Below are 57,671 nucleotides of genomic sequence, written 5' to 3' on the forward strand. Positions count from 1 at the left end.
CTCGTACTGGGCGGGACGCGTCGGAGGGCAAGACGCGGAAAGTTGGCCCGGGCCGTGTTTCACGGCAAGAAGGGGGAACTGCGCCAGCGCTACCGCGAGGGCATGGAGGACCAGCTGGGCGCCCTCGGGCTGGTCGTCAACGCCCTGGTGCTGTGGAATACCCGCTATCTGCAACAGGCGCTGGAACAACACCAGGCCGTGGCCGAACCGCCGGAGCCGGGCGAGGTGGCCCGGCTCTCGCCCTTGCTGCACGAGCACATCAACATGCTCGGTCGCTACGATTTTACCTTGCCCGAGGGCATTGCGGCCGGCCAACTGCGGCCGCTACGCGACCCGACGAGCCTGGAAGAACAGCTCGCCCAACTGCCCTAACGGGAATTTCTGTTCTTACTCTTGTGCTACCCCTAACTCAAAGCAGCACGTCGTTGACGGGCTGAATGCGCTCGGGCAGGTCGGTTTCGCCCAGCATTTCGCGCAGGTCGATTTCGATGGTGCGGCAGATGTCCGTCATGGGCACGTCGTTGACGTAGTTCTCGAAGGGGTCTTCGGAGTTGTCGCCCACGATTTCGATGGTGAGAAAGATCCACGAAATCAGCACTGAAAACGGCACCGTGAGCCACACGGCGCTGCCCTGGCTGAGCTTGCTGAACTCGCTGATGAGCCCGAGCGGCAGCAGCAGCACAAAAATCCACACGAAGACGGTGCTGAAATAGGCGTACTGCCGCGGGAAGGGCGTGTTTTTGATTCGCTCGCACATGCCCTGCAGGCTGTAGCACTCCTTCACGGTCTGCATCAGGTCGATGTGGCGAAAATCGTCGAGCAGGCCCTCGCGCTGGAGCCGCTGCAGCTCCAGGGCCTGTTGGTGCAGCAGCTGGGCCGCCGCGTTGGCCTTGCCGCACACGCGGGCATACTCGGCGGGCGCGAGAAATTTCTCCACTTCCGGCTCGGGGCCGCCGCCGGTGGTCAGGTGCAGGTCGGGCACGTAGCTCACGTTCTGGCGGTCGTAGATGGTGGTGCGGCGCAGCTGCAGGCGCAGGGCATTGAGCCAGGCCAGCTGCCGGTAGAGCAGCGTGCGGTGTTCGGCGGCCACCTCCGGAGCGGGCAAATTCGGGGCCGCCGGGCTGGCTGGTGCGGCCACGTAGGCGCAGATCTGGCTGCCCCAGAGCCGGCTGGCATTCACAATGCCGCCCCAGATTTTGCGCGCCTCCCAGAAGCGGTCATACGACTGGCTGTTTTTGAAGCCCAGGTAAAAAGCCACGGCAATGCCAATGGTGCTCAGCGGTGCAAACGGCAGCCGGATATCAATCCCGCGCTGGATTAAAAACCCGTAGCCCAGCGTAAGCAGCCCCGACCACAGGGTGAAGCCCAGCAGGTTGCGCCAGGCAAAGCGCATAATAAGGCTGAAACGAATGATACGGCGGACGTACATAGAGCAGAGAAATTAGGAGCTGTTGGCAATTTTTAACAAAACGTCATTCCTCGGCTGCGCTCGGAATGACCGTGTTTTGCCCTAAAAGTTCAGAAGCTGTGGCAGCCTTTACTCGCCCAGCGCAGCCAGCGCCTCATGCACCTGACTGACGACCATTGCGCCTTCGCCCACGGCCGAGGCCACGCGCTTCACGGAGCCGGCCCGCACGTCGCCCACCGCAAATACGCCGGGAATGCTGGTTTCCAGCGTGAGCGGGGGGCGCTGGTTGGCGTTGGCCGCGGGGTGGGGCAGGCCCGTGCGCACGAAGCCTTTTTCATCGAGCTGCAGGCAGCCGTTTAGCCACTGCGTGTTGGGCTCGGCCCCCAGCATCAGAAACACGTGGCGAATGGGCACCGTGTCGGCCTGCCGGGTCTGGCGGTGCTGCCACGTCACCTGCTCCAGATACCGCTCGCCGGCCAGCGCCACAATTTCGGTGTGCGGGTGCAGCGTAATCTGGGGCGAGGCCAGAATGCGCTGCACCAGATAGTCGGACATGGTGGCGGCCAGGCCCTCGCCGCGCACCAGCACGTGCACGTGGCGGGCAAAGCGCGACAAAAACACGGCCGCCTGCCCGGCCGAGTTGCCGCCGCCCACCACAATGATGTCCTCGTGGCGGCAGATTTCGCCTTCCATAGCCGTAGCGGCATAGTAGAGTCCCACGCCCTCAAAGCGCTCCTCGTGCGCCACGCCCAGCCGCCGGTAGCGGGCGCCGGAGGCCACCACCACCGCACGGGCGGCCACCGGCGGCTGCCCTTCTTCCAGCGTCAGCAAAAAAGGCCACTGCCCGCAGTTCAGGCCCCGCACCTGGTGGGGCAGGGCAATGGTGGCCCCAAACTTATGGGCCTGCACCTGCGCCCGCGCCGCCAGCGCCTGCCCCGATACGCCCAGCGGAAAGCCCAGGTAGTTTTCGATGCGCGAGCTGGTGCCGGCCTGCCCGCCGGGCGCTTCCAGCTCCAGCAGCAGCGTGCGCAGCCCTTCCGAAGCCGCATACACCGCCGCCGACAGTCCCGCCGGCCCGGCCCCCACAATGGCCACATCGTAGGGCGCATCATACTGCAGCTGCTCTACCAGGCCCAGGGCTTCGGCCAGCTGCAGCGTGGGCGGATTGCAGAGCGGGGCGGGCTGGTTGGGCAAAAATACGGCCGGCAACGCGGCCAGGCCGCCGGGCAGCGTGGCCAGCAATTGGCGGGCGGCCTCATCGGCGGCATCGAGCACCTGCACGGGGTAGCCGTTGCGGTCCAGAAACCGCTGAATGCGCAGCGCATCGGCCGAATCGTGGGGCGCTACGAGCGTGACGGCCCCCTGCTGGTGCGTAATCAGGCCCAAGCGGCGCAGCATAAAGGCCTGCATGATCAGGTCACCCACTTCGGGCTCGGCCACCAGCAGGCGGCGGAACTGCGGCCGGCTGACGCGCAGAATCTGCCCGCCAGCCTCGCCCACGCGGCCCCCAACCAGAATCTCGCGGTCGTTGAACAGGTCCAGCTCGCCGGTAAACTGATTTTCGCCGTGCACCGTGATAACCTGGGGGCCGGCGGCGGTGTTTTCGTAAATATCAATATAGCCGCGCAGCACCACGAAAAAATCGACGCTGCGCTGCCCGCGCTCAAACAGCACGGTGCCCGCCGGCAGCTCCTCCAGCTGCCCAAAGGGCCGGATGCGGGCCACCTGCTCTTCGCTGAGCACGGGAAAAATCTGGGCGGTGCGGGCGTACGGGTCGCGAGGGTCGAGCGGCGGGGGCGGGGCAGAGGAGGTGTTGAGGTTCATGCGGGGCAGGTTGCGTGCCAGCACAACGGCGGCCGGCTTATCCGCTAACGGTTTTGAGGCCGCGGCTGTTTGCCCCGCGCCGGCTGCCGGTCATTTCACATCCATTCCCGCAGATAAGCATACACTTCCGCATTGGAAAGCAGCCCGCCGTGGCTTTGGCGGGTGAAGATGCGGGTGCGGATGCCGGAATCCGGGGGCAGGGCAGGGTCGCCGAAGAGGCGGCCGATGCCGCTGCCGCCGCCCACCAGGCCGTCGCCGAAGTAGTGGTCGAGGGCCGAGCCGGCGGTTTTGAGCAGCGAGCCGACCAGCACGTGGTACTGCACGCCAGGCAGCGGGGGCACCAGCGTGCGCGGGGGCAGCAGGTCGTCGGCGCGCGGGTGCTGCCAGTCTTGGGCTACCAAAAAAGCATGGCGCAGGTCCTTGATGCCATTGCTGCGCTGGTTCATCACGTCGCTCAGGAAGCGCGTGGGGGCCACGTTCACCTTGCGCAGCACCACGGAGGTGAAGTGGCTGTTCTGCTCCAGAAACGAGCCTTCATTGGGCACGCCTAGCAGAAAAACCGACTTCAGCCGGCTTAGCCAGGGCGCTTGGTCTGGGGTTTCGGGTTGTTGGGTTTCAGATTTTGGCTCTTCAGCTTCTGGCTCTTCGGTCGGGGCCGCTACGGCATTTTCACCTGGGGCAGGCAGCGGTTGCGCACTTGCTGCCTGCTCATTGTTAATTGTCCATTGCGAAGCATAGTAGCCCGCGCTGCGAATCACCAACCCGCCCATGGAGTGGCCCACCAGCACCAGTTCCTTGGTGGCTTCGGGGTAGGCCAGCACCAACTCAGTGAGTAGTTTATTGAGCAGCTCGCCGTTCTCCGAAATGTGCAGGCCGCTGTTGTAGCGCACGTACAGGCACTGCACACCGGCTTCCTGCTGTAGCAGCGGCCCGTAGCGCGGCGTATCGGGCGAGCCGGATTGCCAGATCATCTCATCGCCCATCAGCCCGTGCAGAAACACCACCGTTTTGGCCGGTGCGGCAGGCAGATGCAGGTCGGGCACGGCCACATCGGTGCCGTAGCGCCGGAAGCTGAACCAGATGGCGCGCTCGTCGTGGCGGGCGGCCAGCTGGTCGCCAAAGGCCCCGTTGAGAATGGGCAGCGTGAAGTGGCCGTAGGCCTGGCCCGTGCGGTAGAGGTAGTCGAAGCCCGCGAGCGGAAACGAGGCCGCCCTTCGCGCGGCCGTCGAAAATCGACGCCAGCGCGAAGGGCGCTCATTATTGGTAGGTTCTTCGGCAGGCGAATCAGAATCGGTCACGGAATCAGGAGCTGGGGCGCAACCGGACCGCGCGGCGTGTGCAGGCGCAGCAGATACACGCCGGCCGGTTGCGTACGCAAATCTACGGTGCGGGCGCCGGCCGCGTTGGCCGGGCCGCTTCTTGCAGCACCACGCGGCCCAGGGCATCGGTCACGACTACGCTGTTGGCCTGCTACCCGGCAGGCGAGCCAGCAGCTTGAGCGCGCCGCCCACCAGCAGCCCGGTAGCCAGCCCGCCGAGGTGGGCAGCGTTGTCGGTAGTGGCTTTCAGGCCGGCCTGCAGCTCGCCGGGCACCAGCAGCAAAATCAGCCAGATCAGGCTGTAGCGCTGGGTTTTGGTCATGGGCACGGCCCCCGTGAGAGCCAGCATCAGCACCAGCCCATACAGCCCGAAGATGGCCCCCGAGGCCCCCACCGAATTCACGCCCCGCGTGTGCCACCACAGGCTGAACAGGCTGCCGCCCACGCCGCTGAGCAGGTAGGCCAGCAGCAGGCGGCCCGGCCCTACCAGCGTTTCGCAGAGCCGGCCCAGAAACAGCAGCGCCAGCGAGTTGAGCAGCAGATGCGCCACCCCACCGTGCAGAAAGCAGCTGGTGAGCAGCCGCCAGGGCTGCCCGGGCAGTGTGAGGGGCGAAAAGTTGGAACCCCAGCGAATCAGCGTGGCGCTGTCGGGGTGAAACGCATCCAGGCCGCCGGCTACCATGGCGGCAAACACGGCCAGATTGAGCAGCAGCAGCAGCGGCGTAATGAAATAGGCGCGGGAAACTCCGAACAGGTTGTGCCCGATTTCGGCCAGAATTCCCCGCTCTGGCTCCGGCGGGGCGGCAGTGGGGTGGGGCGGGGGCGCGGGCTGCCCGGTGGGCACCAGGCCCCGGCGCTGCAACTCCCGCACGGCGGCCGCGCCCACCGCAGGCGGGTAGCGCGGGGCGTTTTGGGCCAGATAAAGCAGCTCGGCATCAGTTTTCTGAGCGAACAGCTCGGCAGGATCGGAAGCGGGACGGTCTGCCAATGTGTCGTTTTGCGAGAGCCGGGGAGGGCGGGGCCTAACCACAGGCACCGCTGGCCAAACCGCCCCCAAAACCAGGCCCAACCAGCCGGCGGAGGCCGCGTATAGCCCAATAGCCAGCCCGTGCTGGCAGTCTGTCACCTTATTCTTTTTTCCATGTCGACCACTCCCGAAACTACCCAGCCCGACCAGCCTATCGCCAGCACCCCCGACGCCCGCGCCGAGCAGGAAGGCCGCCAGACTGAACCCAACGCCGCCCCAACGCCCGCTGTCGAAGGCCCCGGCAGCATCCCGGCCAGCACCCAGAGCAACATGGGCGACGGCGCTGGCATCCGCGGCGACTACGGCAACGCCAGCCAGACCAACGGCCTCGAAGGCGGCCCCGATTCCGCTGCCGACGGCAGCCCGAAGGAGCAGTAGGGTTCAAGCATAGCATCTGTCATCCTGAGCAGAGCGAAGGACCTTATCACGCTATAACGAGTCGTTGCCACGCTTCTTGTTCTTTCGTGATAAGGTCCTTCGCTCTGCTCAGGATGACAGCCGGTTTGGCAACGATTGCCCATAAACCCCAACAAGAGCCAACCCGCGCCGGAAGCGTATCTTTCCGGCGTATGTTGGCTCTCCTATTTCGTATGCGCCAAGCTTGGCTGGGCCTGACTCTGCTACTCGCCTGCGCAAGCAACCCCGCTCAAGCACAGCTGCGCAGCCCCTTGCCGCGCCTGCTCCGCGCCGATACCGCCCGCTTCGGCCGCGTGCTGCGTGCGCCCGCCCGCTACCGCCTCCAGATACTGTACACCCGCATTGACCGGGACGCCCAAAACCGGCCGCATTTCCGCACGTTCCGCTACCGGGTGCGGCCCCGCCAGTATTTTTACCCGGCCAGCACCGTGAAGCTGCCCGCCGCCGTGCTGGCCCTGCAAAAGATGCGTGCCCTGCGCCCCCAGGTGCCCGGCCTGAGCCTGGATTCGCCCCTGCGCATTGATTCCGCCTTCGCGGGCCAGACGCCGGTGCTCCGCGACACGAGCAGCGCCACCGGCCGCGCCAGTATCGGGCAATATATCCGCAAGGTGCTGCTGGTGAGTGATAACGACGGCTTCAATCGGCTGTATGAGTTTATGGGGCAAGGGGCGCTGAACGCGGAGCTGCGCGGGCGCGGGCTGCGGCACACGCGCCTCATCCATCGCCTCTCCGTGGGCGACCAGGAGCCCGGCTCGCGCCACACCAATCCGCTGGCATTCTTCGCCGATACCACCCTGCAGCGGCCGCTCTACGTGCAGCCCGCCGCCTACAACGGCCAGGCGCTGCCCCGGCTGCGCCTGCGCGGCGAGCAAATCGGCAAAGCATATATGCAGGGCGAAAAACTGGTGGCGAAACCGATGGATTTCAGCCGCAAAAACTACTTTTCCCTCGCCGATCAGCAGCAGGTATTGCGGGCCGTGCTGTTCCCCGAAGCCATGCCGCCCCGGCAGCGCTTCGCCCTGGCTGCCGACGACTATCAGTTCCTCTACCGCTACCTCTCCATGCACCCCCGCGAAAGTCGCGCCCCGCGCTACGACGCGGCCCATTACCCCGATACGTACGCCAAGTTTCTGCTGGGTGGCGGCGGCACCACGCCGTTGCCGCCGGGCGTGCGGGTGTTCAATAAAATCGGGCAGGCCTATGGTTTCCTGATCGACAACGCCTACGTGGCCGACTTCGACCACGGCGTGGAATTTCTGCTCAGCGCCGTGCTTTATGTGAATGCCGACGAAGTGCTGAATGATGATAAATACGAGTACGACACCGTCGGCTTTCCTTTTCTGCGTGATTTGGGCCAAGCCGTGTACCAGTATGAGCTGACCCGCCCGCGCCGCCACCGGCCCGATCTGAGCCGCTTCAAAATCGACTATGCCCGGCCCGATGCCCAATGATGCGCAGGCCGCCCGGCCGGTGGTACTGTCGGCGGGGCAGTACCGGCGGCGGGTGCGCCGCGAGGCCGAACAGGCGCTGGTGAGCCTGCCCGCTGCCATTCCGACGCTGCGGCTGGATATTCGCTACGCCACGGCCCGCAACTTTATGGGCGAGGCACTCTACGCCACGGCTGCCGCCTATCTGCGCCGGCCGGCTGCCGAGGCGCTGGCGGCCGCTCAGCACGAATTGGCCACTCACGGGCTGGGTTTGCTGGTTTTTGATGCCTACCGGCCCTACCGCACCACGGTGCGCATGTGGGACAAGATCCAAAACGAAACCTACGCCGCCCCGCCCTGGCGCGGCTCCCGCCACAACCGCGGCTGCTCCGTGGATGTGGGCCTGGTGGCACTGGCTACCGGCCGCCCCGTGCCCATGCCCACCGATTTCGACGACTTCACGCCCGCCGCCCACGCTGACTACGAGCCCGTGCCGCCCGACGCGCGCCACTACCGCACGCTGTTGCGCACCGTGCTGGCCCACCACGGCTTCCAGAACTACCCCGGCGAGTGGTGGCACTTCGACTTTCACCGCTGGGCCGAGTTTGATCTGCTGGATGTGGCGTTTGAGGAGTTGGAGTAGTTAGGGTTTCTTTGAACGATGTAGAGACGCATACTTGCGTCTCGTCGTTGAACGGCCCTGTCGAACGACCCCATCGAACTGCGCGGCCGACGAGACGCAAGTATGCGTCTCTACACCCTGTCGCTACAGCTATATCTTTCTGCGCAAAAACCGCTTTCAACGAAACGCACCGTGCTACCCGGCGCGGGGCTGCGTAATTTGCGGGCGTTTTTCTTCGTTTCCGTGCTGATGCTTCGATTGTTCCCGGTTTTTCGCCTCGCTGTTTTTATCCTTCTTGCGCTTTTTCTGACGGTCTTCGGCCGGGCGCTGCACGCCCAGAATATGCCGCCCAAGCGCGAGATGCGCGGCGTCTGGATTGCTACGGTGGAGAATATCGACTGGCCCAGCAGCCGCACGCTCACGCCCGAGCAGCAGCGCCGCGAATACCGCCGCATGCTCGATATTCAGCAGCGCAATGGCATCAATGCCGTGTTCGTGCAGGTCCGGCCCGCTTCGGATGCTTTCTACCAGAGCGAGCTGGAGCCCTGGAGCAAGTGGCTGACCGGCCAGCAGGGCAAGTCTCCCGGCTACGACCCGCTCCCGTTTCTGATCGAAGAAGCCCACCTGCGGGGCATGGAGTTTCACGCCTGGTTCAACCCCTACCGCGCCAGCATGGATTCCGTGACGCGGCGGCTGGCCCCCACGCACCCGTTCCGCCAGCATCCGGAGTGGTTTCTGCGCTACGCCGGGCTGCTGCTCTACAACCCCGGCCTGCCCGAAGTGCGCCAGCACATCACCAACGTGATTCTGGACGTGGTGCGCCGCTACGACATCGACGGCATTCACTTCGACGACTACTTTTACCCGTACCCCGAGCCCGGCCAGAAAATCCACGACGAGGCCGCCTTTCAGCAGTACAACCCCGACGGCCTGGCCCTGGCCGACTGGCGGCGGCAGAACGTGAACAAACTCATCGAAACCCTGCACGACACCATTCAGGGCACCAAGCGCTGGGTGAAGTTCGGCGTGTCGCCGTTTGGGGTCTGGATGAACAAATCGGCCCACCCCGATGGCTCCGACACCCGCGCCGGCCAGCCCAGCTACGCCAACCTCTACGCCGACTCGCGCCTGTGGCTGCAGCAGGGCTGGATCGACTACATCGTGCCCCAGCTCTACTGGAGCTCTACCTTCAGGCTGGTGCCCTACCCCGTGCTGCTGGAGTGGTGGACGCGCAACCACTTCGACCGCCACCTCTACATCGGGCAGGGCTTCTATCGGATGCTGGAAAACACCCGCTCCGACACGTCCTGGCGCAATCCGCGCGAAATGCCCAAGCAGATTCGCCTGAACCGCTCGTACCCGACGGAGGTGAGTGGCAGCGTGTTTTTCAGCTCCAAATCCTTGCTGCGCAACCCGCTGCACATGCAGGACTCGCTGCGCCAGAACCTGTTCCGCTACCCGGCCCTGGTGCCCGCCATGCCGTGGCTGGATGCCGTGCCGCCCCGCCCGGTGCAGAACCTGGTGCTCACCCGCACCGCGCCCGCCATCACCCTCACCTGGCAGCCCGGCCCGCCCGCCCCCGACGGCGACGTAGCCCGCTACTACGTGGTCTACCGCTTCACCAAGGCCCAAACGCCCACCCCCGACGACCCGCGCAACATTCTGGCCCTGGTGCCCGCCCGCGCCGGCGTGGCGCCCACGCTGGTCGATACGGCCGCCGTACCCGGCACCGACTACGCCTACTACCTCACCGCCGTAGACCGGCTACACAACGAAAGCCGCCCCGTGCGGGTAATGACCCAGGGCAAAGCCGCTGAAATCATCGTGGCCCAGGCCGAAGCGCCGGCCGCTGCCCCAACTGCCCCGGCGCCGGTGGCCCGCCCCGTGCCGCCCGCCCCGCGCCCTACAGTGAAGCCTGCGGAAACGGCCACCGTCACGAAGATTAAGACCAAAACCAAGGCGAAGAAGAAGCGGGGCTTCTTTGGGCGGCTGTTTGGGGGTCGGTAAGAGAAATAAGCGGAGCACCATGCCCCAACAAAAAGCCTCTCCCGCAGCTGCGGGAGAGGCTTTTTGTTGTTTAAAAGTGACAGCGCTAAATCGAGCGGTAGTCGAAGCGCAGGCGGGCGGTGGAGCCGGCCGTGCTGGCTCTGGTGCTCAGTACCCTTAGTATCAGAAACTCGCTGGTATTGCGCAGCTTCACCAAGATCAGGTCATTCACGGTCAGGCCGGCAACGGAGGTGGTGAGCTGCCCGGCGGCCTGGGCCTGATAGTAGCGCCGCGCCACCGAGTTGACGGTGGCCGAGGTGAAAAACTGGGTGGAGGTTTCGGTGCTGGGCAGGCGGAAAAACTGCGTGGCGTTGGCCGTGGCCAGCACCAATGCGCTGCCATTCAGGGTCAGGTAAATGTCCTTGTTAGCTGCCGGGCTGGCATTGAGTTCATTCAGGCCGGTTTTCAGGTTGAACGACAGCGAATCGGGGCTGGCATTGGGGCCGAAGGCCAGGCGGCCGACGCGCTGCTGCGGCAGGGGCGCGGGGGCTACCACCGTCACGGCGCTGCTTACGGATGCCGACTGCTGTAGCGAGTACACCACAAACCCATAGGTTACCTGCTGCCCCACCGAGCCCCGGGGCACCGTCACATCAACGCTGCGGGTGGCGGCGGCCCCGCTGCTCAGGCGCACCGAGCCGATGCGAACAGTAGGGCCATTCCCGATTTTGTAGTAATAGGAAAGGCTGTCCAGTGTTTTGAACAACGGCGGCGCGGAGCCCACCACGTAGCCTACGGGCAGGGTGTTGATGCCGGTTTCGTTCAGAATGAGGGAGTACGTGATAAAATCGTCCTCCGACTGCTGGGTGGCGGGCAGCCCGTTGCGGTAGGTAGCAGGCGTGGCCCCGAACTTGATTTCCGGGGCCCGGGCCACGTTGAAGGGTACGGCGCGGGTGCGGGAGCCGCCGTTTTTGAAGTTGACCACCACATCCAGCCGCACCGGCTGCTTATTGGGCAGGCCGGCCGGCACCGTGTAGGTTACCAGCTGCGACGAGGTGCGGTTGATGGCATCGTAGGTGAAATTGGGGGCAACGGTGCCCGCCACGGTGGAGTCGGTCTTGCTGACCACCTGCACCAGCCGGATTTCCTGCACCTGCTCGGGGTCGGCCACGGCCACCTGAATGCGGACTGCTTCGCCCGGCGCGTACTTCGTAACCACGGGTATGGCCCCCGTGAGCGTCACGGGGCCGTTGGCATCCTGTATGTCGGAGTAAGGCTCCTCGTAATCTTTTTTGCAGCCTGCGGTGAGGAGCACCCCGCCCAGCAGCAGCGCGGAGGACAGGCGGATCAGATAACTTTTATTCATGACTTGAAGGCTTCAGGAGAGAAAAATAGGACCACACCGGCTACGGCATGTCCCACCACAGGGGCCGGGTCACGTAGTCGGGGTCGTTGGCCCCGAGGCGGGCCACTTCGGCCGGGTTGTACTGCACTTCGGTCAGGCCGGGCAGCAGGCGACGCGGAAACTGGCCTTTCAGCGGCTGGCTGGCCTGCGGTACGTTGGTGGGGTAGCTCGGGTACACTAGGTTCACGTAGATCTGGTTGGAGAAGTCGTAGCGCCGCAGATCCGACCACGATTCCGGGTTCAGGAACATGGCAATGTACTTCTGCTCCATGATGTTGCGAATGGTCAGCGTGGCCGGCGACTGCGCTACCGCGGCACTGGCCAGGTAGTTATCAATCTGGGTGGGCGTGATGATAGAGAACGTGACGGCCGGCGAGGCATTGGAGCCGCCCTGCCCGATTTTGGCCATGTGCGCCCGGATACCTTCGCGGTAGGCGGCAAAAGCGCGGGCGGTGTTGCCGGCCTTAAAAGCCGCCTCCGCCTCAATGAATTTCAGCTCGTGGTAGGTAATTACCTCAAAGTAGCCCAGGTCGCGGGCGTACCAGGAGCTGTAGAAGTCCGTGACGCCGCCGGTGGCCGTGGTGGCCACGCCGCCGCCCCGGCCCGGATCAATACCGGCCGTGCCTACGGTGGCCGCCGAGGTCATGATGGGGCCGCGCGGGTCCGTGACGCCGGGGAAGGTGCCGTTGCCGTTCACGTACTTCACAAAGTTGGAAGCAAACGTAGCGGTGCCGAAGTTGGCGCGGGTGGTGCCGAAGATGTTGGTGGTGCCCGTCAGCGGGGCCACGGCCACCTGGAAGTTCAGCTGCGCATCGTCGGCGGAGGAGGTGAAGGCGCTGTCGCAGGCGGCCAGCACGGCGGCGGCCGAGTAGGTGCTTTTCTTGCTGAGATGCTGCAGCTGGCGGGCGCGCAGGGCGTAGGCCAGCTTCACCCACTTCTGCGTGTTGCCCTGGTAGAGAATGTCGCCGCTCACGCTGGGCGCCGTGGAGTACAGGGGCCGCACGTTTTCGGCGGCGGGGCGCTTCATCTGCACCGCGCCCTCGCGCAGCAGCTGGAAAACAGTGGCGTAAATCTGCTCCTGCGAATCGTACTTGGGCGTGTAGTTCTGTGAGCCTTTGAAGGCTTCCGTGTACGGAATATCGCCCAGCATATCGGTGGCATGGCTCAGAATCAGGGCCATCATGATTTTGCCGGTGCCCACATAGTAGGGCGAGCCTTCGTCCTGCCCCGCCTTTATCATGCCCGGGATATTGGAGCCCGAGTAGAAGTAGGTGTAGTTGAACGTGTTGGTGCTCTGCGCGTTGGTGAAGTAGTACTGGTCGTTGCCGCCGCTATTGGCCGTGCGGCTCACCAAGTACTGCGTGATGTAGGGCGTACGCAGCGCCGTAAACATCTGGGCCTGAATGCCCATGGCAATAACATTGGGTAGCAGCAGGTTGGGCGTAGTCGTGGTGGGGTTGTTGGGGTCGGTATTTTTGTCGAGGAAGCTCTCGCAGGAGGTCAGCGCCTCACTGCCAAGCAGCAGCCCGAGAAACAGCAGGTGTTTTTTCATGGAATTTTGTCTGGTTGGATGCTCCGGGCGCGCCCGGCCGGCAACAGGCCGGCCGACGCGAGGCCGGGCATAAACGGCTTAAAAACGATTAGAAGCTGACCCGCAGGCCCATATCCACGCCCCGGGTGGCGGGCACGCCGCCGTAGTCGAAGCCGGAAGAGCCGCCGCCGCGCACCCCGGCTCCGGCCGCGGCCGTTTCGGGGTCTACGCCGCTGTAGGGCGTAAACAGCACCAGGTTGCGGCCCGTCACGCTCAGCTCCACGCCCTTGATGATCTTGTCACCCAGCAGTTTGGCGGGCAAGGTGTAGCTGAAGGTCGCGTAGCGCAGGCGGGCCCAGGAGCCGTCTTCGATGAAGGCCGTGCCCACGGTGCCCAGAATGTTGCGATAGTACGTTTCGCTCAGCTCTACGGTGCGGGTGTTGGGGGTGTAGGTCACGGTGCCGTCGGAGCCGGTGGTGGCCACCACGCCGGGGAAGGTTACCTGCTTGCCGCGCTCCAGCGTCCGCTCGCTCAGGCCCGAGCGGGTCGCGCTCCAGTCGTTGCCGTTCACCACCAGGCCGCCCTTGCGGAAATCGGCCAGGAAGGCCAGCGACAGGCCTTTGTAGGCGAAGGTGTTGGTGACTTGCAGCGTGTAGTCCGGGGCGCGGTTGCCGGCGTAGACGAAGTTGGCATTCACGGTAGGGTAGCCCGAAGCGCCAATGACGCGCTGCCCATAATAAGGGCTACTGGCGTCCGTCACGTAGTTCCAGTCGGAGGCGCCAATGGAGGTCAGGGCCTTGTCGGGGAAGGCGCCGCCTTCGGCAAAATCAATCACGAAAGCATCAGACTGATACACCACTGACAGCACCGAGGGCAGGGCCAGGGTCCGGTTCTCGTTGCGGTAGAAGTTGGCCAGCACGTCCCACGAGAAGCCATTGTTTAGCTTCACCGGCGTCCCGCTCAGGGCTACTTCGATGCCCCGGTTGCGCACCTTGCCCCCGTTGATGTATTGCAGAATAAAGCCGGCGGCCTGGCTCACGCGGGGCGCAATAAGCTGGTCGCTGGTGATGGACTGATACACGTTCATATCCAGGCCCAGGCGGTTTTGGAAAAACTGCAGATCGAGGCCGGCCTCGAAGGAGCCGGTGCGCTCCGGCTTCAGAATCGGGTTGGAGCCGAAGAAGCCGTTGCGGTAGCCGCCCCCAATGTAGGTGGCCGTCACCAGCGGCGAATCTACGCGGTAGGGGCTTGTGTCTTTGCCCACGTTGGCGTAGGAGCCCCGCAGCTTGCCGTAGTTCAGAATATTGCTCTGGCCCAGGCCCAGCGTGCGGGTAAACTCGTAGCCCAGGGCCACCGAGCCGTAGCCGAAGCCCTTGCCGAAATTCTTTTTCTTGTCGGGGCGGGGCAGCGTCGACGACATGTCGTAGCGGCCCTGCAGCTCCAGAAATACCTGGTTGAAAGCATCCACGTTCAGGCGCCCGAAGTTGCCCACCAGCCGGCGCGTGCTGAAGCGCTGCAGCACGTTGCGGTTCACCGTGTTGTTGATGCCCACGAAGTTCGGCGTGGCAAAAATCAGCCCCAGGAAGTCGTTGGCCTCATTTTTATTCTGCTCCACGGTGTTGCCGACGACCAGCGTAGAATTCAGGTTCTCCGAAAACCGGTGCCGGGCCGTCACGAGCAGGTTGGAGTTGAGCACCCGGTTGAAGTTCACCGTTTCGGCAATACCGCCGTTCTGGTTGTCGCGCAGCGACGTGCCCACGGCCCGCACCGAGCGGGTGCGCTCCTGATAGAAATCGGTGCCCAGCGTGTAGCGCACGCCCAGCCATTCCAGCGGGTCGTAGGTAGCGGTGGCGTTGCCGATGAAGCGGTTGGTGCGGTCGGTCTGCGGGTTTTGCTCCACAGTCCAGTACGGGTTGTCGGCATCGTCGTCGGCCCCGGCCCCGCTGAAGGCTCCGAGCAAGCGGCGGCGGCTGCCGTTGGGGTTGTAGGCCACGCGCATATCATCGTTGCGCGGCCAGTTCAGAATGCTGACCAGATACCCGCCGCTCGAGCCGAACAGCCCCGGCCCCTGCACCGGCCGCTCGCCCCCCGAGTTGAGGTAGTTGGCCGAGGCTTCCACCCCGATTTTGGGCGTCAGCCGCACGGTGCTGTTTAGGCGCAGGGAGGTTTTGTCGTATTTGCTGCCCGGCACCACGCCCGTCTGATCGAGGCGGGAAGCCGACACCAGAAACGTGGCCTTATCGGTGCCGCCTGACGCGGTGAGGAAATGCTGCGCCGCTTTGCCCGTCCGGAAAAAATCTTCGAGGTTGTTGTAGATGGGCTGCCCATCGGCAAACTGCGGCCCCCACGAGCGGCGCGTAGTAGGATCGAACTGTCCGGTGGAGCCCTGCTGATAGCGGCCCTGCAGCTTGGGCAGGCGGTTCACCTCATCTATCGAATACTGAGCCCGGTACACGATGCTGGTGCGCCCGCTCTGGCCGCGCTTGGTGGTGATGATGACGGCCCCGTTGGCGGCCCGCAGGCCGTAGAGCGTGGCCGCGGCCGGACCTTTCAGCACCGTCATGCTGGCAATGTCCTCGGGGTTGATATCGGCCGCGCGGTTGGTGGTGCCCACCGAGCGGCCCAGAATGCCATTGAAGGCCGAGCCGCCGCCGGGATTGGTGCTTTCCACGAAGGACGAATTGTCCATAATAACGCCGTCGATGACGAACAAGGGCTGGTTGTCGCCGTCGAGGGAAGTGCCGCCCCGGATAACGATGGCCGCGCCCTCACCGGGGCCGCCGCCGGCGCTGTTCACGCTCACGCCGGCCACTTTGCCCTGCAGGGCATTCACAATGTTATTCTGCCGCGACTCAATGATGTCCTTGGCTTTCACTTCCTGCACTGCATAGTTGATCTGGCGCCGCTCCTGCTTGATGCCGTAGGCCGTGACTATCACATCGTTCAGCTCGGTGGCATTTTCCTTCAGTCCGACCTCAAGCGTCGTTTCGTCGCCGAGCACGCGCTCCTGCGAGGTGTAGCCGATGAAGCTGAAGATGAGCGTGCTGCCCGGCGCGGCCTGCACCGTGAAGCGGCCGTCGGGGCCGGTGCTGGCGCCGGTGGTGGTGCCTTTCACCAGCACCGTCACGCCCGGGAGCGGGGTGCGGTCGGCGCTGGCCGTGACGGTGCCGGTGATGGTGCGCAGGCTCTGGGCCCGGCCCGGCGAAGCCAGCAGGACACCCAGTACCAGCAGCAATAAGTAGAGTCTGTTCATAGAGAGTGGGAATGGAGGTGAAAAAAGGGGAGGTCGGGAAAAGGCAAAACCAGCGCCCCGCGGGCATACCAGGAACGCTGATGGCTTGAAAAACGCGGGCAATGCTTCATCGGGCTAGCAAACGGGTTGGTTCTCATGCGGTGAGCCAAGCGCAGGTGGCAACAGGGTTTGGTAGCCGGGCAGAAGTTATACTTTTTACGGACAAACTACTGCCCAATACCCGGATAAAGCTAGCGCACGGCTTGCGGCGAAAAAACTATATAGTGGGGCGCAAGCAAACTTTGCCTTTGAAAGCTGCCCGCAAACCGGCAACTTTCCTCCTGCACCCTTTCCCGCCCGCTCCTATGGAAACTCCCGCTACTTCGCCCGCGCTGTCCGTCACCATTCATCCCGATTCGGAGCAGGCCTCCGCCGCGGTGGCCCGTGGCATTGCGGCCCTCATCCGGCAGCGGGCCGCCGAGGGGCGCATGGCCGTGCTGGGGCTGGCCACGGGCTCATCGCCCACGCGGGTGTATGAGGAGCTGGTGCGCCTGCACCGCGAGGAGGGGCTGAGCTTCCAGAACGTGGTCAGCTTCAACCTCGATGAGTACTTTCCCATGGCTCCCGACTCGCTGCAGAGCTACGTGCGCTTCATGCGTGAGTACCTGTTCGACCACGTCGATATCCGGCCCGAAAACGTGCACATTCCCGACGGCACCCTCGCGCCGGAGCAGGTGGCCGAGTTTTGCCGGCAGTACGAGGGCCAGATTCAGGCAGCCGGCGGCATCGATCTGCAGCTGCTGGGCATCGGGCGCACCGGCCACATCGGCTTTAATGAGCCCGGCTCCGGGCCCCGGTCGCGCACCCGCCTGATTACGCTCGACCACATCACCCGCACCGATGCGGCCTCCGACTTCTACGGCGAGGAAAACGTGCCCCGCCGCGCTCTTACGATGGGCGTGGGCACCATTCTGGAGGCCCGCCACATTGTGCTGCTGGCCTGGGGCGAAGGCAAGGCCGCCGTGATAAAGCGCATGGTGGAGGGCGAGCCCAGCGACTCGGTGCCGGCTACCTATCTGCAGCAGCACCCGCACGTGGAAGTCGTGCTCGACGAGGCCGCCGGGGCCGAGCTGACGGCGCAGAAAACGCCCTGGCTGGCCGGCGTGCCCTGCCGCTGGACCGATGAGGCGCTGGTGCGCAAGGCCGTAACCTGGCTGGCCCGCCGCCTCGAAAAGCCCATCCTCAAGCTCACCGACACCGACTACAACGAAAACGGCCTGTCGGAGCTGCTGGCCGAATCGGGGCTGGCCTACACCATCAACATCAAGGTATTCAACCAGCTGCAGCACACCATCACGGGGTGGCCCGGCGGCAAGCCCGCGGCCGACGATACCTACCGGCCCGAGCGGGCCGCGCCGTTCCCCAAGCGCGTGCTCATCTTCTCGCCCCACCCCGACGACGACGTTATTTCGATGGGCGGCACGCTGCTGCGCCTCGTCGATCAGGGCCACGACGTGCACGTGGCCTACCAGACCTCGGGCAACATTGCCGTGTTCGATGATGAGACGATTCGCTTCGCCGAGTTCGTGGCCGACTACGACGCGGCGTTTCGCCTGGAGGAGCAGGCGGCGGAAACGCTCTACCAGCGCGTGGCCGATTTCCTCAAAAACAAAGCCCCCGGCCAGGTCGATTCGGAGGAGGTGCAGCAGATAAAAGGCCTGATTCGGCGCGGCGAGGCCAAGGCCGCCTGCCGCTACGCCGGCATCCCCGACGACCACGCCCACTTCATGGATCTGCCGTTTTATGAAACTGGCCGGGTGCGCAAAAAGCCGATTGGTGAGGAAGACATTCGCCTCACCATGGAGCTGCTCAACCAGATAAAGCCCCACCAGATCTACGCCGCCGGCGACCTTTCGGACCCGCACGGCACGCACCGCGTGTGCTTGGCGGCTATTTTCGAGGCCGTGCGCCGCCTGAAAGAAGCCAACACGGAATGGCTGCAGGACTGCTGGGTATGGCTCTACCGCGGGGCCTGGCAGGAGTGGGACGTGGATCAGATTGAAATGGCCGTGCCGCTCTCACCCGAGGAGTTGACCCGTAAGCGCCGCGCCATCTTCAAGCACCAGAGCCAGAAAGACCGCCCCCTTTTCCCCGGCGCCGATCAGCGCGAGTTCTGGCAGCGCAGCGAAGCCCGCAACCGCACCACCGCCAAGATTTACGATCAGCTGGGCTTGCCGGAATATGAGGGGATTGAGGCGTTTGTGAGGTGGATATTTTGAGGGTGCTGATGAGAGCAGAACGAAGCTCCCCTCCTCAGATGAGGAGGGGATGTTGCGCCGCAGGCGCAACGGGGGTGGTTGACCCGCGTGCTGAGGTTGTTTAGTTGTTTATCAGAACGTCATTCCGAGCTTGCCGAGGAATCTCGCGTGCTGACCTCAGATTGGTAATCTAACGAAGCGGTAGCACCACTTTGACTTCGCTCAGCATCACATTCTGATAAACAACTAAACAACCTCAGCACGCGGGTCAACCACCCCAGCGGCGGCTGCGCCGCCGCGTCCCCTCCTCATCTGAGGAGGGGAGCTTCGTTCTATCCACAACCTCACCGCCCCGCCCATGAACCCCTACGTTGCCCGCCTCTGCCAACTAGCCAGCCAGCCCAGCCGCCGCATCATCGGCCTGATGTCGGGCACTTCGCTCGATGGGCTGGATGTAGCCTTGTGCCGCCTCACGGGCCACGGGGCCGGCACGCGGCTGGCGCTGGAGCAGTTCCGCACCGTGCCTTACACTGACGCCACCCGCGCCCGCATCCGCACCGTGTTTGCCCGCGAGCAAGTGAGCCTCGAATACCTCACGCTGCTGAATCCCTGGCTGGGCAACCTGCACGCGGCGGCCATCCGGGAGTGCCTGCGCGAGTGGAACATAAATCCCGCCGACATCGACCTGGTAGCCAGCCACGGCCAGACCGTGTACCACGCCCCGCGCCACCAGCACCAGCGCCCCGATTTCGACCTGAACGCCACCCTGCAGCTCGGCGACGGCGACCATGTGGCCGTAGGCACCGGCATCATCACCCTCAGCGACTTTCGCCAGAAACACCTAGCCGGCGGCGGCGAAGGGGCTCCCCTGGCTGCCTACGGCGACTTTCTGCTGCTCAGCAGCCCCGATGAAGAGCGGCTCTTGCTCAACCTGGGCGGCATTGCCAACTTCACTTACCTGCCCCGCGCCGGCCAGGCCGCCCACACCGCCTTTAGCACCGATACCGGCCCCGGCAACACCCTGCTCGATGCCACCGTGCGCGCGCACCGCCCTGGGCTGCAGTACGACGAAGACGGCCGCCTGGCCCTGGCCGGCCGAGTACACGAGGGCCTGCTGGCGGCGCTGCTGGATCATCCGTTCTTTGCCGCGCCACTGCCCAAAACCACCGGCCCCGAGCTGTTCGGCGTTGCGTACCTGGCCGCGGCGCAGCAGCACAGCGCCACCACCGCGCTGGGCCTCGAAGACACGCTGGCCACGCTGGCCGAGCTGAGCGCCGTGGGCGTGGCGCGGGCCGTGCGGGCGGCTTTTGGCGGCCAGCCGTCCCCGGAGGCGGTGTATGTGAGTGGGGGCGGGGCGCACAATCCGGCGTTGCGGGCGGCTTTGCAGCGGCATTTGCCCGCCGCCCGCTTCGCCACCACCGAGGCGCTGGGCGTGCTGCCCGATGCCAAGGAAGCCATTCTGTTTGCGGTGCTGGCCAACGAGGCGGTAGCGAGCCAGCCGGTCGCCATCGGGCAGGGCCGGCAGCGCGTGCCGGCCGTCACGATGGGCAAGATTTCGTTTCCGGGGTGAGCGTTTTTGTAAGGGCTTAGCGGGCTATATCTGCTCAAGGAGTGGAACTACGCGTAATCCGGATGGCACACAAGCCGCGTAGCGGCGGCAGGTTTGTAGCATGAATGACAGCCGAATCAACAAGCCGCGTAGCGGTGACAGAAATGCCGGAACGACTCTGTCACCGCTACGCGGCTTTGGATTGCTTCACCCGCATTCTCTACAAAGCTGCCGCCGCTACGCGGCTTGTTGATTCGGCTGTCATTCGTGCTACTTCCATACGTTATGTACCGGGCGGTAAAAGATGTATTTATAAATACAATATATTATCAAAATTTTTATATAATTTAGTTTCGCTATCGGCTTAGGTTCTTGCTGGTTGTGCCCGTGCGCTGGCAGATACTGCTGGAAGTACTCCATTGTATCCGCCATCGGGCCACAGCCTGCTTTAGCCGGTAGGTGCATCACATTCTCCCACCTTTTTCTTCTTCGCTTATGATCCATTCATACTCTTGGCATGGCTTGCGAAGCCGTGCTTTGGGGCTGCTGGCCGTCGTGCTGTTGCTCGTGCTCAGCGGGCCGGTCATTGCCCAAAATATGCGCTACACGCTGCAAGGGCGCGTGCTGGATGCTAATGGCGCGGCTCTGCCCGGCGCTACCGTGCGGGTACTCAACACAGTAGTGGGAGCCACGTCCGGGGCCGATGGCCGCTTTTCGCTGGAAGCAGGGCTCGCGCCCGGCGCTTACCAGCTGGAGATATCCTCCATCGGCTACCGCGCCGTGCGCCGGCCCCTCACGCTGGGCACGGAAGCGGCTATAGCTGTGGGCGATGTGGCCCTGAGCGAAGACCAGCTAAAGCTGAACGAAGTGGTCGTAACGGGTACCTCCGTAGCCACCAGCAAGCGCCAGCTCGGCAATACCATTGCCACCGTGAGCGGCGACGAGCTGCGCACCACCGTGCCCACGCAGGTAGATCAGGCGCTGCAGGGCAAGTTTGCGGGCGTGCAGATCACCCAGAACTCCGGCAATCCGGCCGGGGGCATTTCGGTGCGTCTGCGCGGCCCCAGCACGGTGGCCGGCAGCTCCGAGCCGCTATATATTATTGATGGCGTGCTGGTAAACAGCGAGTCGCTGCAGCTGCTGGACCTGGGCGGCTACGCTCAGAGCCGGCTGGTCGATATCAGCCCCAACGACATCGACCGGATTGAGGTAATTAAGGGCGCGGCGGCGGCGGCCATCTACGGCTCGCGGGCCTCCAATGGCGTAGTGCAGATTTTTACGAAGCGCGGCCGCGAGGGTGTGCCGCAGGTCACGGTATCGTCGCAGTTTCTGGTGTCGCGGCTGCGCAAGAAGCTGGCGTATAACGAGGAGCCGTTTCGATTCACTACCATTGGCGGCACGGCCGCGGCCAATGCCGACCTGAGCAAGACCCCAGTAACGCGCTACGATTTGCAGGAGGATATTTTCCGCACGGCTGTGGGCACCGACGATTACGTGTCGGTGAGCGGGGGCACGGGCGGCACCAGGTATTTTGCCTCCGGCAACTACTTCCGCAACCAGGGCATCGTGCAGAATACCGACTTCAACCGCGGCGGCGGCCGGGTGCGCGTGCAGCAGACGCTGGGCTCGAAGGCCAGCGTGAGCGTGGGAGCCAACTACACGCTCAGCCGCAGCCACGAGCTACCCAACGGCGGCATCAACGAGGCCTACGGCGTGCTCACGGGCTTTATTTTCGCCAACAACTACATCAACCCCGAGCCCGACCCTGTAACCGGGCGCTACCCCAGCACGGCGGCCAACATCACCCGCACCAATCCGCTGGAGGCCATCAACCGCTTCGATTTTCAGCAGCGCACCTCCCGCTTTATCGGCGATGCCCAGCTCAACCTGACGCCCTTCGCCGGCTTCAGCGTGGACTATGTGCTGGGCTACGACGCCAGCACGCAGGTGGCGTCGGGCTTCATTCCCAGCGGCAGCACCGCACCCACTTTCACCACCGGCCTGGCCCGCCGCGCTGATGCTACCACGTTTTTGGTGAACAACGATCTGACCCTGAGCTACAAGCGCGATATAAGCGAGAAGCTGGCCAGTACGACCACCGTGGGCGGCACCCTCCAGTTTCTGCAGAGCTTCAGCACCGGTGTGCAATCCATTGGCCTCTCGCCAGGCATCGTAACCACGGCCACGGGCACGCTGGGGCCGTCGGGCGAAGACCGCAGTGAGCGAACCATCCGCGGCGCGTTTGTGCAGCAGACGTTCGGGCTGCTGAACCGCTTTTTCCTGACCGGTGCCCTGCGCGTAGATGCGGCCTCAATCTATGGCAGCAGCGTGCGCACGCAGCGGTACAAAAAGGCCAGCCTGTCGTATGTGCTGTCGGAGGAGGAGTTCTGGAAAAATGGCTCCCTGAACCGGTTGGCCCCCCAGTTTAAGCTGCGCGCCTCTTATGGCGAGGCCGGTAACCTGACCGCCATTCTGCCTTATCAGCGCCTCAACAACTACGACCCCGTGGTGCTGGGCAGCCTGCCGGGGCTGGCCCCCGCTACGCTGCAGGGCAACAACCGGCTGGGCCCCGAGCGCCAGCGCGAAATAGAAGCGGGCATCGATGCGGGCTTCCTGAACGACCGGCTGGGCCTGGAATTTTCGGTGTATGACAAGAAGGTGACGGACCTGCTGCTGCGCCGCGACCTGGCCCTCAGCTCGGGCTACCTCTCCCGCTTCGACAACATCGGCAACATGCGCAACCGGGGCGTGGAGCTGCTAGTGCGCGGCACGCCGGTGCAAACCGCCGCCGTGCGCTGGAACGTCATTGCCACCTTCTCGCACAATACCAACCGCATCACCAATATTCCGAACGGGCTGGTCACGTTTCCCAACGGCTTTGGGCTGGTGGCGGCGGTGGAAGGCCGGCCGCTGGGCACGTATTATGGTACCTACTCAGCCCGCAACCCCGATGGCTCGCTGCTGCTCACACCCGGCGGCCTGCCCCAGCGCGAGCGGGGCATTCAGGGCACGTTCGGGGCCGACAACACGCCCCAGCGCGGCGCCGATGGCCAACCCTCGGGCACGCTGCTCAATGGCGTGCTCGGCGACCCCAACCCGCGCTACGTGGCCTCGCTCATCAACGAAGTGGCCCTGCTCGACAACCGCCTCCAGCTGCGCCTGCAGTTCGATACCCAGCAGGATTTTTCGGTTTTCAACTTCACCCAGCGCGTGGGCTCGCGCGAAACATTCGGCGGCCTGCAGATTTACGAAGCCGAGCTGCGCGGCGAAAAGCCCAAAGGCACCAGCGTGGCCGAGTACGTCACGTTCGATAAATGGGTGCAGGATGGCTCTTTCGTGAAGCTGCGCGAAGCCTCGTTGAGCTACCTGCTGCGGCCCAAGTTCCTGGGGCTACGCGATGTGCGCTTCTCGCTGGCGGGTCGCAATCTGCTGGTCTTCACCGACTACCAGGGCTACGACCCCGAGGTAAATGCCGCCGGTCAGAGCAACGCCGTGCGCGGCTTCGACTTCGTGGAAGTGCCCATTCCGCGCTCGGGCTCGGTGGGCTTCACGGCCAACTTCTAGCGGGCCGCTTCTTCAACTTTCAGCCGTAGAACGATATGAGCATCCCTGTTTTTTTTCGTTTCCTTTTGCGCCCCTGGGCCGCCGTGCTGCTGGCCGGCACCCTCAGCCTCGCCGCCTGCGACCTCGACCTGGCCAACCCCAACGCCGCCACCGACCTGCAGACGCTGACCACCCGCGAGGGTGTGCTCGGCCTTAGCCTGGGCCTGCGCCAGCTTTATTCCACCTCCGCCCTGGAGCCGATTATCATCACCACCGGCACCACCGCCCGCGAGCTGAAGGGTGTGACGACGTTTTTCAATGTGATTGAGCTGGAGCAGGGCGGGGCGCAGCTCTCGCCCAGCAATGCCAACACCACGGCCCTGTTTGCCCGCAATTACCGCGTGGCCAACGTCGCCGATCAGCTCATTGCTGCCGCGCCCACCGTGCTGGCCACCGATGCGGCCACCCGCAGTGGCGTGTTGGCCCATGCCTACCTGTTCAAGGCCGCCGCGCTGGGGGCCGTGGCATCCGGCTTCGAGCAGGGGCCCCTTTCGGCTAACCCCAACGGCAACGGCACCACGCCCTTCGTGAGCCGGGCGCAGCTGCTGGCCGAAGCCGTGCGCCTGCTCGATCTGGCCGCCGCAGAGCTGGCCGCCAATGCGCCCTCCACTGAGTTCAATACGCAGGTGCTGGGCGCGGCTTTCAATTTGCCCAACACTGTGCAGGCTTACCGGGCCCGCTTCAACCTGCGTGCCGGTAACTACGCCGCCGCCCTGGCCGCCGCCAACCTGGTCACGCTGAGCGTGCGCTCGGCTTTCACCTACTCGGCCCAAAACCCGAATCCGGTGTTTACGGCCGCCACGCAGGTAGGCAACTTCAAGCCCCGCGACCTGTTTGGGCTGCCAGCAGGCTTGGTCGAAACCGGCGACGGCCGGCTGAATTTCTACCTCACCGGCCCCGTAGTAATAGACCGCAACAACGGCGGCCCCGACAACCTGCGCACGCTGGCCGGCTTTTTTACATCCCAAACCAGCGACATTCCGGCCTACCTGCCCGATGAGATGCGCCTGATTCGGGCGGAAGCCAACCTGCGCGCCGCCGCCCCCGACCTGCCCGCCGCCCTAACCGACATCAACGCCGTGCGCACCCAGGCCAGCGGCGACCCATTCGGCGTGCACGCCAATCTGCCCGCGTATTCGGGCCCGCTGACGGTAGAGGCCTTGCTGCTGGAAGTGTACAAGCAGCGCAGCGCCGAGCTGTATCTGAGCGGCCAGCGCCTGGAAGACAGCCGCCGCTTCAATCGGCCTGCGCCGCCCGCCAGCCTCACGGAGCGCACCCGCAACGCCTATCCGTATCCGCAGCAGGAGCGCGTGAACAACCCCAGCACGCCGGCTGACCCGGCTATTTAGACTTGCTGAATAGTGAGGGCAGTACGTGGCTGTTGTGCTGATATATGCAATAGTAACTGTCATGCTGAGCGAAGTCGAAGCATCTCTCCCGCTTCGTCCGGCTCCCCTCTCTTTTGGAGAGGGGTCGGGGGTGAGGTTTCAACGAAGCGGCAGAGATGCTTCGACTTCGCTCAGCATGACAATACCGTTATTTTGGGATACCAGCCAAATAACGACCTTAGCGGCGCACCCAACCTGCCCTGCCCACGCCATGCAAACCACCACCCAGGCCGCCTTCGACACCACCGGCGCCGCGCCGCTGGCCGAAGCTTCCCAGCCCGGCCGCCTCATCAGCCTCGATGTGTTCCGCGGCCTCACCGTGGCCGCCATGATTCTGGTGAACAACCCCGGCGACTGGGGCCACATCTACGCGCCGCTGGAGCACGCCGAGTGGCACGGCTGCACGCCCACCGACCTGATTTTTCCCTTCTTCCTGTTCATTGTGGGCGTGAGCATCGTGTACGCGCTGGCCTCGGCGAAGCGCGACCGGGCGCGGCATCCGCAACTGCTGCTGCGCATTGTGCGTCGCTCGGCCATCCTGTTTGGGTTGGGCTTATTCGGAGCCTTTTTTCTGCAGTGGGATTTGAGCACGGTGCGCATTCCGGGCGTGCTGGCGCGCATTTCGTGGGTGTTTCTGGTCTGCGGAATCATCTTTCTGAAAACCGGCTGGCGCACCCAGGCCGCGCTGCTGGCCGGCACGCTGGTGCTCTACAGCGTGCTGATGCAGCTGGTGCCGGTGCCCGGCTTTGGCCCCGCCAACCTGGAGGCCGCCACCAACCTCGGGGCCTGGCTCGACCGGCTCGTGTTCAGCGAAAACCACCTCTGGAAGCAAAGCAAAACCTGGGACCCCGAGGGCCTGCTGGGCACGCTGCCCGCCATCGGCACTGGTTTGCTGGGCCTGCTAACGGGCCAGTGGCTGCGCCGCCCCGGCCCCGATGCGGCCACCAAAACCGTGTGGCTGCTGCTGGCCGGCGGCGCGGCCATCGTGCTCGGCCTCATCTGGAATCCATGGTTTCCGATCAATAAAAGCCTGTGGACCAGCTCCTACGTGCTCTACACCGGCGGCCTGGCCATAGTCGGGCTGGCGGCCCTCTACTGGCTCTGCGACGTGCAGGGCTACCGCCGCTGGACCAAGCCCTTTCTGGTGTACGGCGTGAATGCCATCACCGTGTTTTTCCTCTCCGGCCTGGTGGCCCGCGGCCTCAATACCTGGAAAATCCCCTTCCGCGGCAAAGAAGCCGTGAGCATGAAGCAGGTGCTCTACGAAACCCTGTTCGCCCCCTGGTTCTCCGACCCGCGCAATGCCTCGCTGGCCGGCGCGCTGGCCTGCGTACTCATCTGGTTGGGCGTGCTCTGGGTTATGTACCGGAAAGGCGTGATTATTAAAGTTTAGATTTCACGCAGTGTCTCGCGGTGGGTGGCGCAGTGGTTCGCAGTGAACGACCACCCCGAACCACTGCGCCACCCACCGCGAGACACTGGGTGCAATAAACGCTAGAAAATATAGTCGGCGAAGTCTTGGCGGAGCTTGGTTTTGAGCAGCTTGCCGGTGGCGGTGTGAGGCAACTCATCCACGAACTCCACGGCTTCCGGCGTCCACCAGCGGGCTACTTTGCCTTCAAAATACGCCAGCAATTCCTCCTTGCTAACCTCGAAACCGGCTTTGCGAACTACCACCAGCAAGGGCCGCTCGCTCCACTTCGGGTGCGCCACGCCAATCACGGCGGCCTCGGCCACGCTGGGGTGCCCCACGGCTAGGTTCTCCAGCTCGATGCTGGAAATCCACTCGCCGCCCGACTTGATAACGTCCTTCGAGCGGTCGGTGATTTTCATGAAGCCCGCCGGGTCGATGGTAGCTACGTCGCCGGTGCGGAACCAGCCGTCGGCGGTCAGCTCGCCGGGGTGGGGGCTGCGGAAATAGTCGCGCACGATGAAGGGGCCGCGCACCAGCAAATCGCCGAAGGCCACGCCGTCGTGGGGCAATTCGCGACCCTCGTCGTCTACTATCTTCATATCGACGCCGAAAATAGTGCGGCCCTGCTTGGTCTGGATGGCAAACTGCTCATCAGCCGAGAGGCGCAGTTGCTGGCTTTTGAGCGTGTTCACGGTGCCCAGCGGGCTGGTTTCCGTCATGCCCCAGGCGTGGCGGATCTGCACGCCCAGCTCCTCATCGAAGGCCTTGAGCAGGGCCGGCGGGCACGAGGCGCCGCCCACAATCATCTTGTGCAGGGTGCTGAAACGGGTCTTTTTCTCGCGCATAAACGTGAGCAGCCCGAACCAGATAGTGGGCACGCCAGCCGAAAACGTCACTTTCTCGTTCTCAAACAGCTCAAACAGGCTGGCCGCATCCAGCCCTGGCCCCGGCAGCACCAGCTTGCAGCCAATCATGGGGGCCAGGTACGGAATGCCCCAGGCATTGACGTGGAACATGGGCACCACGGGCAAAATCACGTCGCGGGCGGAGCAGTCGAAGCAGTCGGGCAGGGCGGCGGCGTAGCTGTGCAGCAGCGTGGAGCGGTGCGAGTAGAGCACGCCCTTGGGCTGATCGGTGGTGCCGGATGTGTAGCAGAGTGAGGAGGCCGTGTTTTCGTCGAAATACGGCCACTCGAACTCGGCACTGTGGGCGGCCAGCAGGTCTTCGTAGCAGCGAATATCGGGCAGGGCGCTGGTTTCGGGCATGTGGGCGCGGTCAGTCAGCAAGATCCAGGCTTCCACTTTGGGGCAATGCGGGGCCAGCTTTTCGGCCAGCGGCAGGAAGGTGATGTCGAAGAAGATGAAGCGGTCTTCGGCGTGGTTGATGATGTAGATGAGCTGCTCGGCAAACAGGCGCGGGTTGATGGTGTGGCACACCGCGCCAATGCCCGAAATGCCGTAGTACAGCTCAAAATGCCGGTGCGTATTCCACGCCAGCGTCCCGATCCGGTCGCCGTTCTGGATGGTCAGCGCCGTGAGGGCATTAGCCAGCTGCTTGGCCCGCTGGTGCGCCTGCTGATACGTGTAGCGGTGCACGCCGCCCTCCGCCAGCCGCGACACGATTTCGGTTTCGCCATGCCACTTGGCGGCGTGTTCCAGCAGCCCGGCAATGCGCAGGGGCTCATTCATCATTAATCCTAGCATGGCGTGGTGGGGTTTGGTGGTTTAAGCTAGGAAAATTTCACGCAGTGTCTCGGGGTGGAATATCGCAGGGTATCGCAGTGTCGTTCTTACAGGCCGTTTACCAGGCGGTGCATGTGCTCTTTTAGGTGAGCTACATTAAAATTGATGAGCTGCCCCAGTTTCAAGCCGGAAAGCTTTAGGTAGGTCAGTAACTGCTTGAAATGTACTTCCTGTAGGGTTTCAACTGATTTTATCTCGACAATTACTTTGCCGGCAACCAGCAAATCAAGTCGGAAGCCGGCTTCCATCTGAATGCCCGCATACACCATAGGCAAGGGCACTTGAGTTTGCACGAGCAACCCAGCTTGGCGAAGTTCATAAGCCAACGCCACCTCATAAACCGATTCGAGTAATCCCGGCCCCAAAGCGCTATGCACCTTAAAAGCAGCCTTTCTTACCTCAAACGAAATATCATTTTCATGCATAAAGAATAGAAATCAGAACGACACTGCGATACCCTGCGATATTCCACCCCGAGACACTGCGTGAAAAATCATTCCTCCACACTCGTCTCCACCGCCTGCTTCTGCACCTTTCGCACACTTTCCAGCGCCACCTGCAGCACCCCGGTCCGCACGTTCAGCTCCGAAATCTTATTGTTGCGGCGCGAGGGATTCACGCGGTTGGTCAGCACAATGCAGATCAGGTCTTCCTTGGGGTCGACCCAGAAGTAGGTGCCGGTGAAGCCGGTGTGGCCGTAGCTCTGCGGGGAGGCACTTTTGGCGGAGTTGACGGCCGGGTTCAAGGCCGGGCGGTCGAAGCCCAGAGCGCGGCGGTTGTCGGGGCAGAACTGGCAGCGCGTGTATTCCTGCAGGGTTTCGGCTTTGAGTAATTGCTGGCCGCCGTAGCTGCCATTCCAGGCATAGAGCTGCACCAGCTTGGCCAGGTCGTTGGCATTGCCAAACAGGCCCGCGTGGCCGGAAAGGCCGCCCAGCAGGGCCGCGCCCTCATCATCGACGGTGCCGTGGAGCAGGCTGCGCCGGAACAGCGAATCGTACTCGGTGGGGGCAATGCGGCTGAGCGGGAAGCGGCGCGTGGGGTTGAAGCTCAGCGTGGTAGCGCCCAGCGGCCGGTAAAATTCGTCGGTCACGAAGCGGTCCAGCGACTTGCCGGAGGCACGTTTCACGAATTGCGGATACATGATGAACGACAGGTCGGAGTACACGTAGCCGGGCTTTTCGTTCAGCGGCGACTCGGCAATGGCCTTCGTGATGCGCTGCGGGAAGTCTTTGCGCGCCCAGAGCCGGGTGGCGGCCCGGAAGGGGAAGCGGGCCGAAGAGTCGGGGCGGAAAAAGCGGCGGCTCAGCTCCGTGGGCCGGTTCAGGGGCACGTCTTTGGCGGCCGGGCTCTTGCTGATAACCCAGTTGAAAAAGCCTTTGGGCTTGGTGTAGTCGCGCCAGAATGGAATCCAGGCTTTCAGGCGGGCCTGGTGGGCCAGCACGTCGCGCAGCTTCAGATCCTGCTTGTTGGTGCCTTTGAACTCGGGAAACAGTTGGCCCAGCGTCATATCCGGGTTGAATTTGCCCTCGTCCTGCAGCTTCATCAGGGCGGGCAGGGCGGCGGAGGTTTTCGTTACGGAGGCCAGATCGTAGAGGTCGGTGTTGCGCACGGCGCGGCTGGCGCGGCCGGCCTGGGCGGGCGCATCGTGGAAGGTGTGCGTGCCGTAGCTTTTGCGCAGCACCACCGTGCCGCGCCGCGCGATGAGTACCTCGCCGCCGGGGAAAGCGCGGGCCGCCAGCGCGCCGTTCATAATAGAATCGACGCGGGCTTCGAGGTTGGGGCTCATTTCCACGTCTTCGGGGAAGCCGTAGCGCAGGCGCAGGCCGCCTTTGGTGGTCAGGCCGTAGCCGCGGGCGTACTTATCGGTGACCGTAACGGGCAGCTGGCCGCTGGCTCCGAGGCCGCCGAAAATCACCTCGGCGGCATTTTCCTGGGCGTTTCGGCTTTCCTGATAAGCCAGAACCACCGCGTCGGCGCGGTCCAGGTCGCGGATTTTGGCCACGGCATAGGCATTGCCGAACACGCTGACGACGACGCGCTGCTTGGGGCCGGTCAGCTCGCGCAGCAGCAGGTTGGTTTCGGGAGTGATGCCGAAGCTGGTGGCGGGCAGGCGGCCCAGGTTGTTGACGCCCACCAGCACCGTGTTGTAGCGTTTCAGCGTCTCGCGCATTTGCGTCAGCTCATCCAGCGTGGCGGTGGCGGCCAGCCAGTAGTTGTCGGCGGGGGCGTAGTCGGCCACGGTGCGCTGGAAATCGGTGGTGTCGCGGGTGCCGATGGTGAGCGTGGCCAGGCGCAGCGTGTCGAGGCGCTGGAGCGGCAGCAGACTGCGCTGGTTGCGCAGCAGCGTCACGCTCAGCTCCGAGAGGCGGTGGCTCAGGGCCTGGGCGTGGGAGGTATTGAGGTCGGCGGTGAGGTTTTTGAGATTAATAGGCTGGTACTTATGCAGGCCGGCCCACTGCTTCAGCGCCAGTACTTTGCGGCAGCGGCGGTCAATTTCTTCCTGCGAAATCTGACCCTGGTTGATGGCGTCGCGGATCATTTTCAGCGCCAGCGGAATGTTTTTGCTGAACTCCAGTACGTCGTTGCCGGCCAGCAGTGCCCGCAGGTCGGCATCGCCGGGCGGGTACTTGCTGATGACGCCCTTCATGTTCATGGCATCGGTGAAAATGACGCCCTGAAAGCCCATTTTCTGCTTCAGCAAGCCCGTAATGATAGGTTTGGACAGCGTGGAGGGCAGGCCGGTGGTGTCCAGCGCCGGAATGTTGAGGTGGGCCACCATCATGCCGCCCAGGCCGCGCCGCATCAGGTCGCGGAACGGGAACAGCTCCAGCGTGTCAAGGCGGCGGCGGTCGATGCGCAGCAGGGGCAGGGCCAGGTGCGAGTCGGTGTCGGTGTCGCCGTGGCCGGGGAAGTGCTTGGCCACGGCCAGAATGCCGTTATCCTGCATTCCCTTCATGTAGAGGTAGCTTTTCTCGGTCACGTTTTCGCGGTTTTCGCCCCAGCTGCGGAAGCCGATGACGGGGTTGGCGGCGTTGTTGTTCACATCCACCACCGGCGCGAAATTGACGTGCATGCCCAGCCGCTTGAACTGCGCGGCCACTTCCTCGCCCATATCATACACCAATTGGTTGTCGCGCAGGCCGCCCAGGCTCATCTGAAACGGGAAGCGCTGCACGCTGTCGAGGCGCATGCCCACGCCCCATTCGGCATCCATGGCTACCAGCAGCGGCACTCTGGCCTGGCTCTGATAGCGGTTCAGCAGCTTGCTCTGGCGCACCGGCCCGCCCTGAAAAAAGATGAGCCCGCCGATGCCATACTGCTGAATCAGGGCCGAAACCGAGTCCTCATCCACGCGGGTGCGGTTGGAATACGCGGCCACCATAAACAGCTGGGCCACGCGCTGGTCGGGCGTGAGCGTGCGCATCACCGAATCGACCCAGCGCGAACCGGCCATTTGCGCGGCGAAGGGCACCGGCAGATTGCCGCGCAGGCGGGCTGCTTTTGCTGCCGGAGCCACGGGCGGGGCCGGGGCAGCGGCGGCGGCCGGAGTGGCCGGGGCCGGGCGGGCGTTGGCCCGCAGCCGGGCGCGTTGGCGGGCCTGAGCTTCCTGATAATCCGCTATTTCCTGCCGCCGCCGAGCCGCATGCTTCGCGGCGGCGCTGCTTTTTTTGCCGCGCTGGGCGCTGGTCTGGGCGGTTTTCTTCCGGGCGGAAGATTTTTTGCGGCGCTGGGCGGCCAGGTCGGCGGGGCTCAGCAGCACCAGCAGCAGCCACAGAAAGGGAAGGAGGCGTGAATAGCGCAAGATGGGTAGCGGATGGGGTGAGGCGGCTAATTTAGCGGAATGTGGGCTTTGGTTGGGGTTGCAGGCGCAGCCTGGCCCCGAAAACGCGAAAGGCAACGACCGGAGCCGTTGCCTTTCGGGTACCTGCGTGGGGTGCCTGGCTTCAAGTAGTCTACCGTCCGCCCGCCGCCCCGCCCGCGCTGGCTTTCGGGGCCGTTTGCTGGGCGGCCAGTTGTACGGCGCGGTACAGATTGGCCACGCCGCCGGTGCTGGAAAGCGTGGTGAAGTCCACGGTTTTCTTGTCGTCGGGCTTAGGTACGCTGGTATGCTGCGGCATGGCCGACTCCCGGATGATGCGCTTCAGATCGGCGGCCGTGAGCTGGGGGAAGTACGACTTGAGCACTGCCGCCATGCCCGCCACGGCCGGCGCGGCCATGCTGGTGCCGCTTTCGTTGCCGTATTTGCTGCCGGGCATCGTGGAATAAATGCCCACACCGGGCGCAAAAACGTCGACTTTCTGGCCAAAGTTGGAGAAGTTGGCCGTCAGCTGCGCGTCGTTGGTGCTGCCCGAGGCGCCGATGGTCAGGAAGTTGGCGTAGGCAGTGCCTTTCAGCGGCACCGGGGCGGGGTAGTGGGTGTGCACATCAATGTTCTTCGACTCGTTGCCGGCCGCGTGCACCAGCAGCACGCCCTTGACCTCGGCATAGCGGATGGCCGCCTCTACGGCCGCACGCTGGGGCGAGTAGTACTTGCCGAAGCTCATGTTGATAATGCTGGCTCCGTTGTCCACGGCGTAGCGGATGGCGTTGGCCACGTCCTTGTCGTACTCGTCACCGTTGGGCACGGCCCGCACGCCCATGATGCGCACCAGCGGCCCGGCCACGCCCTGCACGCCCAGCGCGTTGTCGCGGTCGGCGGCAATGATGCCGGCTACGTGCGTGCCATGCAGCGCGTCGGGGCCGGTGATGTCGGGGTTGCCGTAGCTGTGGTCCTGCACGTTGTCCACGTCGTCGCCGATGAGGGCGCGAGGGTTGAACTTAGGGTTCAGCGAGTAATCGAGGTGCTTTTTGGTTTCCACGGTGGCGGTTTTCACCTGCTCCACCACGGCATCCATATCCGGCAGGCCCGAAGATTTCAGGTTCTCATACAGCTGCGAGGTGAGGGCCAGCAGCTGCGGGTTGGTATCGGCGCCGGGCGGGCGGCGCAGGATGGCGGTATCCACTTTGGCCACGCCCAACGCCTGTTTCAGCTGCTCATTGATGCCCGCCAGCTGCCCGGCCAGCGGGGCCAACTGCATGTACTGCTCGTTTTCGTCCTTCAACTTGGCGGCATATTCCTTTTTTACTTTCTGGTAGAGGTCGAATTCAGCGCGCTTGGCCGCGGGCAGCGCCTCGCGCTTTTTGCCCTCATACAGCGGCTTGAGCTTCACCAGCAAGCGGGTTTCCTCATACAGCTCCACGTCGATGTTTTCGCCCTTGCCGTTGCCCAGAAAGTTCCAGCCGCGCACGTCGTCCACGTAGCCGTTCTTGTCGTCGTCGAGGCCGTTGCCGGGAATCTCGCCGGGGTTTTTCCACAGCACGCGCTTCAGGTCTTCGTGGGTCGTATCCACGCCGGCATCAATCACGGCCACGATGACGGGCGTGGGAATGCGGCCTTTCAGCAGCTCGTCGTAGGTGCGCTGGGTGCTGAGGCCCATTACCTTGTCCTTTTGGGAGTCGAGGTTGGTCCACTGCACCACCCGGGGGGCGGGCGTGGGGGTATTTACGCTTTGGGCCACGGTGGCGGCGGGCAGCAGGGCCACGCCCAGCAGGGCCAGAAACGGCCGGGGAAATACGCTCATGCGGAGATAGTCGGGAGGAAAAATAAAGCGGAAGATAGCCCACAGACGCGAACCGGCCGAAACCGTTGCCCCGCCCGCTGGTTGGTGGCCCTCAAACCGTGCGCGGCGGGCTATATGTTCCCAGATGGATGGAGATTTGGGTCTCGTCCGCTTCGTCTGTCATCCTGAGTAAAGCGAAGGACCTCTACCGCGCCATCTGTCATCCTGAGCCTGCGAAGGACCTTCCTCTTCGCCGGTACAAAGCCTTTTAAAATGAGCAAAGCCCTTTACTGTCCGCCTGGTAAAGGGCTTTGTGCGTTGAGAGGAGTTTTGCAGTAGCCGAAGAGGAAGGACCTTCGCAGGCTCAGGATGACAGACGATTTACCCGCTTACCTTTACATTCCCCGTTCTTCCCCACTTCCTGCCGAATGCCCTTCCCCCGCGCTGCCCGCCTCTGCCTGACGCTGTTTCTTGCTTCTTGCTCCTTGCTCATTGCAAACGCCCAGGCCCCCAAAACCTACACATCCTCCGAAATCCTGCTGGGCCTCAAAAAGCTCAACGTGCTGGGCTCGGTGCTCTACATTGCCGCCCACCCCGACGACGAAAACACCCGCCTGATTGCCTACCTCGCCAACGGCCGCCTCGTGGAAACCGGCTACCTGAGCTGCACCCGCGGCGACGGCGGCCAGAACCTCATCGGCCCCGAGTTGCGCGAGCAGCTCGGCGTCATCCGCACCCAAGAGCTGCTGGCGGCCCGCCGCATCGACGGCGGCCGGCAGTTTTTCACCCGCGCCAACGACTTCGGCTTCTCCAAAACTCCGGAGGAAACCTTCACCATCTGGGACAAGGAGCAGGTGCTGGCCGATATGGTCTGGGTGATCCGCCAGCGCCGCCCCGACGTGCTCATCACCCGCTTCCCGCCCGACGCCCGCGCCGGCCACGGCCACCACACCGCCAGCGCCATGCTGGCCGCTGAAGCCTTCGACGCCGCCGGCGACCCCAAGCGCTTCCCCGAGCAGCTCCAGTACGTGCAGCCCTGGCAGCCCAAGCGCCTGCTCTGGAACACCGGCAGCTTCTTCGTGAAATCCGGGGAAGATATGAGCGGCTATCTCAAGCTCGATGCCGGCGGCTACAACCCGCTGCTGGGCCAGAGCTACGGCGAAATTGCGGCCCGCAGCCGCTCCCAGCACAAAAGCCAGGGCTTCGGTTCGGCCGCCACGCGCGGCGAGGCGCTGGAATATTTCCAGCTAGTGAAAGGGGAGAAGGTCGCTGCCGACTTGTTCGAGGGCGTGGATATGACCTGGAACCGCGTGCCCGGCGGCGCGGTTGTGGGCAAGCTGGTGGATGAGGTGATTCGGAAGTATGATGCGAGCAACCCAAGTGCGAGCGTAGCGGGGCTGCTAAAGGTGCGGACTATTATCGATAGGTGGAGAGTAGACTTGGAGGATAAAACAGCTCCTGTTAAAGAGCCTGAGCTAAGAACCTCAGATCAAATTGATGCTGAATACTGGGACGAAGATTCTGTTGTGCCAGGAGGACCAAAATCAAGAACTCCAACGCTGTCGGAAGCCGAAATCATCTTTTGGAAAAATGAAAAACTAAGCCAGATTGAACTGCTTATTCAGGCCTGCCTGGGCCTGTATCTGGAAGCAACAACCAATGCTCCAACAATGGCACCAGGGCAGCCTATTGGAATAACGGTACAAGGCGTTAACCGGTCGCCCTTGCAAGTGGCAGTGGGGCCAATGACTGCGTTGGGATTCAGGGAGGAAAAGGACACCACTTGGCTGGTAATGCCTAACAAGACATTTTCGTACTCTTTTACCCCAAAACTACCCAGTAAAGTTGAGGTGACGCAGCCATATTGGCTGCTTGAGCCAGGCACTGTGGGTATGTATAAAGTGCCAAACCGGATTATAGTTGGCCAAGCACGCTACAGCGAACCTGTTTTTATCCGGTTCCGGAATTTGATAGGCACGCCCACCAATCCCCGTGCTCCATTGCTTTCTGTGATGTTATCAGTAAAAAACGAACCGGGGAATGGTGGTGGCTTTTTTTCGGTAGAAATCCCCGTCCAATACAAAAGCACCGACCCGGTAGAAGGGGAGAAATACCGCCCGCTCACTATCGTGCCGCCCGTGGCCGTGAACATCGGCGGCCACGCCTACGTCTTCGCCGACAACCAGCCCAAAACCGTCCCCGTCACGCTGCGGGCCGGCAAGGCGGGGGTGAAGGGCTCCGTGGCCCTGGCGCTGCCCGCCGGCTGGCTGGCCGAGCCAGCCAGTATTCCCTTCGAGCTGGCCGCCAAGGACGCGGAAGAAACCGTGCAGTTTCGGGTGCATCCCGGCCCCGGCGCGGCGGCCGGCAAAGCCGATCTGCGGGCCACCGCCACCGTAGACGGCCAGCCGTATTCGCGCGGCTATCAGGTGATTCAGTACAACCACATTCCGACCCAAACCCTATTCCCCGAGGCCGTGGCCCCGCTGGTGAAGCTGGATCTGCGGCGCAAGGGCCAGCAGGTGGGCTACCTCATGGGCGCCGGCGACGACGTGCCCGATGCCCTGCGCCAACTCGGCTACTCCGTCACGCTGCTCAAAACCGACGACCTGACCCCCGATAACCTGCGCCGCTTCGACGCGGTGGTGCTCGGCATCCGGGCCTACAACACCCTCGACCGCCTCAAAACCCAGCAGCCCAACCTGCTGAAGTATGTCGAAAACGGCGGCAACCTCATCGTGCAGTACACCGTGAACCGCGGCACCGTGCTGCCCGAAATCGGGCCGTACCCTATGAAGTTGAGCACCGACCGGGTGACGGTGGAAAATGCGCCTGTCACCTTCCTCAAGCCTCAGCACCCGCTGCTGAATGTGCCCAACAAGCTAACGGCGCAGGATTTTGAGGGCTGGCAGCAGGAGCAGGGCCTCTACTACCCCAGCCAGTGGGACCCGAAATACCAGACCATCATCAGCAGCCAGGACCCCGGCGAGAAACCCAAGGAAAGCGCCATTCTGGTGGCCGACTACGGCAAGGGCCACTACATCTACACCGGCCTGAGCTTCTTCCGCGAGCTGCCCGCCGGCGTGCCCGGCGCGTACCGCTTGCTCACCAACATGATTTCGCTGGGCAAGTAACAGCGCCCCGGTCTGCTATGCCCCAAGTCCTCACCGCGCCGCCGGCCACCCGCCGCCCTGCCGCCAGTCTGCTCCGCCCGCGCCGGTTTCTGTGGCTCACCGCCGCACTGCTGCCGCTGTGCGCACTGCTCATGCTGCTCCTGGATCAGCCCCTGGCCCGCTTCTGCCACGCGCAGCTACGGGCCGCGGAGCCGTTTTTCAGCGCCTTCACCGCCGCTACGGATAGGGCCTACGAAGTCGGGATGAAGACGCGTCTGCTGCACCTGCCGGCGCTGCTGCTCACGCTGGGGCTGCTCTACGCCGTGGGGCGCTGGCGGCTGAATCAGCCCCGGGCGGCCGTGTTTCTGGTGGTGCTGCTCACGCACCTGGCCAGCGTCGGCACTTCCAACGTGCTCAAGGGCGTGGTGCGCCGGCTGCGGCCGGAAGTGCTTTTCAGTACCGGCTACCCCGATCTGGGCTTTCGCTACCTCCACGCCGCACACGCCGATTCTTTTCCCAGCACCCACACCGCCACGTATTTCAGCCTGTTTGTGCCGCTGGTGCTGGCGTTTCCGCGCCTGCGCGGGCCGCTGCTGGTTTTGCCCGTGCTTATAGGCCTGGGCCGGCTGGTGATGGGGGCGCACTACCTGTCCGATGTGCTGTTTTCCGTCTGGCTGGTGGCGGCGTATACGTGCCTGTTTGGCCAGTTGCTGCGGTGGCCCTGGCTCACGGGCGAGGAAATGCCGGCCGCTTTGGCCAGCTGACGGCAGCTGGTATCTTGTCCTTTCTTCCTTAAAAAATCTTCCCGCCCGTGCCCGCCCTTCCCGAGTCTGAAAAGCCCCCGCTGCTGCCCACCTGGCGGGCCTGGTACGCGCTGGTCCTGGCGGTGCTGGCCGCCGAGTTGGTCTTTTTCACGCTGCTAACCCGCTACTTCGCGTGAGCGGGCTCGATTGGCTGGTGCTGGCCGGCACGCTGCTGTTTATCGTCGGCTACGGCACCTGGCGCACCCGCGGCAGCCGCGACCTGGACGCGTACCTGCTCGGCAACCGCCAGGCGCGCTGGTGGGGCATCGGGCTGAGCATCATTGCCACCCAGGCCTCAGCCATCACCTTCCTCAGCACCCCCGGCCAGGCTTACGACGACGGGATGCGCTTCATTCAGTTCTACTTCGGTTTGCCGCTGGCTATGGTGCTGGTGGCGGCCGTGGCCGTGCCCATCTATCACCGTCTGCGCGTTTTCACGGCCTACGAATACCTCGAAACCCGCTTCGACCGCCGCACCCGCACGTTGGCCTCGCTGCTGTTTCTGGTGCAAAGGGGCCTGAGCAATGGCCTCTCCCTGTATGCGCCCGCGCTGGTGCTGTCGGCCATTCTGGGCTGGAATATCAACCTCACCGTCTGGCTTATTGGTGGGCTTATGATCAGCTACACCGTGGCGGGCGGCACCCGCGCGGTGGCCGTCACGCAGCAGTGGCAGGTGGGCGTTATTTTCGTCGGAATGGTTACGGCGGGCTATCTGCTGGTGCATTATCTGCCCGAGAATATCGGCTTCCGCGAGGCCGTACAGGTGGCCGGCTACCACGGCAAAATGAACCTCGTGGATTTCCACTTCGACCCCCAGGACCGCTACAACGTCTGGACAGGCCTCACCGGCGGCCTGTTTCTGGCCCTCTCGTATTTCGGCACCGACCAGAGCCAGGTGCAGCGCTACCTTTCGGGCCAAAGCATCACCGAAAGCCGCCTGGGCTTGCTCATGAACGGCCTAGTGAAGGTGCCCATGCAGTTCGGTATTCTGCTTATCGGGGCGCTGCTGTTCGTGTTCTACCAGTTCAATCAGCCCCCGCTCACCTTCAACCGCCCGGCCTACCTGCGCGTGGCCCGCAGCACCGAGTTCGGGCCGCGGCTGCGGGCGCTGGAGCAGCGGCAGGCTACCCTGTTCGAAGTGCAGCGGGCCGCCAATACGGAGTTGCTCGAAGCCCTGCGCCAGCCCGAAAGTGCCGCCGCCACTGCCCAGGTAGCCGCCGCTCACACCCATCTGCAGGCCACCCAGGCCGCCACCCGCGGCCTGCACGCCCAGGCCCTTACGCTGCTCCGGCAAGCCTCGCCCGCCACGGAGGTGAAGGACACCGACTACGTTTTTCTCAGCTTCGTGCTGCGCTACATGCCCTCCGGATTGGTGGGCCTGCTCATCGCCGTAGTGCTGAGCGCGGCCATGAGCAGCGCCGCCGCCGGCCTCAACGCCCTGGCCAGCACCACCGTCATCGACCTCTACAAGCCCCGCCGCCCAGACCGCAGCGGCCTACACTACGTGCGCGTGTCGCGCCTCTCGGCCATTGCATGGGGGCTGTTGGGCATCGGTTTCGCCACCTTCGCCGCCCGCCTGGAAAATCTGATTCAGGCCGTGAATATCCTGGGCTCATTGTTCTACGGCACCATTCTGGGGATTTTCGTGGTGGCGTTTTTTATGAAGCGCATCGGCGGGAAGGCCGTTTTTCGGGCTGCCATCGTCACGCAGGCCATCATCTTCGCCCTGTTCTATTTCACCAGCATTGCCTACCTGTGGTACAACATTCTGGGCTGTTTTCTGGTGATGGGAATCGCCTGGGCCCTGTCCTTGCGAGGAGGCACGACGAAGCAATCCGTCCTCTGAAATGTAAAAAGCTCCTTTTCAGCAGAAAGCCCCGACGTAGCGTGTACGTCAGGGCTTTTTAAGTCAACAGAGCTTTTTACATTTCAGAGGACGGATTGCTTCGTCGTGCCTCCTCGCAATGACAGTTACTTAGTCAGCTTTTTGGCTTCCAGCATCAGGTCTTCGTTCATTTTCACGTAGTCGGCGTTTTTGCCTTCCAGGGCCAGCTTCTTCGACTGCTCGGCGGCCGTGGCGGCGCCTTTGTAGTCCTTCATCTTCATCCGGATTTTAGCCTCCGTGTGTACGTTCCAGAACTTGGGGTCCTTCTCGTTGGCCTTCTGAATCCAGGCCAGCGCCTGTTTCGGGTCCTTGTTGTTGTCGAGGTAATACACGGCGGCGGCGGCATAGTCGTTCGGGGTAGCCGCGGTGCCTTTGATGACTTTCTCGTCGATTTGGGCCATCACCTTGGCATCTACTTCGGTGCCGATTTTGAACTTCGCGCCGGTCAGTTCCCACTGCATGTCCACGTTGGCGGTGGCGGGGGTCAGGTCGGAGAAATTGATAGTGAAGGTTTCGGCTTTGTTGCCCAGCTTGTAGGTTTTGGCCGCGATGCGCACCACGTCCTGGTCATCCTTGAAGCCGTCTACGTCAGCGCCCTGCTTGGTGCTTTTGTTCAGCACCACCAGCCATTCGGCCTTGTTCGGGATGGTGTAAATGCCGTATTCGCCGGCTGGCACTTTCTTGCCCTCCAACGTCACGTCGTCGGAGAATTTGATGGTGGTGGTGGCATTAGCGCCCGTGCGCCAGCGCTTGCCGTAGGCCACCAGTGTCTTGTCGCCGAACACGGCCCGGCCCCGGGCACTAGGGCGCGAGTAGGTGATGGTAACATCGGTGAGGCCTACGCGCTGGGTAACGGTGCTTTTGGGGCTGGGCTGGGGCGTACTGATCTGCGCCTCGGCGCTCGAAGCCAGCAGCAGGCCGCTCAGGCCCAGCGTAGCGCCCAGGGCGCGGGAAGTCTTCAGCAAAATCGTCGTCATAAGAAAGGGAAAGGGTGAGGTTAGGTGGGGTAAAAATAGCAAACCCCGCGGTGGGGCGCGGGGTTTGGCGGCAGGAATTAAAAAAGGGCGGTTAAAGTAAGGCAGTGTTGTCTCTGGGCCATTCTTTCCGTTCCGCCAAGAGGTTATACCGGTTGATGCCCTGGCGTTGCAACAGTCCAAGCAGTTCCATTACTGACTTCATCGGCGCATCCTGATCAACCCGCAACATGATATAAGCGGGCTTGCCGAACTCAGCCCGATTTGCCGCCTGTCCGGCCAGCACGTATTCCGTGAGTTGGTCATTGCCGGAAGTTGCCGAAATACCTGCGGTCATTTGCTGCCGCTGCGCGGTGGAAGCTGACAACCAAGTCGGTAGCTGTTCAATGCTCAGATTGAGGTACGCCAGTTGCCCAAGCTGCTGCCGCTGCGCCGCTGTGAACCTAACCTGATGGCCGCGAGCTACTTCCAGAATCATGGCAGTCTGCACGACTGAGTCGCTGGTCGCAAGGTAAGCCCGACCCTGGGCATCCATGGAAATAATGATGCTATGATTTTCTGGCAGGCGGCCCGGCGTAGTGAATACTTGGGGCAACTTCAGGTAAGGACCTGGCTCTTCACCCATCAGCTTGGGTTTAGTAGCCATCATATAAAACATAACCAGCAGCAACACTACGCTCGCCATGATGTCCATACCCTGCGGGCTGCTAAAGCGGCGGGAGCGGAACCAGGTTGGGCGGGGAATGTGAGGTGAGGGCAGCATAACGATAAAAGCTAAGTAGTTAAGAAGCTGTTTGCGTTGCTTTTTTAGGCTTTTGAGACGTGTAGAGACGCATAGTTGCGTCTCGTCGGCCGCGCCGGCCCAACGATTGTCGTTCAACGACGAGACGCAACTATGCGTCTCTACACTATACCGTTTTGACACCTCTTCCGCCAACTCAAACAGCTTCTAAGGAAGGTAACGATTAGGAACAAAAAAGGGCGAAGCACATTGCTTCGCCCTTTCCTTGTCATAAAGCTACTAGCCCTAGCTCAGCTCAAACTGCAGCTTGAGCAGCTTGGCATAAATGCCGTTGTCGCTGTTGCTCAGCTCGTCGTGCGTGCCCTGCTCCACGATGCGGCCGCCGTCGATAACCAGGATCTTGTCCACCTTGCGGATGGTGCTCAGGCGGTGGGCGATGATGATGCTGGTGCGGTTCTGCATCAGCTCGTCCATGGCGCCCTGCACCAGCTTTTCGCTCTCCGAGTCGAGGGCGGAGGTGGCTTCGTCGAGGATCAGGATGGCGGGGTTTTTCAAGATGGCGCGGGCAATGGCCACGCGCTGGCGCTGGCCGCCGGAGAGCTTCACGCCCCGCTCGCCCACCAGCGTATCCAGGCCCTCGGGGAAGGTGGAAATGAACTGCCAGGCATTGGCTTTGCGGGCCGCCGCCGTGATTTCCTCGTCGGTCGCGTCGGTCTTGCCATAGGCGATGTTCTCCCGGATCGAGCCGCCAAACAGCAGCGTTTCCTGGGGCACGATGCCGATGTGGCGGCGCAGCTCGGTGAGGTCGAACTGGCGCACGTCGCGGCCGTCGATGAGGATTTTGCCGCCGGTCAGCTCATAAAACTGCATCAGTAGCTGCACAATCGTGCTTTTGCCCGCGCCCGAGGGGCCCACCAGCGCAATCTTTTCGCCGGCCTGAATGTCGAAGGAAATATCCTGGAGCACCGGCAGATCGGGCCGCGTGGGGTAGCTGAATGCCACGTGGCGGTAGTCGATGTCGCCGCGCACCTGCAGGGGCGCGAGGCTGGCCGGGCGCGGCTGGTGGGTGGGCTCCGAAGGCTCATCCAGAATTTCCAGAATCCGCTCCGATGCGCCCAGCGTGCTTTGCACTTTGCCGTACAGCTCGCCCAAACCGCCCACCGAGGCCCCGATGAAAATAGTGTAGAGCGCAAATGAGGTCAAATCCCCAATGGTCATCTGGCCCGCCGAAACCAGCGTGGCCGCCCGCCACAGCACCAGAATGATGCCGCCGAACAGCCCGATAATCACGAACGACACGAAGCCGCCGCGGTAGAGGTTGCTGCGCAGCGCGGCCTGCACGGTGCGCGTCAGGGAAGTGCCGTAGCGGCGGGTTTCAAACTGCTCGTTGGTGAAAGCCTTCACCGTATTGATGCCCTGCAAGGTCTCCTCCACAATGACGTTGGTTTTGGCCAGCTCGTCCTGGGTGGCCTTGGCCAGCACCCGGATTTTGCGCCCAAACACCATCGCCAGCACCACAATGGGCGGGAAGGTGAGCAGCATAAACAACGACAGCTTCACCGACACGAGCATGATGAACGTGATGCCCACCACCAGCGTCATCACCTGCCGAAACAGCTCGGCCAGGGTGAGCGAAAACGAGTCCTGAATCATGCCCACATCGGAGGTGATGCGGGAGGTGATGGCCCCGACGCGGTTTTTCTCAAAGTACGGAATCGGCAGGCTCACGAATTTGGCGTAGAGCGCCTGCCGGATGTCGCGCACCGTAAACTCGCTGACCTGGGTGAAAAACCAGATTCGGCCAAAGGAAAACAAACCCTGAAACAGAATGACCACAAACAGGCTGAGGGCAATCTGATTGATGGTGAACGGCATGCCGTTCGGCAGCACAAACGGCCGGCCGTTGGCCGCGTCGGTGAGCTTGCCGATAATCCAGGGGAAGGCCATGACGGTGGCGCTGGACAAGGCCAGCAGCACCATGCCTACAATAAATTTGCCCCGATACGGCAGCACGTAGCGGAAAATCCGCAGGCCCTGGCGGAAGCTTTCCTTCGTCAGTTTCTTCTTGGGCACGTCCGGGTCAAGGGTCGTGCCGCTGGTATTCATTCCACTTCTGGCCATTCGTTTTTGAGGAGCTGGGAGCTAGGAGTCAGGAGCTGGGAGCCGGGAGCAGCAGACAATGAGCCCTTTTGCTCCTAACTCCCAGCTCCTGACTCCTAGCTCCTCCGTTATTCAAACTTCACTTTCGTCTTCGATTTCTCTACCTGTAAGTTCGTGCTGTTGCCGAACGGCACCGGCAGCTGCACCTGAATGGCCACGGGCTGGCCCTTGCGGGTGGCGGGCTGCCAGGCCGGCATCAGGGCCAGCACGCGCAGGGCTTCCGCGTCGCACTCGGGGCTGAGGCTGGTGGCTATTGTTGGGTTGGTCACGCGGCCGTCGGTTTCGATGGTGAAGCGCGTCAGCACGTTGCCCATTACCTTTTTGACGCGCGCGGCCTCCGGATACTTTACCTGCTGCTGAAAAAACGCGCTCAGGGCCGTGGCACCGCCCGGAAACTGCGGCGGCACGTCGGGGCGGTTGGCGGCGGGGCGGGCCTGGGCCTGCATGCGTCCGGGCTTCAGCACCACGGGCGCTTTGGCGGGCGTGGGCTGCTGGGCCTGGGCGGCAGCCGCCAGCCCGACGGCCCACAAAAGGAAGAACAGATGTTTCACGGACAAAGAAAAAACGGTGTTGCGCGGCGGCACTACGAACGCGCAAAGGTACGCACGGAAACCCGCGCCTACGGCCTTTGTCCTAACAATCAGATTTAGGCAGGGTTCAATTCGAAATTGCGGGCCCGGGAAATAGCCAGTAGCCCCATAAACGTGAGCAACCCGTTTAAAATCAAAATCTCAAAGCCGAACTCGTATCCCCACCAGCTCTTGGAGTTGACGTTGATGAAGTACGTCAGCAGCGGGGCGGCCACGCAGACGTAGGGCACCAGCCGGTCGTGCACGCCGCGCTTGAGAAACAGGCCGAACGAGTACAGCCCCAGCAGCGGCCCGTAGGTGTAGCCGGCCGCTTTGAACACAGCCGTAATCACGCTCTGGTCGTTGATGGCCTTGAAAATCAGAATGATAATGATAAGCACAATGGAAAAAGCAAAGTGCGTGAGGCGGCGCATGGAGCCCTGCTGCTTCTCGGGGTAGCGGCTGATGCCCAGAAAATCGACGCAAAACGAGGTGGTCAGGGCCGTGAGGGCCGAGTCGGCGGAGGCGTAGGTGACGGCAATGATGCCCAGGATGAACACGATGCCGGCAAAGAGCGTAAAATGCCCGGTGGCCAGCAGCGGAAACACGTTGTCGCCGATGACTTTGCCGGTAGGCCCTACTGGCAGCGCAATGCCTTTGGCGGCGGCATATTTGTAGAGCAGCACGCCCAGCGTGAGGAAAAAGATGTTCACGAACACCAGCACAATGGTGAACCAGAACATGTTTTTCTGCGCGTCGCCGAGGTTGCGGCAGCTCAGGTTCTTCTGCATCAGGTCCTGATCCAGGCCGGTCATGACGATGGTGATGAAGGCCCCGGAGGCAAACTGCTTCCAGAAAAACTTATCGTCGCGTAGGTCAGAAAAGTAGATGCGCGACATCTCCGAGTTCTTCACCGTGGCTACCATTTCGCGGAAACCCAGGTTCAACTCGCTGGAAATTAGGTAGATGCTTACGCCCACGCACACCAGCATGGCCATGGTCTGGAAAGCGTCGGTCCACAGAATAGTTTTCAGCCCGCCGCGGAACGTGTAGAGGTAAATCAGCAGAATGCTGACTGTGACGGTGACGGCAAACGGCACGCCCATGGCATCGAACACGGCCAATTGCAGCACGCCCGCCACCAGAAACAGCCGGAACGAAGCCCCGATAGCGCGTGAGAGCAGGAAGAAAAACGCGCCCGTTTTGTAGCTCCAGAACCCGAACCGCTGCTCCAGATAGGTGTAAATACTCACCAGCCGCAGCCGGTAGTACATGGGCATAAGCACGGTGCCGATAACGAGGTAGCCCACCACGTAGCCCGCCACCACGGCCATGTAGCTCCAGCTTTGCGAAGCCACCATGCCCGGCACCGAAATAAACGTGACGCCCGACAGCGAGGTGCCAATCATGGCAAACGCCACCATGTACCAGGGCGCGTTGCGGTTGGCCACAAAAAACGACTCACTCGTGGCTTTGCGCGAGGTGAGCAAGGCAATGATGATCAGAATAACGAAATAGCCCGCAATCAGGCTCAGAATCAGGGTGGGGGACATTCGGGGGAAGGTTGAATGTTTAATGTTGAGGGTTGAATGCTCACCGTTTCGGCGAAGGCAGCACCGTTGGCAGCAGGCAGCGCTAGGGGAAACGGGAAGTCAAAGCTAACCCTCCATTCAACATTAAACCCTCAACATTCAACATTTCCGCCTACTCCCATTCCGGCCAGCGCAGCACCTCACCCACGGCGGGCGCGTGCAGCTCGCCGCGCAGCATGCCGCCGGCCGCAATTTCCTGCAAAGTGCGCAGCGGCTCCGAGGCCGGCTCGTCGCTTAGGTCGAAGGTGCCGTGGTGCATGGGCACCAAGTGGCCGGCCCGCAGCACGTTGGCGGCCTTGGCGGCCTCGTGGGGGTTGGTGTGGCTGCCCTGCATCATAAAGGCTGGTTTGTAGGCCCCAATGCCTAGCAGCGCAATATCCAGGGGGCCAAACTGCCGCTCAATTTCCTCGAAATGGCCGGCGTAGGAAGAGTCGGCGCCGAAGTAGATGAGCTTGTCCTGGGCCCGGATGAGGAAGCTGCCCCAGAGCACTTTGTTCATATCCAGGAGGCCGCGGCGATACCAGTGCGAGGCGGGCAGGTACTGGATTTCGAGCGGTGCAGCGTGGTGCAAGTCGTACTGCTGCCACCAGCCGGCTTCCTGCACGGTCAGGCCGGGCGCCATGCCGCGCAGCACTGCCGCCATGCCCAGGCCCGTGAGCACCTGCATAGTAGGGTTCTGGCGGGCCAGCAGCTTCAGGGAAGCCTCGTCGAGATGGTCGCGGTGGCCGTGGCTGAGCAGCAGCAGGTCGATGTTGGTCAGGGCCTCGGGGCGGCAGGGCAGCGGGTGGCGGCGCTTCAGAAACGCGGAATCGAACAGAATCGGGTCGAAGAGCAGCGTGACGCCGCCCGAGCGCAGCACGAACGAGGCGTGCCCCAGCCACACCAAGCCGTCCTGGTCGCCCTGCAGAAACGCGGTGCAGTCCACTACTTCTGGCACCCAGGTATCAGCTTTCTTCTCTTCTTTCTGCGGATTTTCAGTCAGGAATTTCCAGCGGAATACATTGCTGAAATCCGGATTGTAGAGTTCTTCGCCGTTGGCAAACTGGCGGCCGAATAGCTTATTGCCGGGGTAGTTGGGCTTTACGGTGCGGAGCTGCTCGTTGCGGGCGTAGGTGATGGAGGACATGAAGGAATTAAAAATTGAGAATTAAGAATTAAAAATCATACAATGGAACCCCTGCCTGACCTGTCCCAGCGGCAACGGAATTGAAATCAGTCCGGCCATTCTTAATTTTTAATTCTCAATTTTTAATTCTTAAAAAGGCCCAACCGAAAACGGCGAGTAGCCCGGCGCGGCCCCGTTGGAAACCCGCACACCGCCCGACAGCGTCATGTGCTCCGAAACCTTGAAATCGGCCCGCATATTCACGCCCGAGCCCTGAGTGCCGAAGCCTGAATACCGGCTTACTCCGTTCCCAAAAGCATTCGGGGTCAGATCCTTCCAGGCCGAGCCCACCAGCGCCACCCGCGGCGACAAGGCGTAGGCCCCGCCTGCCTGCACCACGTAGCGGTTCAGGCTCGTGGTGCCCAGCGTGCGGCGCGCCTCGGGCGTAACCATCCCGATACCCGGCACGATGTGCATATACGTAAGTCCCGCAAACACTGAAAACCGCCGCGTGAGCTGGTAGGAGGCCAGCGGCGTGAGGTAGGACGCCGACCCAAACCGCCCCGCCGTAACGAACCCCGCGCTCATGCTGTACGACACGCGCGGCGCGGCAACGCCCAGCGCCGGAGCCGCACCCACGGGCGGGGCAGCAGTAGGCAGCGCGGTGGTTTGGGCCGAAGCAGTTTCGCTCAGCACGGCCAGCAGGCAAGTCAGACCAATCGTAGCTCGTAGCATAACCAGGAAGGAAAAAAGGCGGGCGTTTCGTCTGCCAAGATACGCAACGCCGCCGCAAGCCGGTGGGTGCCGGCGCAGAAAGAAATCAGCCTGCTTCGGAAGCTGTGCTGGTGCGCAGCCCGCGCCGCGCCTGCCACGCCACCGCCGCCAGACACAGCGCAAACCACCCAAACGGCAGCCGCAGATCCAGCACCGACAGGCCCCCGAAAATAAGGGTGGTGGCGAAGCTGGCCAGGCCCTGCAACGCCTGGTTCAGCCCGAAAATCTCGCCCCGGTCCTCGTCGGTGGTGCGCTGGGCCAGCAGCCCTTCCAGCAGCCCCTGAATCAGCGACAGACTTAGGCAGTCGAGTACCGTGAGGATACCCAGCGCTACCCACGAGGTGCCCACCAGCCCGTAGCCGGCCAGCACCGGCACGCCCGCCAGCGCCAGCCAGAAGATGGCGTTGCGCTGGTTGAGGCGGTCGGCAAAGTACGTGTAGAACACGTAGTTGATGCCGATGCTGAGCGAGCCGAAAAACATGAAATAGTACGACAGCTGGCGGGCATCCAGCCGTAGCGGGCCCAGGCTGGCGAAAGCCACGAAGTAGAAATAATAGCCCGTACTCATCGTGAGGGCCACTTGCATCAATACAATGGTGCGCAGCCCGCGGCGGGGCGTGTCTTTGGTAGCGAGGCGCTGCCAGAGCGTGAAGACGTTGAGCGCCCGGCTCAGCTCGGCGCGCAGCTCGGCCCCGCGCACGCCGTTGCGCTGCTGGTGGGTTTCGCGCAATAGCAGGCTCAGGGCCACGTTCAGGGCCGCCAGCGCCACGGCCATGCCCACAATGTAGTGCGCCTGCCGGCCCGGCGGCACCGCCAGCACCGTGAGCAGCACGCCCGTGGCCATTGGTCCCAGCACGAAGCCCAGCGAGATGATGGCCCCCTCAATGCCCAGGTTTTTGAACAGTTGGTCTTGGGGCGAAATATCGGTGATGGCCGAGCGGATGGTGGCGTACATGCCGTTGGTGAGGCCGTCGGAGAGACGGTTGGCAAACAGGTAAGCGGCCCGCACTGGCAGCAGCAGCACGTTGGCCAGGAGCGTGCCCACGGCCGCCACAATCAGGATAGGCCGCCGCCCGTAGCCATCCGAGAGCCGCCCCAGCACCGGGGCCGAAAACAGCTGCACTCCCAAAAATAGCCCCGTGGCCCCCGACAGCCACAGCTGCGGCTGCGGGAGCCCGCGCACAAACTCGGGCATGCTCGGCCCGATAGCTGCCCCGATGATGACATCGAGCAGAATGATGGTGTAAATCAGCAGCAGGCGACGGTCGGAGGGCATAACCGGACGAAGATAGGCGGGTTTGGGAAGTCGGCCGCGCCACAGACTTTCGGGGGCAAACTGAACAATTGGGCCCGCCTGTGGGTCCTTGCTGCACCACGCCCGCTTTCCCCGCCCTTTCATGCGCCACTTTACCGCCGCCGATATCCAGAATTTTGAGCGCGTCTACCGCCTCAACCTCGTCAATGGCCTGCCCGGCTTCAAGCCCGCCAACCTCATCGGCACCGCCGCCCCCGACGGTGGTCCCACCAACCTGGCCATCTTCAGCTCGGCGCTGCACCTGGGCTCCGACCCGCCGCTGCTGGGCCTCGTCACGCGACCTACCACCGTGCCCCGCCACACCTACCAAAACCTGAAAAGCACGGGCTGCTACACCCTGAACCAAGTGCCGCTCACGCGGGCCGCCGCCGCCCACCGCACTTCCGCCAACTTCCCGCCCGACGTGTCGGAGTTTGAAGCATGCGGCTTCACGGCCGTATACCGCGACGGTTTCGCGGCCCCCTACGTGGCCGAAAGCCCGCTCAGCATCGGCCTGCGGCTGCGCGAAGAGCTGCCCATTTCCAACGGCACCGTGCTATTGGTGGGGGCTGTGGAGCACGTATATCTGCACGACGAAGCCCTGCGCCCCGACGGCACCCTGGAGCTAGCCGCCCTGGGCACCGCCTGCATCTCGGGCCTCGACGGCTACCACGAAGTGCTGCCGCCCGTCCGCTTCGGCCCCGCCCAGGTAGAGCGAAAATGAGCCCCCTGTCATTGCGAGGACGAAGGACGAAGCAATCCGTCCTCTGAAATGTGCCCAACTCCTTTTCAGCACAAAGCCCTGACGTAACGCATACGTCAGGGCTTTTCTGTTTACAAAGCTCAGTTCATTATCCAGGACGGATTGCTTCGTCCTTCGTCCTCGCAATGACAGGGGCTTTTACTTCGCCTTGCCGTCCAGCCACTCGGCCCGAAACTTCCGCATGGCCTTCGTCACGGGCTTTTTTGCCGCTTCGTAGGGTACTACTTCCAGCGTGGGGTCTTCGGCCAGTGTTACCTGGGCAGTGCGCAGGCCGGCGCGGGTGCGGTAGTCCACGGCCAGCACGTCGCCGGGCTTGTGCGTGGCCAGAATATCGGTCAGGGTTTTGGCGCTCACCAGACGCTGGCCGTTGATGGCGCGCACCACGTCTTCGCGGTCGAGGCCGGCTTGGTAGAGCGGGCTGCCGATGAGCGTGCCGCCCACGGTGGCGCTGCTGTCGGTGGGGTTGTGGCTGAGGCGGGCCATCAGGCTGGCCTGGCCGGCTTTGGCGCGGCGCACCAGCAGGCCGGCCGGGGCCAGCAGCTCATCAAACCTGGGCAGCTCGTGGCCCGTGATGTGCTGCCGGAAGAAGCTGCCCGCGAAGGCCGTATCGCGGCTCACCTCGCCCAGCACGCGCTGCAGATCGGCCAGCGTGTAGGGCCGGGCGGGGGCGTAGTTCTGCTGGGCCTGGCCGAATTTCTGCCACAAAGCCCGCATGTACGTGTCGAGAGTCGTGTTGTGGCGTTGGCGCAGCATCAGATCCAGGGCCAGCGCATTGGCCCCGCCAATGTAGTAATAAGAGAGGTAGGTGTTCTGGCGGTTGTTGGGGTCGATGGCGGCGGCGGCATCCACGAAGGGGGCCTGCTGGCTCATCTGCACCGGCGAGTAGCGGGCCGCGCCGGGCGCGTTCAGCATGGCATTTACCAACCCGCTCAAGGCTTCCTGGCAGTATTGCTCATCCGTATAAATCCCGGCCCGGCGCAGCAGCAGCTCGCCGTAGTATTGGGTGAAGCCCTCGGCAAACCAGAGCGAGTTGCTCATGTTGGCCCGCTCAAAATCAAACGGCTCCAGGTCGCGGGGGCGCAGCCGCTCCACGTTCCAGCTATGGAAAAACTCGTGCGCCACCGTGCCCAGGTTGTCCAGAGCCCCGGCTCCGCGCAGGGGGCGACTGCTGGTGAGGGAGGTGGAGTTGCGGTGCTCCATGCCGTCGGAGCTGGTCTGGGGCAGGTAGTTGGCCACGAAGGTGTAGCGGCCGAAATCGTACTCGGGCAGCCCGCCGAAAATGGCGGCGGCGGCCTTCACCACTTTCTTGGTCTGGTCAGTGTAGGCATCCAGCTCGGCGGCGGTGCCGTCGTGCAGCACGCTCAGCTCAATGGTGCGGCCCTGTTCCTGCCAGGTGCGCAGCTGCTGCGCGCCCAAGGAGGTAGGGCTGTCCATCAGGTATTGCAGATGGGGAGCGTAGTAGGTGCCCTTGGCGGGGTCGGGGCGCAGCTGGGTAGCCACCTGCCAGCCGGTGGGCAGCTCAAAGCGCACCTCGGCCGGGCGCTGCTCCTGCCCGCGGGCGTAGGCCAGCGTGGCCGGCATGTTCAGGTGCGCGTGCACGGCATCGATGCCAGCGTAAGTGCCGTCGGTCCGGTCGCCAAATAGGGTGTAGGTGAAGCGTACGGTGCCGTCGTGCCCGCTCACGTCCCAGCCGTAGGGGTCGGGCCGGCTGATGGGCAGGGCGCGGCCTTTCGCGTCGGTGGCCTGCACGTCGTACACGTTTTTGGCGAACTCATGCAGGGCGTAGCGGCCCGGCGAGCTGCGGGCCATGCGCACCTGCAAGGGCCCGGCCGGCACCTCGGCAAACACCACCGTGATACGCGCTTCGTGATGAACGGCATTCGGAAACGCCACCGAATACTGCACCGGAGCCTGGGCCAGCGCTTCGGCCGAAAAAAACAAAGAACTGGCGCTAAGCAGCAGCGCCAGGGCACTCGGGAAGGAGGCGGCAATGTTCCGCATGAGGGAGCTGGGAAAGGGCGGGAGATTAGTTGGAAAGGCTTAAAAATAGAGCCTTTCCCGCCGTTCCTATGCTTTAGGCAATTGTTTTTTAACCCTGGCCCGCAGCAGCGGCTGGTCAGGCCGCGTCAAAAACCGTCGCCTCTACCATGCCATGAAAGAAAAGCAGCTGCCGCTGGGGCCGCAGGCCAAACCGCGCCAGCTCGGCATGAATGGGCGGCAGCTGCCGGGCGCTGATACCGGTAGTGAGACGAAAAAAGGCATACATCAGGCGCAGCAGGCCGCGCTGCCACAGGGTTTGGGCCGGGCGAAAATCGGCCAGCAGCAGCGGGGCGTGGGGGCGGCGCACCGCCGCCAGCTGCGCCAGCACCTCCCGCAGCCGCGCGGGGCTGAATAGATCCAGAAAAAAGAAGGTCACGATGGCATCGAAGGACTCGTGCGGGCCCAGCACGGCTTCGGTGCCCAGCCGGAACTCCACCTGCGTGGCGTGGGTGGGGACGCGGCGCAGCAGCGTCTCCCGCGCCTTCACCAGCATCAGCGGCGACGATTCCACGTACAGGATGCGGGCGTTGGGGCGCTGGCGCAGCGCTTCGGGCAGCACCCAGCCCGAACCTCCGCCAATGATAAGCACGTACGGATGGCCCGGCGGCAGGCTTTCCAGGGCTTTGAGCTGCGCCCACTGCAAAGCCCGCCCGAATACCAGCCGGGAAAGCGGATCATAAAATGCCGCCACATGATCAAAACCAGCTTCTGACATACTTCAGCGCGTGCAAGTGACGTAAAAAATCCGTTTTCAGGATTCCGGGGCGGGCCCGGCCGGCTGGCTCCGACAGCAGGAGCAAGAGCAGGAAGTAGTAAAACAACTCCCATGCGCCCGGTATAATTCATTAGTCGACCGCGTAAGATCAGCCATAAACTCCCTATGACCAGTCATCTGCGCCGCCTCACGGCCGGTTTTTTATTGTTCGCCGCCGAATTTGCCGTCACGCTGGCCGTGGGGCTGCTGGGCGTGGCGGGCTTTCTGGCCCTGGGCCGGGCTGTGCTGGCGCAGTCGGCGGCCGCCTTCGATGCCCGCGCTTTTCACTGGGCGCGCCACCTGCTGGGCGAAAATACCGGCGGCTGGGTGCAGGGCGTCACATTTTTGGCCTCACGCAACTGGATTGCCGGGCTGGCGCTGCTCCTGATCGGCTATTTCCTGGTGCTGCGCCGCCACCGCTGGTACTCGCTGCTGGTGCCCGTGGTGGCCCTGGGCAGCATCACGCTGAATCTGCTGCTGAAAAGCACCTACCAGCGCGCCCGGCCGCTGCTGCCGCTGGTGTCGGCCTCGGGGCTGAGCTTCCCCAGCGGCCACGCCATGATCAGCGCCTCGTTCTACGGCCTGCTTATCTACCTGGCCCAGACGCACATCCGGCGGCATCCGGTGCTGCGCCGCGGGCTCACGGCGCTGTTGGTGGTGCTCATTCTGCTCATCGGCCTCACGCGGGTCTATCTGCGCGTGCACTACGCCTCCGATGTGCTGGCCGGCTTCGCGGCCGGGCTGGTGTGGCTGGTGGTGGCCATTCCGCTGCTTCAAAAAATAGAGCAGGCGGTAAAAAGAAGAAGTAGAATTGGGGCGCAATTGCCTGAAAAACAGCCCGAGTAGCGCAGAAAACAAATTTTTCTGGAAATTTTTTCGGCTCAACCTTGCTGAAAAGTAAAAGTGCCCCGTATCTTTGCATCATCAAACAACCCCACCAATAGGGTGAGCGGCGGTTTGATTACGAGTTGCGCTTGTGGCGAAATTGGTAGACGCGCTGTCTTCAGGCGGCAGTTCCGCAAGGTGTGAGAGTTCGAGTCTCTCCGAGCGCACCCAGAAAGCCGGTCCATTTGGACCGGCTTTTTTGTTTTCGGCCCGCCCCGAAACCTGCCCCGCTGCGGCCCGGTAAAAGAAGTAGCGCCGCCTGCGTTTGGCAGGCCAAAGCCCCGGCCCATGAAAACCTTCCTGTCGCGTGTGGTAGACCGTCTGAGCTTCCTGACGGCGGAAGCGGTGGTACTTGTTCTGGTCTTTCTGGGCGCTTTCGCCTCGTTTTTCTACCTCATTCGGGTGGTGTTCGTGGCTCATTCCGTGGCCCTGGATACCTGGGCCTTCCGGCAGCTCGATGCGTTGCGGCAGACCGCGCCGGGCCTCACGGACTGGGTGCAGGGCATCACTTTCTTCGCTTCCGCGCCGTTTCTGTTCGCTACGGCCATCCTGCTGCCGGCCGGCCTGGCGTGGCGCAGGCACCGCCGCGAAGCCCTGGAGGTTTTTCTGGCCATCGTGGGCGCGTCGGCGCTCAATCAGGCGCTCAAAGTGTATTTCCACCGCGTGCGGCCCGAGTCGGCGCTGGTGCAGCAGCTGGGGCTGAGCTTCCCGAGCGGCCATTCCATGATTGGCATGGCGCTCTACGGCTGCCTGGCGTGGCTGCTGTGGCGGCACGGCCGCCACCCGGCCTGGGCCGCGCTGCTGGTGCTGTGGGTCGTCGCCATCGGCCTCACGCGCATCTATCTGCACGTACACTACGCCACCGATGTGCTGGCGGGCTTCGCCGCCGGCCTCGTCTGGCTGATTCTGCTGCGCACGGCGCTACGTATTTGGTGGCGGGAAAAGCAGGTGCTGGAAGCAAGCGAAGAAAAGTAGCGCGCCTTTACCTCTGCATTCAGATAAAATCTTGCTTGTCAGGTACTAAGATTATGGATGCTGCTGGCCGGTCGTGTCGGTCAGCGTCATTAAAAACGCTTTCATATCGGCCATATCCTGCCGGGTCAGGTGGAGCTTGTTGGGGGGAAGGGTCTGGTTAGCTACTGCAATTCCCAGCCCCAGGCCGCCGCCCTGATTGTAGAAGTCCAGCACCTGCTCCAGCGTCCGGTACTGGCCGTTGTGCATGTAGGGGGCCGTGAGGGCTATGTTGCGCAGCGTCGGGGTTTTGAAAGCATGGCGCAGCGGCGGCAGCCGGGTGAGGGCGTAGCGGCCCGGATCGGGGTCGAGGCGGCGGGAGCCGGGGCGCACGGGCACGCCCAGCACCTCGGCCTCCGAGTCCTGGAAAGCGGGCGGCGCGGTGCCGTTGGTGAGGGGCAGAAAGTGGCAGGTGGCGCAGCGGGCCCGCCCCGCATAAAGGTTGAAGCCCCGGATGGCGGCCGGACTGAGCCGGGCTCCGGCCTCGCCGCGCACGTAGCGGTCGAAGGGCGAGTTGAGCCGCAGCAGGCTCCGCTCGTAGGCCGCCAGCGCGTTCTGAATCCGGATGGGGCTCACCAGCGGCTCCGGCGCGGCGGCGGCCTGCGGAAAGGCCCGGCGAAACTGCGCCACGTAGCGCGACTGCCCGGCCAGCCGCCCGGCGGCCCGCTCCAGCGAGCCGTGCATCTCATCGTGGTTGCTGATAACGTCGCCGGCCTGGTTTTCGAGGGTGGGCGCGCGCAGGTCGTAGAACTGGGCGGCCTGCATGCCCGCGTTCAGCAGCGTGGGCGTATTGCGCCGCAGCGTGCCGCCGGTGAGCGTCGCGCTCAGGGCCTGCCCATCGGTGAAGGCGCGACCGGGCTGGTGGCAGGAGGCGCAGGAGCGGCCGCCACCACCGCTCAGCACCGGGTCGTGAAACAGCTGCCGGCCCAGAGCTACCTTGGCCGGGTTGGTGAACCACTGGCGGTTGCTGGTGTAAAAATCGGGATTGAAGGCCTCGGCATCGAACAGCGTAGCCGCTTCGGGCCGGAAAGGCCGCAGCTCGCCAGCAAACGGGCTGATACCCAACTGCCGCTGCCGGGCCAGCAGCGCCCGACCCAGCGGGTTGGCGTGCCGGCGCACGAAGTCCATGCGGTCGAACTGCGCGAAGTCGGGGGGGTGGCGCAACGCCCGGCGGGCCGCCCGCAGTTGTCCCCAAAGCCCGGCCTCGGGCTCCAGGTACAGCCGCAGGGGCGCTTCCAGGGCCGCCAGCGTGGCTTCGGCTTCGGGCAGGGTAGCGGCGGGGCTCAGGGGCGTATCGAACCCCGTGATGCCCAGCGCCACCACCCGAAATACCTGCTGGCGCAGGGCATCGAATACGTGCGCGTCGGTGAATTCCTGCTCCTGCCAGAGCAGCTGCAGCGCCCGCACCTGCCGGCGCAGCCGCACCACCTGCCGCAGCAGCTCGCGGCGGCTGGCCGTATCAGCGGCGACCGGGGCCGGCTCGGGATAGAGCAGGGGCTCGATAACCTGCAGGCCCGCAGCCTCAAACATTTTGGTCTCTTCGGCTTCCACTTCCGGCACCGGTGCCCCGTTTACCAGCCGGCTGGTGGCGGGCATAAAGTATTCGGAAAACGGCTCCACCTGCTTGTAGGCCAGCCGGCAGCGCCGAAAGGCCCGGCGCAATGAGTCGAGCGGCAGGGGGCGTGCGTGCGGCGTGCGGCTGGGCGGCAGCAGTTGGGTGTCAATCAGGGCCAGCAGGTGCGCCAGGTCGCGGCTCACGCGGCGTTTCACCCGCGCCGGGCGCGAGCCGGCCTGTTCCGTGGTCTGGCCGGTGGGAGTGGGGCCGGCCGCGGCGGCCGGCCCATCGGATTGAGGGCCGCAGCCGCTGAGCAGCGGTAGCGTTAGGAGTAGCGGCAGAAGCAGGAACAGAACCAGACGAAGTTTCATGCGGAAAGCGGTCTGCGGGCCAGCGGACCCAGGGCCGGAATGCAAAACAACCTCCTGCCCGGCAGGAGGTTGTTTTTGGATAGAAATAGAATAGCGAACCGGCAACAAGCTACTTAGCCACGCCTCGAACGATAACGACCTGGCCGCCTTCGCTGTTGGTATTGTTGGCGGCCCCGGAGCCGTCGGCGTTCTTGAACTTGGAATCCTGCCAGGTGTGCGGATGAATATTTACCAGGAACGTGTTGGGCGTATTCACCTGCTCGCTGATGTCGTACATCGCGCCATATTCCCAGGAGCTGAGCGAGGAGAAGTTGGACGGGTTGTACTTGCCGTTGAAGGCCGCGTCGGTGCGGCGGTGGTTCATTTCGAGCATGGCCTTGGCCCGCTGGCCGGGCGCGTTGATGGCCCACTGCCAGATGCGGCCGTCGTGGTTGTTTTTCAGATAGAACGAGTCGCCGTCTTCCTGAATGTAGACGTAGTTGTCGGTCACGCAGATGTTGTCCGGGTTCACGATGTAGTTGCCGGGATCCTGGGCCCCATCCACCACCACTTCCAGGCGGCCTGGCCCCACCGGATTTTGCGCATCCAGGTTGAGCTTATAGACGCGGCCCCACATGGTTTTGCCCGCTACGGGGGTCACTTTGTCATCCTGGCTCACGCCAGTGGCAGTGAAGTAGATTTCGCGGTTGTTGGCAGCGCTGCCCTTGCGGTAGTCCAAGTCTTCCACACGGGCCAGCTGCAGCGCGCTGTTGGCGACGGAGAAGCTCGCAATCTGGGTGCCCGTCATCGTTTTGGCTCCCACCACTTCTACCCATTCCACGTCGTAGCCCGTGCCCAGGCTCATGTTGGTTTCTACCGGGTCGCCGTTGGGGCGCTTCATCATGTAGAGCTTGCCGTTGTCGAGGTCGCCGGGCGTGTTGCTCACGTAGAGCAGCACCTGCCCATTGGAATTGTCTTCGCCGATGATGATGACGGTTTTGCCCGGATAGGCCTGTTTGTTCAGGGGCACGGCATTTTCCATGCTGGCCTTGCCCAGCGCGGGCTTGGTGCGGCCGGCATTGGTCTTGTCGGCCGGGCCGATGGGGTCAATGGCGTGGACCATGCTCTCTGCGCCGCTTTCGCCGGCCGTCAGGAAGGTGGCAATGGGAAAGCCGTGTTCCTCGGGCGTGGCCAGCGTGGCCGAGCACAGGCGGGTGGTGCCACCGTTGTAGTCTACTAGGTACTCTCCCTTCATGGGCTTGAAGTTCTTGTCGAGGTACACCCGCGACACCGACTGCGAAATCTCGTGGTTGTTGATGAGCACGTAGCCCGGACCGGCGGGGTTGCGCAACAGGCCAGCCCCATCGGGCTGCGGCCCGAACACGAAGCCGGGCGACTCGGGCAATACGTCGTCGGAGGAAATGAGCGGCAGAATCTCCAGGCTCTCGAAGCCGGGCATGGTCTTCACCAGGGCCGGGGTCACCGACTGCGCTTTCAGCTCAAACGTCTCAACCGGGGTAGAGTCGTTGTTGCCGCAGGCGGCCAGCACGGGTA

General features: G+C 63.4%; 40 protein-coding genes and 1 tRNA gene (1 of these 41 running past the window's edge). 18 read left to right on the forward strand and 23 right to left on the reverse strand.

What is annotated here, in order from left to right; translation table 11 throughout:
- The coding region (locus BUB62_RS16780) for a Tn3 family transposase (RefSeq protein WP_143164003.1) at positions 1-372 on the forward strand (372 nt) is incomplete at its 5' end.
- A gap of 37 nt (positions 373-409) precedes the next feature.
- Here BUB62_RS16780 and BUB62_RS16785 read toward each other — a convergent pair.
- The 4 genes from BUB62_RS16785 to BUB62_RS16800 form a co-directional block, all read right to left on the reverse strand.
- Positions 410-1,429: a bestrophin family protein gene (locus BUB62_RS16785; RefSeq protein WP_073112127.1), complete on the reverse strand. Its 1,020-nt coding sequence runs from the start codon at positions 1,427-1,429 to the stop codon at positions 410-412.
- A gap of 108 nt (positions 1,430-1,537) precedes the next feature.
- Positions 1,538-3,232, reverse strand: coding sequence for an FAD-dependent oxidoreductase (locus BUB62_RS16790; protein WP_073112129.1), 1,695 nt, complete (start codon positions 3,230-3,232; stop codon positions 1,538-1,540).
- A gap of 95 nt (positions 3,233-3,327) precedes the next feature.
- Positions 3,328-4,530 (reverse strand): esterase/lipase family protein, encoded by a 1,203-nt coding sequence (locus BUB62_RS16795; RefSeq protein WP_073112131.1) that lies wholly within the window; start codon positions 4,528-4,530, stop codon positions 3,328-3,330.
- Positions 4,531-4,686: 156 nt separating this feature from the next.
- Positions 4,687-5,538, reverse strand: coding sequence for a rhomboid family intramembrane serine protease (locus BUB62_RS16800; protein ID WP_073112133.1), 852 nt, complete (start codon positions 5,536-5,538; stop codon positions 4,687-4,689).
- A 153-nt stretch (positions 5,539-5,691) separates the two neighbouring features.
- Here BUB62_RS16800 and BUB62_RS16805 point away from each other — a divergent pair, with 153 nt between their 5' ends.
- The 4 genes from BUB62_RS16805 to BUB62_RS16820 all read left to right on the forward strand — a co-directional run bounded on the left by BUB62_RS16805 (position 5,692) and on the right by BUB62_RS16820 (position 10,050).
- Positions 5,692-5,955 carry a hypothetical protein gene (locus BUB62_RS16805; RefSeq protein ID WP_073112135.1) on the forward strand — a complete coding sequence of 88 codons (264 nt, stop codon included), beginning with the start codon at positions 5,692-5,694 and terminating at the stop codon, positions 5,953-5,955.
- 212 nt (positions 5,956-6,167) lie between these two features.
- On the forward strand, positions 6,168-7,445 hold the full coding sequence (locus BUB62_RS16810) for a serine hydrolase (RefSeq protein ID WP_073112137.1): 1,278 nt from the start codon (positions 6,168-6,170) through the stop codon (positions 7,443-7,445).
- Entirely contained in the window at positions 7,423-8,064 is a 642-nt protein-coding gene (locus BUB62_RS16815) for a M15 family metallopeptidase (RefSeq protein ID WP_073112139.1), read from the forward strand. The genes BUB62_RS16810 and BUB62_RS16815 overlap by 23 nt, the downstream gene beginning before the upstream one ends.
- 228 nt (positions 8,065-8,292) lie before the next feature.
- The gene (locus BUB62_RS16820) at positions 8,293-10,050 is read left to right on the forward strand and encodes a glycoside hydrolase family 10-like protein (protein ID WP_143164243.1); all 1,758 of its coding nucleotides are present in this window, start codon (positions 8,293-8,295) and stop codon (positions 10,048-10,050) included.
- An 85-nt stretch (positions 10,051-10,135) separates the two neighbouring features.
- On the opposite strand, the gene BUB62_RS16825 is transcribed toward BUB62_RS16820, so the two are convergent.
- The 3 genes from BUB62_RS16825 to BUB62_RS16835 form a co-directional block, all read right to left on the reverse strand.
- Positions 10,136-11,395, reverse strand: coding sequence for a hypothetical protein (locus BUB62_RS16825; protein ID WP_073112143.1), 1,260 nt, complete (start codon positions 11,393-11,395; stop codon positions 10,136-10,138).
- A gap of 40 nt (positions 11,396-11,435) precedes the next feature.
- Entirely contained in the window at positions 11,436-12,986 is a 1,551-nt protein-coding gene (locus BUB62_RS16830) for a SusD/RagB family nutrient-binding outer membrane lipoprotein (RefSeq protein WP_073112145.1), read from the reverse strand.
- An 88-nt stretch (positions 12,987-13,074) separates the two neighbouring features.
- Complete coding sequence (locus BUB62_RS16835) at positions 13,075-16,218, reverse strand: SusC/RagA family TonB-linked outer membrane protein (RefSeq protein ID WP_073112147.1); 3,144 nt, start codon at positions 16,216-16,218, stop codon at positions 13,075-13,077.
- A 344-nt stretch (positions 16,219-16,562) separates the two neighbouring features.
- Between BUB62_RS16835 and nagB the strand changes: the two genes are divergently transcribed.
- The 5 genes from nagB to BUB62_RS16860 all read left to right on the forward strand — a co-directional run bounded on the left by nagB (position 16,563) and on the right by BUB62_RS16860 (position 26,388).
- Positions 16,563-18,476, forward strand: coding sequence for a glucosamine-6-phosphate deaminase (gene nagB / locus BUB62_RS16840; protein ID WP_073112149.1), 1,914 nt, complete (start codon positions 16,563-16,565; stop codon positions 18,474-18,476).
- Positions 18,477-18,813: 337 nt separating this feature from the next.
- Positions 18,814-20,025, forward strand: a complete 1,212-nt coding sequence (locus BUB62_RS16845) for an anhydro-N-acetylmuramic acid kinase (protein ID WP_073112151.1) — start codon at positions 18,814-18,816, stop codon at positions 20,023-20,025.
- 501 nt (positions 20,026-20,526) lie between these two features.
- Positions 20,527-23,568 (forward strand): SusC/RagA family TonB-linked outer membrane protein, encoded by a 3,042-nt coding sequence (locus BUB62_RS16850; RefSeq protein WP_234988806.1) that lies wholly within the window; start codon positions 20,527-20,529, stop codon positions 23,566-23,568.
- Between the two features lie 35 nt (positions 23,569-23,603).
- Complete coding sequence (locus BUB62_RS16855; protein WP_073112155.1) at positions 23,604-24,956, forward strand: RagB/SusD family nutrient uptake outer membrane protein; 1,353 nt, start codon at positions 23,604-23,606, stop codon at positions 24,954-24,956.
- Between the two features lie 250 nt (positions 24,957-25,206).
- The gene (locus BUB62_RS16860; protein WP_073112157.1) at positions 25,207-26,388 is read left to right on the forward strand and encodes an acyltransferase family protein; all 1,182 of its coding nucleotides are present in this window, start codon (positions 25,207-25,209) and stop codon (positions 26,386-26,388) included.
- 101 nt (positions 26,389-26,489) lie between these two features.
- Here BUB62_RS16860 and BUB62_RS16865 read toward each other — a convergent pair whose 3' ends face one another.
- From BUB62_RS16865 to BUB62_RS16880, 4 genes are all read right to left on the reverse strand, one after another.
- Positions 26,490-28,112 carry a 3-(methylthio)propionyl-CoA ligase gene (locus BUB62_RS16865; protein ID WP_073112159.1) on the reverse strand — a complete coding sequence of 541 codons (1,623 nt, stop codon included), beginning with the start codon at positions 28,110-28,112 and terminating at the stop codon, positions 26,490-26,492.
- An 86-nt stretch (positions 28,113-28,198) separates the two neighbouring features.
- Entirely contained in the window at positions 28,199-28,576 is a 378-nt protein-coding gene (locus BUB62_RS16870) for a GxxExxY protein (protein ID WP_073112161.1), read from the reverse strand.
- 68 nt (positions 28,577-28,644) lie between these two features.
- The gene (locus tag BUB62_RS16875; RefSeq protein WP_234988808.1) at positions 28,645-31,953 is read right to left on the reverse strand and encodes a serine hydrolase domain-containing protein; all 3,309 of its coding nucleotides are present in this window, start codon (positions 31,951-31,953) and stop codon (positions 28,645-28,647) included.
- Between the two features lie 151 nt (positions 31,954-32,104).
- Entirely contained in the window at positions 32,105-33,772 is a 1,668-nt protein-coding gene (locus tag BUB62_RS16880) for a S8 family serine peptidase (protein ID WP_084539161.1), read from the reverse strand.
- A gap of 407 nt (positions 33,773-34,179) precedes the next feature.
- Between BUB62_RS16880 and BUB62_RS16885 the strand changes: the two genes are divergently transcribed.
- From BUB62_RS16885 to BUB62_RS16895, 4 genes are read left to right on the forward strand one after another with little or no spacing between them, the layout of a single operon-like run.
- Entirely contained in the window at positions 34,180-36,882 is a 2,703-nt protein-coding gene (locus BUB62_RS16885; protein ID WP_073112163.1) for a PIG-L family deacetylase, read from the forward strand.
- Between the two features lie 17 nt (positions 36,883-36,899).
- Positions 36,900-37,625, forward strand: coding sequence for a phosphatase PAP2 family protein (locus BUB62_RS16890; RefSeq protein WP_073112165.1), 726 nt, complete (start codon positions 36,900-36,902; stop codon positions 37,623-37,625).
- 47 nt (positions 37,626-37,672) lie between these two features.
- Entirely contained in the window at positions 37,673-37,801 is a 129-nt protein-coding gene (locus BUB62_RS19690) for a hypothetical protein (RefSeq protein ID WP_262490517.1), read from the forward strand.
- Positions 37,798-39,510: a sodium:solute symporter family protein gene (locus BUB62_RS16895; RefSeq protein ID WP_073112167.1), complete on the forward strand. Its 1,713-nt coding sequence runs from the start codon at positions 37,798-37,800 to the stop codon at positions 39,508-39,510. The genes BUB62_RS19690 and BUB62_RS16895 overlap by 4 nt, the downstream gene beginning before the upstream one ends.
- Positions 39,511-39,635: 125 nt before the next feature.
- Here the strand turns inward: BUB62_RS16895 and BUB62_RS16900 are convergent, their stop codons facing one another.
- The 8 genes from BUB62_RS16900 to BUB62_RS16935 form a co-directional block, all read right to left on the reverse strand.
- Entirely contained in the window at positions 39,636-40,526 is an 891-nt protein-coding gene (locus BUB62_RS16900) for a DUF2911 domain-containing protein (protein WP_084539162.1), read from the reverse strand.
- 91 nt (positions 40,527-40,617) lie between these two features.
- Entirely contained in the window at positions 40,618-41,403 is a 786-nt protein-coding gene (locus BUB62_RS16905) for an ExbD/TolR family protein (RefSeq protein WP_084539163.1), read from the reverse strand.
- 147 nt (positions 41,404-41,550) lie between these two features.
- Entirely contained in the window at positions 41,551-43,386 is a 1,836-nt protein-coding gene (locus tag BUB62_RS16910; protein WP_073112171.1) for an ABC transporter ATP-binding protein, read from the reverse strand.
- A gap of 107 nt (positions 43,387-43,493) precedes the next feature.
- Complete coding sequence (locus BUB62_RS16915; RefSeq protein ID WP_143164245.1) at positions 43,494-43,976, reverse strand: energy transducer TonB; 483 nt, start codon at positions 43,974-43,976, stop codon at positions 43,494-43,496.
- Positions 43,977-44,071: 95 nt separating this feature from the next.
- Positions 44,072-45,547 carry a sodium:solute symporter gene (locus tag BUB62_RS16920; RefSeq protein ID WP_073112174.1) on the reverse strand — a complete coding sequence of 492 codons (1,476 nt, stop codon included), beginning with the start codon at positions 45,545-45,547 and terminating at the stop codon, positions 44,072-44,074.
- Positions 45,548-45,698: 151 nt separating this feature from the next.
- Complete coding sequence (locus tag BUB62_RS16925; protein ID WP_073112176.1) at positions 45,699-46,712, reverse strand: MBL fold metallo-hydrolase; 1,014 nt, start codon at positions 46,710-46,712, stop codon at positions 45,699-45,701.
- A 129-nt stretch (positions 46,713-46,841) separates the two neighbouring features.
- A complete protein-coding gene (locus BUB62_RS16930; RefSeq protein WP_084539164.1) occupies positions 46,842-47,426 on the reverse strand; it encodes a hypothetical protein in 585 nt (194 codons plus the stop codon).
- 85 nt (positions 47,427-47,511) lie between these two features.
- Positions 47,512-48,741 (reverse strand): MFS transporter, encoded by a 1,230-nt coding sequence (locus BUB62_RS16935; protein WP_073112178.1) that lies wholly within the window; start codon positions 48,739-48,741, stop codon positions 47,512-47,514.
- Positions 48,742-48,862: 121 nt separating this feature from the next.
- On the opposite strand from BUB62_RS16935, the gene BUB62_RS16940 reads away from it, so the two are divergent.
- Complete coding sequence (locus BUB62_RS16940) at positions 48,863-49,483, forward strand: flavin reductase family protein (RefSeq protein WP_073112382.1); 621 nt, start codon at positions 48,863-48,865, stop codon at positions 49,481-49,483.
- A 177-nt stretch (positions 49,484-49,660) separates the two neighbouring features.
- On the opposite strand, the gene BUB62_RS16945 is transcribed toward BUB62_RS16940, so the two are convergent.
- A complete protein-coding gene (locus BUB62_RS16945; RefSeq protein ID WP_073112180.1) occupies positions 49,661-51,523 on the reverse strand; it encodes a M61 family metallopeptidase in 1,863 nt (620 codons plus the stop codon).
- A 115-nt stretch (positions 51,524-51,638) separates the two neighbouring features.
- On the reverse strand, positions 51,639-52,277 hold the full coding sequence (locus BUB62_RS16950) for a class I SAM-dependent methyltransferase (RefSeq protein ID WP_073112182.1): 639 nt from the start codon (positions 52,275-52,277) through the stop codon (positions 51,639-51,641).
- A gap of 165 nt (positions 52,278-52,442) precedes the next feature.
- On the opposite strand from BUB62_RS16950, the gene BUB62_RS16955 reads away from it, so the two are divergent.
- The 3 genes from BUB62_RS16955 (at position 52,443) to BUB62_RS16965 (ending at position 54,176) form a co-directional block, all read left to right on the forward strand.
- Positions 52,443-53,162: a phosphatase PAP2 family protein gene (locus BUB62_RS16955; RefSeq protein WP_073112184.1), complete on the forward strand. Its 720-nt coding sequence runs from the start codon at positions 52,443-52,445 to the stop codon at positions 53,160-53,162.
- A 124-nt stretch (positions 53,163-53,286) separates the two neighbouring features.
- Positions 53,287-53,368 (forward strand) — tRNA-Leu (locus BUB62_RS16960).
- A 121-nt stretch (positions 53,369-53,489) separates the two neighbouring features.
- The gene (locus BUB62_RS16965; RefSeq protein WP_084539165.1) at positions 53,490-54,176 is read left to right on the forward strand and encodes a phosphatase PAP2 family protein; all 687 of its coding nucleotides are present in this window, start codon (positions 53,490-53,492) and stop codon (positions 54,174-54,176) included.
- 51 nt (positions 54,177-54,227) lie between these two features.
- On the opposite strand, the gene BUB62_RS16970 is transcribed toward BUB62_RS16965, so the two are convergent.
- On the reverse strand, positions 54,228-56,138 hold the full coding sequence (locus BUB62_RS16970; protein ID WP_073112186.1) for a cytochrome-c peroxidase: 1,911 nt from the start codon (positions 56,136-56,138) through the stop codon (positions 54,228-54,230).
- Between the two features lie 109 nt (positions 56,139-56,247).
- Positions 56,248-57,671: the 3' portion of an alkaline phosphatase PhoX gene (locus tag BUB62_RS16975; protein WP_073112187.1), read on the reverse strand. The gene runs 52 nt beyond the window's last position; only the last 1,424 of its 1,476 coding nucleotides appear in the window; its start codon lies beyond the right edge, outside the window; the stop codon is at positions 56,248-56,250.

It is taken from the genome of Hymenobacter daecheongensis DSM 21074 (assembly GCF_900141805.1).
Taxonomy (GTDB): Bacteria; Bacteroidota; Bacteroidia; order Cytophagales; family Hymenobacteraceae; genus Hymenobacter; species Hymenobacter daecheongensis.

Coding starts and splice junctions, on each gene's coding strand:
- BUB62_RS16845 (WP_073112151.1), top strand. CDS start 18,814: ATGAACCCCTACGTTGCCCGCCTCTGCCAACTAGCCAGCCAGCCCAGC.
- BUB62_RS16870 (WP_073112161.1), bottom strand. CDS start 28,576: ATGCATGAAAATGATATTTCGTTTGAGGTAAGAAAGGCTGCTTTTAAG.
- nagB (WP_073112149.1), top strand. CDS start 16,563: ATGGAAACTCCCGCTACTTCGCCCGCGCTGTCCGTCACCATTCATCCC.
- BUB62_RS16950 (WP_073112182.1), bottom strand. CDS start 52,277: ATGTCAGAAGCTGGTTTTGATCATGTGGCGGCATTTTATGATCCGCTT.
- BUB62_RS16965 (WP_084539165.1), top strand. CDS start 53,490: ATGAAAACCTTCCTGTCGCGTGTGGTAGACCGTCTGAGCTTCCTGACG.
- BUB62_RS16920 (WP_073112174.1), bottom strand. CDS start 45,547: ATGTCCCCCACCCTGATTCTGAGCCTGATTGCGGGCTATTTCGTTATT.
- BUB62_RS16910 (WP_073112171.1), bottom strand. CDS start 43,386: ATGGCCAGAAGTGGAATGAATACCAGCGGCACGACCCTTGACCCGGAC.
- BUB62_RS16825 (WP_073112143.1), bottom strand. CDS start 11,395: ATGAATAAAAGTTATCTGATCCGCCTGTCCTCCGCGCTGCTGCTGGGC.
- BUB62_RS16810 (WP_073112137.1), top strand. CDS start 6,168: ATGCGCCAAGCTTGGCTGGGCCTGACTCTGCTACTCGCCTGCGCAAGC.
- BUB62_RS16900 (WP_084539162.1), bottom strand. CDS start 40,526: ATGACGACGATTTTGCTGAAGACTTCCCGCGCCCTGGGCGCTACGCTG.
- BUB62_RS16880 (WP_084539161.1), bottom strand. CDS start 33,772: ATGAGCGTATTTCCCCGGCCGTTTCTGGCCCTGCTGGGCGTGGCCCTG.
- BUB62_RS16835 (WP_073112147.1), bottom strand. CDS start 16,218: ATGAACAGACTCTACTTATTGCTGCTGGTACTGGGTGTCCTGCTGGCT.
- BUB62_RS16830 (WP_073112145.1), bottom strand. CDS start 12,986: ATGAAAAAACACCTGCTGTTTCTCGGGCTGCTGCTTGGCAGTGAGGCG.
- BUB62_RS16805 (WP_073112135.1), top strand. CDS start 5,692: ATGTCGACCACTCCCGAAACTACCCAGCCCGACCAGCCTATCGCCAGC.
- BUB62_RS16955 (WP_073112184.1), top strand. CDS start 52,443: ATGACCAGTCATCTGCGCCGCCTCACGGCCGGTTTTTTATTGTTCGCC.
- BUB62_RS16820 (WP_143164243.1), top strand. CDS start 8,293: ATGCTTCGATTGTTCCCGGTTTTTCGCCTCGCTGTTTTTATCCTTCTT.
- BUB62_RS16860 (WP_073112157.1), top strand. CDS start 25,207: ATGCAAACCACCACCCAGGCCGCCTTCGACACCACCGGCGCCGCGCCG.
- BUB62_RS16970 (WP_073112186.1), bottom strand. CDS start 56,138: ATGAAACTTCGTCTGGTTCTGTTCCTGCTTCTGCCGCTACTCCTAACG.
- BUB62_RS16935 (WP_073112178.1), bottom strand. CDS start 48,741: ATGCCCTCCGACCGTCGCCTGCTGCTGATTTACACCATCATTCTGCTC.
- BUB62_RS16865 (WP_073112159.1), bottom strand. CDS start 28,112: ATGCTAGGATTAATGATGAATGAGCCCCTGCGCATTGCCGGGCTGCTG.
- BUB62_RS16890 (WP_073112165.1), top strand. CDS start 36,900: ATGCCCCAAGTCCTCACCGCGCCGCCGGCCACCCGCCGCCCTGCCGCC.
- BUB62_RS16790 (WP_073112129.1), bottom strand. CDS start 3,232: ATGAACCTCAACACCTCCTCTGCCCCGCCCCCGCCGCTCGACCCTCGC.
- BUB62_RS16855 (WP_073112155.1), top strand. CDS start 23,604: ATGAGCATCCCTGTTTTTTTTCGTTTCCTTTTGCGCCCCTGGGCCGCC.
- BUB62_RS16930 (WP_084539164.1), bottom strand. CDS start 47,426: ATGCTACGAGCTACGATTGGTCTGACTTGCCTGCTGGCCGTGCTGAGC.
- BUB62_RS16945 (WP_073112180.1), bottom strand. CDS start 51,523: ATGCGGAACATTGCCGCCTCCTTCCCGAGTGCCCTGGCGCTGCTGCTT.
- BUB62_RS16925 (WP_073112176.1), bottom strand. CDS start 46,712: ATGTCCTCCATCACCTACGCCCGCAACGAGCAGCTCCGCACCGTAAAG.
- BUB62_RS16815 (WP_073112139.1), top strand. CDS start 7,423: ATGCCCGGCCCGATGCCCAATGATGCGCAGGCCGCCCGGCCGGTGGTA.
- BUB62_RS16940 (WP_073112382.1), top strand. CDS start 48,863: ATGCGCCACTTTACCGCCGCCGATATCCAGAATTTTGAGCGCGTCTAC.
- BUB62_RS16785 (WP_073112127.1), bottom strand. CDS start 1,429: ATGTACGTCCGCCGTATCATTCGTTTCAGCCTTATTATGCGCTTTGCC.
- BUB62_RS16885 (WP_073112163.1), top strand. CDS start 34,180: ATGCCCTTCCCCCGCGCTGCCCGCCTCTGCCTGACGCTGTTTCTTGCT.